This is a genomic window from Nocardia acidivorans NBRC 108247, assembly GCF_001625085.1.
Lineage (GTDB): Bacteria > Actinomycetota > Actinomycetes > Mycobacteriales > Mycobacteriaceae > Nocardia > Nocardia acidivorans.
Genome location: NZ_BDAW01000083.1, coordinates 1 through 43,942, shown reverse-complemented (window position 1 = coordinate 43,942; position 43,942 = coordinate 1). Strand labels below are relative to the sequence as shown.

Genomic DNA, 43,942 nt, shown 5'->3' with positions numbered 1-43,942 from the left:
GGCTCCGCCAGCGGCCGAGGTGCCACCGCCCGCGCCACCGCCGGTGCCACCGGCCGAGGTCCCACCACCACCGGCGGTTCCACCGCCACCGGCCGAGGTGCCACCGCCGGTGCCACCGGCACCGGAAGTCGTTCCGCCACCCGAGGTTCCACCGCCACCGGCAGAAGTTCCACCGCCACCAGAGGAGGTACCGCCACCACCAGCGGACGTACCGCCACCGGCCGACGTACCGCCACCGGTGGATGTTCCACCGCCACCGCTCGCGCCACCCCCGCCGGTTCCGCCGTCACCGGCTCCGGTGCCTCCACCGGCTCCCGCGCCGGTTCCCCCGCCGGTGGTACCTCCCGGCCCGGAAGTCGTTCCGCCACCCGAGGTTCCGCCGCCGGTCGAGGTGCCGCCTCCGGGGGTCGTTCCGCCGCCCCCGGTTTCGCCGCCGGTACTGCCGCCCGGTGTCGTCCCGCCACCGGGACCGGTGGTCGAGCCACCCGGTGCGGTCTCACCACCGGCGGTGCCGCCGGAAGTCGTTCCGCCGGAGGCAGTTCCGCCGGGCGCGGTCCCGCCGGGCGCGGTCCCATTCGCGGGCGTACCGCCAGTGGTGCTGCCCGCGGGATCACCGGTGGCCGACCCCGGCGTCGCGGGCGACCCCGGTGACGTCGTACCGGGATTGGGAGCACCGGGATTGGGCGCACCGGGCAGTGTGCGCGGCAGGCTCACCGAGGGCACCCGGCCGAGGTATTGCGGTGCGCCGAACGCCTGCGCGGTGAGGAACGGCAGCGGATTGACGAACTGAGCCGGATTGGCATAGGTGAGAGAGTTTGTGACACTGCGGGTTTCGCAGTGCGTACCGGCCCGGGTGTCGACCGGCCGACCGCCGGACCAGGACGGGGTGACCGTCGGCGCCATCGGACCGTAGCTGCTGACGGCCGCCGCCGTGGTCACCACGTGCACGCGCCCAGTCGCCCCGGGCACCCCGCTGGTGTCCTCCAGCAGCAGCACATCGCCCGCCCCGATCGTCCCGGAGTCCGAGGGCGCGGGCGCGGCCTGCAATCCGGTGGTCCCCGCCACGGTCCCGCCGAGCACGGTGGCCGCGGACATGGCCAGCGCCGAAGCCACTGCCGCACCGGAGAATACGGCCGCGCGCGGGGCGTAGCGCCCGATGGCCGAGCCGGTGTCGGCGGAGCGGAACGCGGCCAGCGCCGCCCCCACCGCCACGGTATGCGCCGGATCCGGCGCCATGATGACCGGCCGCCCGAGATCGGCGAGCACCCGCGCCACCTCGATGGGCCGCGCCGCGCCGCCGATCAACAGCACCCGGTCGATATCGTCCATGGTGAGTCCGGTGTTGTGCACGCACGACCGGACCACCCGTAGCGAATTGCGAATATGCCAGCTGCGCAGGCGATTCGTATCCGCGGCGGGCACCACGGCCGAGACCGGCTGATGCTCCCCCGGCGCGATACTGCGCGCGTACCGGGCCAGCAGCGCGCCGAGCGGTCGCCCGCCGTATTCGGTGGAGCGTTCGGCCACCCCGAGAATGCCGCGCTCCTCGCGATCGGCCTCGGTGCGCACCACCGCCACATCCAGGCAGTTGCCACCTAGGTCGTAGACCAGAGTTATTCCGGCACTGGAGATTCCGTACTCCGCGTCCAGCCACTCCACGGCCGCGACCGGCTCCGGCATGAGCGCGACATCGGAGGCCCCGGACCAGTCCAGCGCGCGCCGCAGCCGGGTCACATGCTTTTCGGTGTAGTTGGCCGGATAGGTGGTGACGGCCGGTGCCTCCGGCGCGTTGGCCTCGATGAGTCCATTGACCACCGCGGCCACCAGATCGGCGGGCGACCAGATGCGCCCGTTGATGACGACCGGGTCCGGATCGGTGGTGAGATCCGCGAAATCGGTGACCACCGGGGCGAAACGGGGAATACCGCCGATGCGTGGTCCGCCCGCACTGTCGAAGGTGACAGCGGTCCGGCGCACTCGCACGGCGGGCCGGGTCCGTTCACCGGCCGCGGTCGACCATACGGAGTTCACTGTGCCGATGCTCATGCCAAAGCCAACAGTCATTTGCTATCCCGTCAACGCACCGTGACCACGGCCTCACAGGCGTACCAACCATGTGGACGCGGTCGTTTTCCAAACAGCGGGTTCAGGTTAGCTGGCGCATGCCGGATGTGAATATCGAATCCAGAGAAAAGATTTCGCGTCCAGTAGCGAAGTTGGCGAATCTACTGGTCAGCCAGGTGGGGCTTCAAGATCGAATCGAACTGGACGCCAAGCGAGTTCGGTGACAGGTGCGCTGTGGCTACAAGTCAGCGAACGAGTAATTCATACCAACCGGTAGGCAACCAGTGTCCGAAAAAGAAAACCGCAGCGTCAGTTTGTACGCGCGAATTGCCGATCACTGGTCGGTTGCTGTGCCCGAGTTCCCCACTCGCGCAGGCTGACCGACCGCGATTCGAAGTCAATTCTTCTTTACTACCAACCATGTCGCCCCGGGCAAACACAGCATTACAACTCACACAACACAATCCGTACACAAAACAGACCGCCTCAGATGACAGAGCATCCGAGGCGGTCTGAAGTACGACGAACTAACGACTGCGCACCAGCAGCGGCAGGCGACGCCGCACCGGACGATTCACCGCACCGCCGCGAATGGCATTCGGTTGACGCGCACCGACCAGTCGGTCGAATTCCCCCGCGCCATGCGCCGGTTCCACCAGCCGCCCCGCATTGAAGTCATCCACCAACTGCCGCACCGTCTCCTGCGCACAGGACTTGTTGGTCCCGATGAACCCGGTCGGCCCACGCTTGATCCAGCCGGTCACATAGGACCCCGGCACCACCGACCCGCCGGCGCTCTCCAGCACCCGCCCGTCGAGATTCGGAATCACACCCCCGCGCTCGTCGAACGGCAACCCCGCCAACGGAACTCCGCGATATCCGACGGAGGTGAGCACCAGCCCGGTCGCCAGCACCTCGGTATCCGAGGTGGCCTGCGCCCGCACCACCCCGTCGGCCCCGGTAATGAGCTCATTGCGCACCACAGCGACCCCGGTGACCCGGTCCACACCCTCGAAAGCCGTTGGCGCGGAAAGATACCGGAAGACGATCCGCTTGCGCCCGCCCACCGGCCGATCGGCCAGCCCGCGCAGCAGCTTCAGCTTCTGCTCGACCTGCCACGGCATGCTCGCATCGGTCGCGGGAATCTCGCCCTCGACCACGATGTCGACATCGGCCCCGAGCAGCCCCACGAATTCCGGCACGGTGAAGGCGGATTCGGCGGGACCGCGACGACCCAGCACGACCACTTCCTCGATCTTGCTGCGCCGCAAGGCCGTCAAGGCGCGCGGTGCGATATCCGTACCGGCCAGCAGCTCCGGATCGGTGGTCAGAATCCGCGCAACATCCAGCGCCACATTGCCATTGCCGACGATGACGGCCCGCCGCTGCGACAGATCGAAGTATCGACCGGCATGATCGGGATGCCCGTTGTACCAGGCCACGAACTCGGTCGCCGAGACGCTGCCGGGCAGCCCCTCCCCCGCGATGCCGAGCTTGCGATCGCTGGAGGCGCCCACCGCGTAGATCACCGCGTGATGATGCGCCAGCAGCTCCTCATGCGAAATGTGTTCCCCGGCATTCACATTCAGGTACGACCCGAAGCCGTCCTGCGCGGAGATCACATCGAAGAGCTCGCCGACCTGCCGCGTCTTGGTGTGGTCCGGCGCGACGCCGAACCGCGCCAGCCCGTACGGCGTGGCCAGCCGATCGAAGACCGTCACCGACACCCCGGACTGGGTCAGCAGTTCATCGGCCGCGTACATGGCCGAGGGACCCGAGCCGACGATCGCCACCCGCAGCGGTTCCCGCCCGGGCTTGACCTCCGCCGCCGGAATCGGTTTCGCCAGCAACGGCCGCGGCCGCTCGGTCCGGTAGAAGTCGGCATTGATCTCGATGAAGGGCAGCTGCTCATCGGTCAGCTTCTTGGTCGAGACGATCGCGTCCACCGGGCACGCGGTCGCGCAGGCGCCGCAGTCCACGCACGCCTGCGGGTCCACGTACAGCATCTCCGCGGTCCGGAAATCCGGCTCATCGGGCGTGGGATGGATGCAGTTGACCGGGCAGGCGTAGACGCAAGAGGCGTCACTGCAACAGGATTGGGTGACTACGTACGGCACTGTACGTCCCTTGTCTCAGGCGTTCTTGCCGGAGCGGATCGGCTCCGAACGATAGCGGGAGGCATTCCCTGCGATACCGAACAGCTTCCAGACGCGCTTGGAAATCGGGTTCATCAGCCCGATCTCCTGGGCCAGCGCGCGCACATCGACGAAGTAGTCGCTGAACGCCTGCTTGGAATCCTTGGAGCCGTAGAACAGCTCCTTGCGCACCTTGTCCGGCACGTCGAACTCGTCGAAGAACGCCTTGGGCGGGGTCACGATGGACCGGCCCAGAATGAACATGACGATCGGCATGGCGATCGAGAGCACCAGCTTGCTGGCCTGATTCGATTCCGGCACATGGCGCTTGAGGAATTCGTGCGCGAACGAGATGTGCCGCGCCTCCTCGGCGACGTGAATCGCCATGACACCGCGCATGATCGGGTGCACTTCCTCGCCCGAGCGCAGAATCTGCTTCTGGATATGGTCGATCGGCTCCTCGCCGGCGAGCACGGCCATGAAGAACAGGTTCGGGAAGAGCACCGCGACCGGAACCGCGATCTGCCGGAACTGCCGCACCCACGGACCCATACCGGGCACGTCCAGGCCGATGCGATTCACCATCTCCTGGAACATCTGGGTGTGGTTCAGCTCTTCGGACATCTCATGGGTGCAGTACCGGAACTCCGGATCACCATTGGCGAGACCGAAGGTGTGGTTCACCATGCCGCTGATCAGGATCGACTCGAACTGCAGGCCGACCTTGGCGACATTGGCCTGCCGGTACTTGCCGACGGCGATCTTCTGCTCGTCGCTGAGTGCGAGGTACCAGGGGTGCCGACCGATCGGGTCCGCGGACGCGGGCAGAATCCAGCGCTCGGGCTTGGTGTTGGCGTCGAAGTCCGGGTTCTCCCAGTCGATGTCCTCGAACGGATCGAAGCTGCGGTTGACCGAGCCCTCGGAGAGCAGCAGCAGCTTGTGCGCGTACTCGATGGCCTCGGCGACAACCGGGTCGTCGACATGGGTAGTGGTCGGGGACATCATCGTCACCTCTCCAGTCGGTGATGTATGTGTATCCCATGGTTACACCAAACTGGAGCACCGTCAACACGCGCTAGCAAGATGCTTGCACGCGTCGACCCCGACCGAACCATGAATCGAAGGCAAACCCGCCGGTAACCGGCGTATTTACAGGGCCGCGACCCGGGTGACACGCCGGAAGAGATCAGCTAGCACATGATGCCGATGGCCCCCGGAATCCTGCGCCAGCACGGACTGCCTGGCCGAGATGGCGGCCCCGTCGGCAATGGTGCGCTCCGGATCGGAAGCCACCGTCACCGGGCGAGCCAGCTGTTTCGCCAGCACCTCGGCGACCTCGGGCGGGCGCGCGGCCCCGCCGACCACCAGCACCCGATCCACATCGGCCATGGTGACATCGGCGATGCGCAGACATTTGTAGACCAGCTTCAGCGAAGCCCGAATATGTTCGGTGCGCAGCTCACCGGTATCGGTATCGGAGAACACCCGCGAGACCACGGGCGCGTCCGGTGAGCGCCGCAAGCGCCCCGCGACCAGACCACCGAACGCCCGGCCGCCGAAATCCGCGGAGTGCAAGGGCAATCCGACGATGGGATTGCTCGGCGCGCCCGCGCCCACCCGCACCAGCGTCACATCCAGTCCGGAACCACCGAGGTCGTAGACCAGCGCCAGCCCCGGCATGAGCGGCCCGCGCTGGGCCGCCAGCCAGGCCGCCGCGGCCACCGGTTCGGGCAGCAGTTCGACATCGGCGAGCCCGATCCCGTCCAGTGCGGTGCGCAGGTCGGCCACCAGACTCGCGGAGTACCCGGCCGGGTGGGTCACCGTGATTCCGGTGTCCCCCTTACCGTTCTGCCCGGCCGGAGCCTTCCCCAGCACCTCCTCGAGCACGCTGTCGGCCACGGTGGCAACGAGATCCGCGGCCGAGAGCGCCCGGTGACCGACCCGTGCGACCGGGGCCCCACGCTGGGTCAGATCGGCGAATTCGGTGATCACCCGGCCGTGCCGCGGAATGCGGCCGACCCGGGCGGTACCGGAACTGTCGAAGGTGAGGGTGGTGCGCCAGGTGGTCGGCGGCGAACCCTTACGCGCGGCGAAGGGCGGGCTGCCCCGGCGAGCCGAGCGATCGGCGGCTGTCACGCACACCGTATTGACCGTGCCGATACTCAAGCCCACACCGAACGCCATCACATCACCCTCGATCGACGAGTCGTTTCTCAGCCGTCCTGACCCGACCCGGGATTCATGCAACTCCTGCGCCGAATGCTTGCCAACCACCGGACACGAGGTTGTCCGCCACTCCACCTGTCCATGAGTGCGACCGCGCCTGCCAGGGGCGGTGTCCAGACACGCCCGAAGGAGCGCTAGGTGTCGGAAAGTTTGCTCGGCTTGGGCATTTTCGACATTCAGGACAGTGGGTACCGGTCGGGACGGAAATCGCCCGGACGACGAGAAGTGCCCCCGCTCCGAATGATTCGGGGCGGGGGCGCTTGTCGCTAACGATTACTTCGCCGGTGCGGTCAAGATGGTCGAGCTCAGCACCGACACCAGGCTGTACGCCAGGTTCACCAGGTCCGAGGCCACCCCGTTCTGACCCATGAGCATCTTGGCCAGCGGGCCCATCATCTTGACGGCCGACTGCACCAGGGTGCTCATCGACTCGATATCCAGGACCTCACCGGTCTTGGAGCTCTTGTCGGTGGTCGAGGGAGCCTGTGTACCCGGATTCGGCAGTGTCCCCGGGCTGGTCCGGATTCCCGGATTGGATTGCGTTCCCGCACCGGGAAGTTGCGGTGCGGCCACCGGCGGTGACTTCGGCGCGACCGGAGCCGCGATGGGACGAATCCCACCGGGCAGCTCGCTCGCACCCGGAATCGTCGCGGGCAGCACCCGGCTGTCCGAGGCGGGCTGGGTCTTACCGGGCTGGACCACCGGGGGCGCCACCGGCTGCGGCACCTCGGGGGCGGGGGGCGTACCCGGCTTGGCCTGCCCCGGCTGCGCCACCTGCGGACGCAGCAGATCACTCAATTGCGGAATCAGCAACTCCGGCTTGAAGTCCGCGCCGGGCTGATCGGACGGCGCGGGCGGCGCGGGCGGGGCCTTCGGATCGGCCTGGACGCCGCCCTGGGTCTTGGGGTCTACCGCCGCGCCACCGTTCTGCGGCAGCGTCTGCGACCCCGGCGCTCCCGGCACGGTCGCGCCCGGAACCGTTGCGCCCGGAACCGCCTGCTGCGGTGCGGGTGCGGCACCCTGCGGAGCCACCTGATCGGCGGGCGCACCGGGTTGCGGGCCGACCGCGGGGCCACCGGCCTGTGGTTCGGGGACACCACCCGGCATCGCGCCCTGGGACTGCGCGCCACCCTGCGGTGCGGTCTGACCCGGTCCGCCCTGCGGAACCGCTTGCGGCTGAGCGGTTGTCCCGCCCGGCTCGGTCTGCGGTTCGGTCCCGGCGGGGGGCGCCTGGAACTGTGCGGGTTGCACCGGCGGTGCGATGGCCGGTCCGCCCGCCTGCTCGGCGGCATTGCTCGGCGGCACCGCCACTCCGAGCAGGTACGAGACCACGCCCGTGGTGATGGTGACCGCGTGCCGGAGTTGACCCTCCCGCGTCTCCAGCAGCGCTGCGTCCTCGGCATTGGCTCCATTGCCCATTTCGAGGAAGACATCGGGGACCTGCGTCAGCGCGGGTCCGGCGATATCGGCGCGCGGCTGAAGTCCTTCGACCGCCCCGTTGTACGCGGCGGCCGGGAATCCGGCCTGAATGTAGGCGTCCCGCATGGCCTTGCTGGCGGCCAGGCCCGCGACGGATTGCACCTCATTGGCTTTGGCGTCCGGAATCGGCAGCTGGGGCACGATGAGGTGGAAGCCGCGCGCGTCGGCGGGCGCGCTGTCGGCGTGGATGCTGACGGCGATGTCGGCACCGGATTGGTTGGCGGCGCGGGCGCGTTCGTCGACGCAGCCGCCCCAGCCGGTGTCATCGGGGCGGCTCATCACGACGCGCGCGCCGAGACCCTCGAGGGAGGTGCGCACCAATTGCGACACATCCCAGTTGATGGTGTGTTCAGGAACGCCGTGCAGGCTGGTCATGCCGGTGGTCTGGCATGCCTTGGTGCCGCCGCGGCCGTCGTCGACCTGTTTGGCGACGTCCTGACTGTGATTGGGCCCCTGGTGGCCGGGGTCGAGGAAGATCGTCTTCCCGGCGAGCCTTTGTGGCAGTTGGGGCAATTCGGGCGAAGCTAGGGCGGTAGCCGGGATGAGCCCGGCCACTGTCGAGAATGCCGCGGCCGTGACGGCGGTGAAGATACCGGCCTTGACCATGCTCGGCTTCATAAGCGGCGGCGCTCCCGGGATCGAGGCGCCCCTCCCTTCCCACTAGTAACACCAAACCCAGCTGTTTACTTTTGCAACATCAGTTACCCTCTGGCAACGTCCGAGGCGGTTCGTGATTGAACTGTTACCGGTGGTCAGGGAAATTGGACGCTTGATCTCGCCGCATAAGGGGCTATTCCAGCGAATATTTAGCCCGACACGACAGAATCGCCGTCGACGCGTACCGCGCGGGCATCCAGCGGACGGGGTGCGGGGCCGCCCGCGACCGTGCCGTCGAGATTGAATTTGCTGCCGTGACAGGGGCATTTGATGAGTCCGTCGCTGACCTCGCTCACCTTGCAGCCCAGATGGGTACAGGTGGAGGAGAATCCGGCGAAGGCTCCCGCGGTGGCCTGGGTGATCACGGTGTCGCCCTTGATGACTCCGCCGCCGACCGGCACCTCCGAGGTTTTGGCGAGTTCGGTGCCGCCGTCCTGCTTGCGCACCCGGACGTCATTGGTGGAGGCCGCGGCCTTCTCGGTATTGCCGTAGCTACTGCACGCGACGGCGCTCAGGGCGGTGGCCGCCACTCCGGTGGCGGCGAGCGCGGTACGGCGGTCCATCCGGAACGCACCGGGGGTCGAAATCTGTTCGGTCATGGTTACTCCTGAAGTCGGGGGTGGACGCGGGCTGGCGGCCACACCTTGTGGACGTTGTGGACGGTGCCGCCGGTTCACTCGCGGGCGGTCCGGGAATCAGGAGGCAAACCCCCGGGTCCGGAAGAACCAGACCGCCGAGGTGAACCAGAGCGCGACGAAACCGGTGAACAGCATCCCGCCCACGACAGGAATTACCCAGCGGGGCAACCCTTTTCGAGTCAAGAGCAGCATCTTCGCGACGAAGATGCCGTAGACCGCGCAGCCGAACAGCGAATGCAGCAGGACCCGACGGTCGGTGGCCTCGAAACCGAAGGCGTACAGGCAGTGCACGGCCACCGGGATGCTCACCAACACCGCGAGGCGACCGGACCAGACATGCCAGCGCGCGGCCCACTGCCCCGGTTTCACCCTGGGCAGTACGCCGTACATGGCCATGGCGCTGATGTCCTGCCCGACCGCGAGCAGTACCACCGCGGTCGCCAGCCACGCCTTGACCGCACCCGGACTGGAGAATCCGGCCAGGCTCACGGCGTAGCCGCGCGCGGGATGGGTGGAGCCGTAGACGCCGAGCAGTACCGAGACCGCGGCGCCCGCCAGCACGATCAGCGCGAGGGTCAGCGCGGTGCGCTGGGGCGAGGCGGACGCGGGGGCCGCGGTGGACGCCGGTGGGACCGCACCCCGCACGACCGTCGGCACGGACCCTTGCGGATCCGAGTCACGGCGGGCATCCGTGACGGCCCGCCGATCCGGAATACGGCGGGGGTCCCGGGCGTCGCGGGGATCAGAAGTCGGTGTCATCGCCGTGCACCTTTCGTGCGTCGGGTACGAGATCCGGTGCGGGAACGGTGGTTCCGTTCGGCTGGCGGCGCACGCCGGTGACGCTGCCGTCCGGGCGGACGATCCAGCTGTCGCGGCCATTGGCCGATTGCGCCCGATAGATACCCGCCGGTGCCCGCACCGGCGCCGCGGTGAAGTCCAGGACGCGCTTGTCGAGAGTCAGTGTGCCGGTGAGGGAATCACCCGTCAGGCCGGCCTGTAGCTCGGAGTCCTTGCCGGTCAAGGCCATTCGCCCGGCGTCGGCCGCACCGCGCAGCCAGGACTCGACCGCGGCGCCGTCGCAGGCGTAGGCGACGGCCTGTTTTCCGGTGACGGTGATGGAGAGGGTGATGGTGCGGGGCCGGGCGGGAATCACCGCGACGTAATCGGCCTGGGCCGGGAAGGTCGCCGCCGAATCGGAGGGGTTCGGGGTGGTGGAGCCGGGAGCGGCACTCGACGACCGGCCTCCCGCGGCGGAGGGTTGTGGCGCGCCGGAGGGGGGTTGTGCCGCAATGGAACTGCTGGTCGTGGTGCCGGGCGCGGCCGGTTCGTCGGTGGGGTCGGTGGCGATATCGGTGATCAGCAGGCCGAGGCCGAGTGCGGCGGCGGCAGCGAGGGTGAGGAGGGGGCCCGCCCGTTTCATGGCTGTTCTCCGGTCTCAGGCGCTGAGGGGCAGTCGCCGCAGCGAGCGCAGGGCGTAGTGCACGCGGGTCTTCACGGTGCCGACCGGAATGCCCAGGTCGGCGGCGACATCCTGATAGGCGCGATCGCGCAGGATGACCTGGACGACGGCATCGCGCTGTGGTCCGGGCAGGTGTGCCAGGAGTTCGGCGACCAGTAGGCCGTCGGCGAGCCCGTCGGTGAAATCCGGACCGGCGCACTGTCCCTCGGCGACATCGCCGATCTCGTCCCAGTGCGCGTCACCGGGGCGGGCGGCGCGCACCCGGGCGATATCGGTGAGGATATTGCGCTCGATGGTGAGCAGCCAGGTGCGCACACTCCCCCGGCTCGGGTCGTAGCTGGCGCAGGCTTTCCAGGCGCGCAGCAGCGTCTCCTGGACGGCGTGTTCGGCGAGGCCGGTATCGCCGAGCCGGCGCATGGCACGCCAGTGCAGCAGGGCCTTGTCCGCGGCGAGGACGGCGGAGAGTCCGGAATCGGTACAGAGCCGGGCGCACTCGGTGGCACAGGTGGACGGGCCGGGGGGACGTCCGTCCGGGAGGGGGTGAAGTCGTCTCATGTCTTGAATATCGCGAGCGACACCGAGAAGTGAATCGGTGATTACCGCCTATTTCGGTGTTAACGGTTTTGGGCTGTGATTTCCGAATCGAAACCGGTTTGTGCGCAATCAATTACACGGAACGTCCAAATTGGACACTTGATCTCTGATAAACCGTGCTCCGGGAGATTCGGGGATCCCATACCGCGCCGGTTGCGAGGCCGCGCGGTCAATGAGCATTCATGGGAGGAATACTGTGCGTGCAGGCGCGCTTTTGATCGCGGGAGCGCTGTCTTCCGCACTGCTGACCACCGCCGCGGCCACCGCTACCGCCGATCCGGCGAGCGAAATCCCCGGCGACGGCCTCTACCTGGTGAACGTCGACATCAAACCCGGCACCTACGTCTCCGACGGCACCCCCGACGAGTCCACCGGCTGCTTTTGGCGTCGCCTCTGGCACATCCAAACCCCCACCGACTACAACGACCCCAACCACTACGTGATCGCCAGCGACTTCACCAAGGTCCATCCGGTCCGCATAGTCATCAAACCCACCGACGTAGCCTTCCGCGCCGACAACTGCGGCGCCTGGCACATGGTCCCGGACATCCCGACCGGCTCCTTCGGCGGCTGATCTCATGATGGTCGCCCATTCCGCGCTCGTGCCGCCGTGCGACGCCGACGAATCCCGCGCGGGTGAATGGGTGCGGCACTAGCATCGGGCGGGTGGCGAAGTTCAGCAGTTGGGATGGATTGGAGCTCAACTATCGGGTGTGGGAGGGCGCGGGGGTGCCCGTGGTGTTGCAGCATGGGATCGTCGCCGACACCAATGCGAATTGGATGAGTGTGGGGGTGGTCGCGGCGCTGCAACAGGGCGGGCATCGGGTGATCTCGCTGGATGCGCGGGGGCATGGGCGATCGGAGAAGCCGCATGACGCCGATCGGTATTCGTGGCGGGCCATGGCCGATGATGTGCGGGCGCTGTACGACCATCTGGGGCTGGATGAGGTTGTCCAGGTGGGGTATTCGATGGGCGGGATCATCTCGATTCTCGTCGCGCAGTCCGATGAGCGGGTGCGCCGCCTCGTGGTGGGCGGAATCGGCTCGGGGGTGGTGGATTGCGGCGGTATCGATTGGCGGGTGATCAATGCAGAGGACATCGTCACCGCCATGCGGGGCGACGGGTCCGGAACCGTGGAGCAGGCCAAGATGTTTCGGATACTGGCCGATGTGCTCGGGGCCGATCGCGAGGCCATTGCCGCGGTGGCGCGGGGGCTGAGCGAGGCGCCGATCAAGACGGTCGCCGATATCGAGGCGCCCACGCTGGTGCTGGCGGGCGATGCCGATCCGTTCGCGGCCGAGCCCGAGCGGCTGGCGGCGGCCTTCCCGAATGGCAGCCTGGCCGTGGTGCCCGGCGATCACCTGGTCGCCACCACGCATCCGAAATTCGCCGCCGCGCTGGTGGATTTCCTGGCCTGAGCCCGCAGGATCCGTAGAGCCGCACCGATCTCGACGGTGCGGCAACAGAACTCAGTACTCGTGCCGGTGCGGAACGAACTCGAGGGTTAGCAGCGCGACGGCGGCGATGAGCACCTCGCGCCAGCGGATCAGTACGAACCGTTTATCGGAGAACGAGTTGAACTTGCGCAGGAATCGGTACAGTGATTCCAGCCGGATGAGTGGATCACCCAGCCGCACAGCCACATACGCCAACTGCCCGAGCCGACTGCGCTCCTGGTCGCCGAACAACTCGGGAAATGCCGCGAACGCCAGCGAGATTCGGGTGATGCCGTGCGCCCGCGCGTACTCGACCAGATCCACGATCATGCGCTCGTCGAGCCCATTGGGCGCGTCGCGCCGCCGCCACGGCACATCCAGGCTCAGCTCGCGGCCGTTGCCGGAAACGCCGTAGCGCTGGAATCCGACGACCTGCCCGCTCTCGTCGCGGGCCAGCACCACCAGCATGCCCGGATGCCGTCCGTCGAGCAGGTGGTCCAGGATCATGGAGAAACCGCGGGTCTGCCGCCCGTGCCCCCATTCGTCGACAATGCCGAGCAGATCCTCGCGCTGCGGTTCGGTGAGCGCGACCTCGGGCAGCACCTCGGTGGTGACGCCGAAGTTGCGGGTGCGGCTGACCGCCTGCCGGAGATTGCGAAAGCGCCGTCCGACCAGGTCGAAGTCATTCACCTCGACCACCACGTCGCGCCCGATCGGAATCGGGTGCAGGCCGCGATGCTCGAAGGCGCGCAGCTGCCACAGCTGGGTGAGCTCCGGGCTCGCGCCCAGCACCGCGATGCGCCAGCCGTGCGCACTGGTGAATTCGGAGAACTCCGAGACCAGTTCGCCGAATCGCTGCTTGTCCCCGATGGGATCGCCCGCGACCACGGCGATGCCCAGTCGCGCGCGATAGGCGATGGCCGCCGAGGAGTCGGCGTTGAAGAAGTAGCTCTTGGACGAGTGCAGGGCGAACGGCGCGACCGGATCCAATTGTGTGCGGCGCACCAGTTCGGCCACCCGGGTCAGCTGTTCGGGCTGCGGCTTACTGCCCTGCGGGGCCATCAGCACCAGTCCGCTGGCGGCGAGGAAGAAGAAACCGGCGGTGGTGTGCTCGGCCCGGTAGCTGAAGTTCGCCACGACGAGCACGATGGTGGCCGCGGTGAGGTGGGGCAGCGTGATGGGGCGGCGCAGGTGCAGGCCGCGGGCGACGAAGAGCCCGGCGACCGAGACCGCGAGGAACCAGCCGTGGTCGGTGCCCTCCCGGGAGGACCGTTCGGCCGCCCAGACGAGCACCAGACTGCCGAGTACGAGCGCACCGATGAGCGGTACCCGGGTACTCGGTCCGGCGGTGAAAACGGTCTCGCGATACGCGGTCAGTCCGGTGGTCCGTACCGCCATATTCTCGTCACGCATGCTGCTCCTTCTGTGGCAGATGCGGCCCGCTCACCAAGCGTCTTCCCATGGTGATCCTCCCTCGGTCCCTATGAACACACTATGCGGGACATACGACGGGAGGCACTCGGTTATTCCGGCCAGCCTTTCGGGGGACCGCCCAGCACGGGGTCGGTGATGCCTCCGGGGCAGGCCAGAGCGGGTGCGTCCCAACCAGCGAGACGCGAGCCCGCGGCGTAGGCGGAGTGCAGGAAATCCAGGGCCGCGCCGACCGGATCGCCGCTGCGGCGGGCCGCGTCGTAGGAGTAGTAGGCGGCGTGCGCGGAACCCGAGGGCACCCAGCGGGCTTGCGCCGGGAGCAGTGGAAGTTCGGTCAGCCCTTCGGGTTCGGGGGCGGTGTAGGAGTAGAACGTCGGTTCGGGCACATTGTCGTCGCCGAACCAGAAGCCGGCGCTGATCTCCTCGCGCGAATACGATTCGCGGGTCACGGCATTGACGCTGGTGTCCATATCGATCTTGCGGTCGGAGAAGCGCTGCACCGCGAGATCGAAGGTGTGCCAGAAGAGTTGCACCGGGCTGATCTTGCCGGAATAGCTCGCGCTGAATTCCTCGAGCACCCGGCCCACCTGACTGGTGACGCGGAAGGCGCGCAGGGCGGCGGCCGGGTCGTAGTGGTGGTGCTCCTCGTCCTCGTCGAACGGGCGGCCGTTGTCGGGCAGGTCGTACGGGGTCGGGAAGGGCAGGGTGACCTCGACGCCCAGATCACTCAGCGCGCGCATGGTCTCGGTGTAGAAACTGGCCACCGATTGATTGCCCAGCGGGATCTCCTCCTGGATGCCGCGATCGGTGCCGATGCGCAGGACATGGTCGAAGAAGTCGAAGGCGCAGGTGAAGACCGGGCCGGCGGTGGCGGTGCCGAGGGCGACGGTGGTCCAGCCGCGGGCATTGATCCGGTAGGTCATATGCCACCAGTGGTTGCGGCGGATGCCCTTGGCGAGCGCGACCTTGCCGACGATCTGGATATAGCGGTGCAGTGTCTCCTTGGTGGGCCGCCAGGCGTCCAGCGGCAGCGCGGGGAGCACCTCGCCGGAGTCGGCCGTGAGGGTGCCGGTAACCGAGGAATCGCCCATGCTCCTGCCCACTTTCGTTCGAGACGGTCGTGTTTCAGATCGGCGGTGCCCGGTTATCCTACACACCCGCAACCCACCTGCGAGTACTGCGAAACACGCAGTAGTGCAAGATCTTTCAAAGTATCCTGAACATTCCCCGCGCAACGCGCGCGTAGCGCCGCAACCATGAACAGGGGTGAATCCGCAATGACGGACATCAATACGGCCTATGCCGTCGTCGTCACCGCGGTCAGCGACCCGACGCAGGTGGAGGGTCTCGAATGGGAGCGGGCGGTGGAGTACCTGCCCAGCCTGGCATCGGATGCCATGCGGACCTGGGTCCGCGCGCAGGAGTCGGGGGCCGAGCCGAAGGGGGCCGTGAGCAGGCACGGGGTGGTGATTCCGGGGCCGCAGCGGCGGGTGGCGCCGCGCCAGCCGTATCGGGAGGTCTGCGTACCGCCCTCGGAGTATCTACTCTTCAGTGCGGCGGTACGGCAGGGTCCCCAGCGAGGTCCGTCCTCGCCCGGGACTCGCCCGGCGGGGACGGGACAGGCGTCCGGCACGTTGACGGGTCGGCATTCGACCAACTAGGGCGTCGACGGCACTGGCCGATCAGCTGAATTCCGATGGCACTCAACCGATTTCAGACAGGGAGCGGGGCCCTGCCTGCCGACCGGCGGCAGGACCCCGCTTGTCCGCAGGGAGAGCGCGTCGAAGACCTGCTCCACCGCTGATGCTGCTGAAAAACGAATTCGCTGGGTCCGGTCTGCGCGCTCACTGCCTGCCTGCTGATCCTGCCCGGTGACCCGGCACGGGGTGGAACTTGCCTGTTACGCAATAGGTCCGAGGGTGCTACGGGGTGACGATGGCGAATCCCGGTTCGGGCTTGTCGATCACGCCCTTGATCTGGACCAGGGCGGCCGGATTGCCGTCGATTGTGATGTCCCCCTTGGCAATGGCGTCCTTCATATCGCCGCCGCCCATCATGTTCTGGATGAACCCGCCGCGGGTGAGGGTGATGGTCGCGTCGGGGGCTGCGAGGCCGTCGTTCGGCCGGCGGTCGTAGTGCACGAGCACGCCATTGCGCAGCTCGGCCCGATGCACCCTGTCCTGCTGATCGCTGAACCGCCAGTCTGTGACCACATGGATGTCCCACGCCTTGGGGCCGTTGATATTCAGTGCGATGGCGTCGAACGCCTGGTCCACGGTGAGCGCGGCCAGCAAGCCCTTGGAGTTCGCCGAGGTCGGCGTGCCGAAGGAGCCGTTGCGCAGCTCGTACGCACCGGAGAGGTAGAAGTTGCGCCAGGTGGCATTCTCGGAGCCGTAGCCGAGCTGCTCGAAAGCGCTGGCCTGCAAATCCTTCGCCTTCTTGTTGTTCGCGTCGGCGAAGATCACATAGTTGAGAATCTGTACGGCCCAACGGTAGTCGGCGTCGTCATAGGCTTTCCTGGCCTTCTTGATCGCCGCGGTCGCACCGCCCATGGCATCGACGTGCCGTTTGGCGTTCTCGACCGGCGGATGCTCCCACAGGTGTGCGGGATTGCCGTCGAACCAGCCCATGTACCGCTGGTAGATGGCCTTCACATTGTGGCTGACCGAACCGTAGTAACCGTGTGTGTACCAGGCCTTCTGGATATTCGGTGGTAGTTGCATGGCCTCGGCGATCTCACTGCCGACCATGCCCCGATTCAGCATGCGCAGGGTCTGGTCGTTGAGGTAGCCGTACAGATCGCGCTGTGTCGACAGGTATTCGACGATCTTGTCGGTGCCCCAGATCGGCCAATGATGCGAGGAGAAGACGATATCCGACTGGCGCGCATAGAGATTGATGGATTCGGTGAGGTACTTGGACCACACGTGCGGATCGCGCACCAGCGCACCGCGCAGGGTCAGGATGTTGTGCAGGGTGTGCGTGGCGTTCTCGGCCATGCACAGGATGCGGCGGTCGGGGAAGTAGAAGTTCATCTCCGACGGGGCCTCGGTGCCCGGGGTCATCTGGAACACCATGCGCACACCGTCGATCACCTGCTCCTGGCCGGTGGTGTCGATGGTGATGGTCGGATCGATGAGGCTGGTGGTGCCGACCGAGGTGGTCTGGCCCAGGCCCGCGCCGATCTGCCCCTTCTCCCCGCGCGGCAGGGCAGCGCCGTACATGTACGCGGCGCGACGCGCCATGGCGGTGCCCGCGTAGATGTTCTCCGAGACCGCGTGCTCGAGGAAACCGGAGGGCGCGATCACCGGACAGCGGCCCGCCGCCACATCCTCGCGGGTGGTGACGCCCAGCGAACCGCCGAAGTGGTCGACATGCGCGTGCGAGTAGATCAGGCCGGTGACCGGCCGGTTCCCGCGATGCGCGCGGTACAGCGCCAGTCCGGCGGCGGCGGTCTCATTGGAGATGAGCGGGTCGATGACGACAATGCCCCTGTCGCCCTCGATGATCGTCATATTCGACAGGTCCAGACCGCGGATCTGATAGAAGCCCGGTGCCACCTCGTACAGGCCCTGTTTGACGGTGAGCTGGGACTGCCGCCACAGACTCGGATTGGCCGAGGACGGGCAGGCGCCCTGCAGGAAACCGTAGGAGTCGTTGTCCCACACCACCTTTCCCTTGTCGTCCTTGATGACACCCGGCTTCAGCGCCTCGATGAAACCGCGGTCGGCATCGGCGAAATCGGTGGTGTCCGAGAACGGCATGGTCTCGGCGACCTTCCTATTTGCCGTGGCGATGGCATCACTCGCATCGGTCTGACCGGCCGGGGCGTCCACCTCGTCGGAGGGGCCGCAGGCGCTCAGCGCACCGCCGACACCGGCGGCGGCCAGCGCCGCCGCACCGACGCCGAGCATGCCGCGCCGGGAAACCCTGGGACCTCTGTTCTCCTCGTTCCCCGCACCATCTGTCCGATTGCCGTCGACCACGACGCTCTCCTGCTTCTGTCGATCGAGCGCACCGCGAGCCAGCCAAACAGCTGTTGGCTACAGGTTCGCCAATTTCCGGATAACGATTCGTTCACGGCCCCGAGACCGCCATCTCCGATAGCTTCAGTGTTGCCGCCCACACTCATCTTAACCACTATTGCAGTTAGACTGCAATAGTGGCCTGGAGGATCTCAGCCACCCCACACCTACGGCCGGGAGGCGCTGTGATCGGATGCAGCTATGAGTGACGGCACCGCGACACCCGCAGAGCGCCCGAGCGGGGAGCGCCGCCGCAGGCGCAATCCGGAGCAGACCCGCAAGGCGATCGTGGACGCCCTGCTGGCCGCCATCAAGGACGGCAGTTTCATTCCCACCACCAAGGACATCGCCGACCGCGCGGGCATCTCCGAACGCAGCATTTTCGTGCACTTCCCCGGCCGGGAGGATCTGCGGATAGCGGCCGTCGAGGCGCAATCCGAATTGGTCGAATCATTGGTCGCGGCAACCGATCCGGACCTGCCCCTGGACCAGCGCATCGCCGCGGTGGTGAAGCAGAGTGAGATCGTCTTCGCACACCAGCGCAATCCCCGCCTGCTCGGATTGCTGGAGTCCCAGTCGATTCCCGCGATCGATGCGCGAATGCGGCTGACCGACAGCAAGATTCGCGCCAGTCTGGCCCGCGTCTTCGCACCCGAACTGGAGCGCGACGGCACCCAGGACCGCGAACTACTGGACCTGATCGAGGCCACCGTCGGCTGGCCCTACCGCCACCAGCTCATGGACCGGCGCGGCCTCTCCCAACGCGCCGCCTCGCAGGCGGTCACCCGAGCCCTCCGAACACTGTTGTCCGGCACCTAGACTCGGTGGCCACGATAGGAGACCCATGCCCGAACAGGACCACACCCTCGGCGTCGGCGAGCTGATCGCCCACCGGCACCGTGCCGACAGCGCGCCCGGGGCACGCACCGACGGGCACCGGCTGGCGCTGGTCATCGAGGGCGGTTCCTCGCGCGGCGCGTTCTCGCACGGTATGGCCATGGCCATCGAGGAACTCGGCATCCTGCACTGTTTCGACGCGGTGTACGGGGCCTCCGCGGGTGCCTTGAACGGTGCGTGGCTGCTCTGCGGGCGGGCCGTGGATTCCGAACGGGCCTGGGCTCCCGAGGTGATCAACCGGGTCATCTCACCGGCGCGGGCACTGCGCGGCGGGCGCGTGGTGGATACCGAATATCTGGTGCACACCGTCTACGAGCGCATCGTCCCGATGGATTTCCCCGCGATCCTCGCCAATCCGGTCACCTTCCATCCCATCGCCACCGATGCCGATACCGGTGCGGCGGTGGATCTGCACGGCGAACTGACCGACAGCGCTTCGGTACAGGCCGCACTGCGCGCCTCCACCTGCCTGCCCATCCTGGCCGGGCGGCCGGTGCGCATCGGCGCGCGCCGCTTCGTCGACGCCGGGATCTCCGAATCCGTGCCGATCCGAACCGCTGTGGCGCAGGGCGCGACCCGCGTGCTGGTGTTGCGCACCCGCCGCGCCGACGAAATCATGCGCCCGCCCTCGACCGTGGAAAGTCGCGTGGTGGCCCGGTATCTGGCTCGGCACGCGCCCGGCACCGTCGATCCGTGGCTCACCCGAGTGCGGCAACATCACCGCGACGAGGAGGATTTCGCGGCCGATCCGGCGGTGCTGCAGATCCGCCCGCCGCTGCACGCACCCGCCATCGGCCGGACGAATCGGGATCCGGCGCTGCTCCGCGAGGCGCTCACCCTCGGCCGCGCCATTACCGCCCGCACACTCGCGACCTACCTGACACCCACGCTCTCCGCGTGACTCGCACGCGGCGCGGTGCGGACCCTCGACGGGACCCGGCAGGTGCCCGCCGTGGAGATCAGCTGACCTCTAGCGCTGCGTAGGTAGCCGTAAACGCTTGAGGGACAGGGCGTTCAGCGCGACGATGACGCTGGAGCCGGACATGGACAGGGCCGCGATCTCCGGGCGGAGGGTGAAACCGAAGGCCGGTTCGAACACGCCCGCGGCGATGGGCAGGGCGATGGTGTTGTAACCGACCGCCCAGGCCAGGTTCTGGTGCATCTTGCGCAGGGTGCCGCGGCCGATGCGCAGGGCGGTCGGCACGTCCAGCGGATCGGACCGCATGAGGACCAGGTCGGCGGTTTCGATCGCCACATCGGTACCCGCGCCGATCGCGATGCCCAGATCCGCCCGCGCCAGGGCCGGGGCGTCATTGACGCCGTCGCCCACCATGGCGACTTTCTTTCCGGTGGACTGCAATTCGGCGATCTTATCGGCCTTGTCACCGGGCAGGACTTCGGCGATGACGGTGTCGATGCCGAGTTCGGCGGCGATGCGCGCCGCGGTGGCCTGGTTGTCACCGGTGAGCATGACGACTTCGATGCCCATATCGTGCAGGTCCCGCACCGCGCGCGCGGAGGTTTCGCGGGCGGCGTCGGCAATCCCTATGACCGCGGCGGCTTTTCCGTCCACCGCGGCCAGCACCGCGGTCTGTCCCGCGCCGGCCACCCGATCGCGCGCGCCGGCCAGATCGCCGAGTTCGATTCCTTCGCGCTCGAGCAGTCGGCGGTTGCCGACCACCACGCGGCGACCGCCGACCGTCGCGACGGCTCCGTGGCCGGGAATGTTCTCGAAGTCCTGTGCCCGTTCACCATTCGCGCCGTGACCCTCGGCGTATCGCACGACGGCCTCGGCCAGCGGATGCTCGGATTCGCGTTCGACGGCCGCCAGCAGCGCAATGAGCTCCGCGGCGGTGATCACACCGTCGGTGACGATCTCGGTGACCTCGGGCTCGCCCTTGGTGAGGGTGCCGGTCTTGTCCATGACGACGGTCTGGATACGCGCGGCGCTCTCCAGGGCCATGGCGTTCTTGAACAGCACGCCGCGTTTCGCGCCGAGGCCGGTGCCGACCATGATGGCGGTCGGTGTGGCCAGACCCAGCGCGTCGGGGCAGGTGATGACCACGACCGTAATGGCGAACAGCATGGCCTTGGCGAAGGTGGCTCCGGCGAGCAGCCACACCACCAAAGTCAGTGCGCCGCCGATCAATGCGACCAAGACCAGCCAGAAGGCCGCGCGGTCGGCCAACTTCTGGCCGGGGGCCTTCGAATTCTGGGCCTCCTGAACGAGATTCACGATCTGCGCGAGCGCGGTGTCGGAGCCGACCTTGGTGGCCCGTACGCGCAGCACGCCGTTCTTGTTCAGGGTCGCGCCGATGACGGCGGCACCGGATTCCTTGTGCACCGGCAGGCTCTCACCGGTGACCATGGATTCGTCGACTTCGCTCTCACCTTCGACGACCTCACCGTCGACGGCGATCTTCGCACCGGGGCGCACCAGCAGCACATCGCCGACAATGACTTCGGCGGTGGGGATTTCGACTTCCCGACCGTCACGGATGACCACGGCCCGCGGCGGCGCGAGATCGAGCAGTGCGCGAATGGCGTCATTGGCCCCGCCGCGCGCCCGCATCTCGAACCAGTGCCCGAGCAGGACGAAGGTGGCGAGCATGGTCGACGCCTCGTAGAACACCTCGCCGCCGCCGGTGAGGGTGATGGCGAGCGAGTACAGCCAGCCCGCGCCGATGCCGACGGCGACCAGCACCATCATGTCGAGGGTGCGGGCCTTCAGGGCCGCGACCGCTCCGGTGAAGAAGATGGTCGAGGAGTAGAAGATCACCGGCAGGCTCAGGATGAGCGCCCAGATGTCCTGGCGCAGGCCGAACGGGACGGGCAGATGCAGGCCGAACATGTCCTCGGCCATGGGCGACCAGAACATCACCAGCAGCGAGAAGACCAGCGCCACCAGGAAGCGATTGCGCATGTCACGGGCCATATCATCCATGGACATGCCCGCGTGCCCGGCATGTCCGCCGTGCCCGCCGTGATCCATGGCGGCGTGATCCATACCTTCGTGACCGGCGGTCATGGCCTCGTGCTCGGCGTGATCCAGGTCCCCGTGCGTGGCATGTCCCTGATGCTCCATGCCCCGACCATATACCCTCCGGGGGTACCTCGCCAGCCCGATGTGATCGGCGAGTCACCCGCGGCGACCCCTATCGAATTCCAGGGGTCCCCGGGCCGGTTCCGAAGCAGCCGACGATGTAGCACCCCGGCGGCCAATCCGAGACCGGCGGTGCGAGGGGTTTGTCCAGGCAGGTCAGCAACCCGCAGCCCGGATACGCCATCGGCCCGAGCCCGAGCGCGGCCAGGGTGGCCGCCGGATTGGAGATCATCGGATCGGCCAGGCTGATATCCGGATGATCCTGGTACGGTCCCGGATCGGCCAGGATCGGATCGCGGAAGGCGAAAGTCAAGGCGCGCAGCACATCATGCGGAAAGCTCACCGAACCGCCGGGCACGGTCACCCCGGTCCAGCTGACCAGCAGGCCCAGACTCGGCACGATCGTATTGTCCTGCCGCATCATTCCCGACATCTGCACGGCATCGGCGGGCATGCCCGGAAAGATGGAGCCGCAGTCGGGACCGTTCACCACGAACAGGAAGCCATAGCAGTCGTTCGCGGCGGTCGAGGTGGTCGCCTGGGTCAGATAGTCGGCCGAGATCACCTGTGTGCCATGCCAATCGCCGCGGTTGGCGACCAGCAGCCCGAGCTTGACGAAGTCATCCGGCGGCAACACCAGGTGCGCGTATCCGTAGGTGTTCCGACTGCGATCGCGCGCCCAGTGATAGTCGGTGCGCTCAATCCCCAAGGGCGTGAACAGTTTCCGTTGCGCGAATGCCTGGAAGTCCTCCCCCACCGCCTGTTGCACCACATACACCAGCAGATCGACCGCGCGCTGACTGTACTGCCACTGCGTGCCCTGCGGGTGCACGATGGGCATGGCCAGCGCCTGTGCCACCACATTCGGGTCCAGCTGGACCAGTCCGGTGACGCCCTCCGAGGCCACGGCCACCTGCATCCCGGAGGTCTCGGTGAGCAGGCTGCGCACGGTGATCGCCCGGTGCGCCGAATCGCCCAGTCCGGCGGGCAGATAGGCGTCGATCGGCGCATCGATGCGCAGCAGTCCGGCATCCACCGCCGCACCCGCCACCAGCGACACCACACTCTTGGTGCTGCTCCACAGATTCCACGGCATCGCGCCCGCGCGCTGATTGTTCGGCCCGCCCGCCACCAGACAGTTGTTCCGGAAGATCTGCACGGTGAAGCGCGACGGATCGGCGGCGAAGTCGACGGCGCGTCGCAGGGCGGCCGAATCCAGGCCCACCTCTTCCGGATTCGCGGTCTGCGGGACGCGCCCGCTGCTCACCTCGCAGTGCCGCTGCGTGGACCTCGCCTGCGCACCGGGCGCACCGACCAGCAGCAAACTCGCCGTAATCACCGCCGCCACACCGGCTGTCACCATTCGAAACATGCCATCCGCCTCTCCCGAAGTCCCGTCGGACACATCGGCCGGACGACCGGTCCGTTATCGATTCGTGACCCCCGACTTCCTGGGGCGGAGCTTCTCGGGGCGCGGGCGCTGTCCGCATTCGTCCCTGCTGTTGCGGAGCTCGCGCGTCATACGATATGAACCTGACGACACGTGGTCCGGGGGGTCCGGTCGCGTACGTTCGTACCTCGCTGAGCTGCAAAGGAATCACTCGCGCCATGACCGCACCGGTCGTTTTCACCAGCTCCTATTCCGACAACTCCAATGACAACGGCTTCCAGTGGGAGTTCCATTGCGGCCGCTGTAGCACCGCCTACCGATCGCCGTTCGAACAGAACTATCTGTCGCGCGGGCGCGGTGTGCTGCGGGTGCTGCGCGATCTGTTCGGCGACTACTCCAAGACGATCTACAAGGTCTCCAATGCCGCCGACGATTTCTCCAATACCTGGAGTGGCGGTTCGGCTTCGGCGACCAAGGACAAGGCGTTCGCCAAGGCCGTGGACCTGGTCAAGGACGACTTCCGGCTCTGCGGCGGCTGCGGCTCCTGGGTCTGTGCCCGGATCTGCTGGAACGATCACGTCGGACAGTGCACGCGCTGTTCGCCGATGGCCGCGCATCAGCTGGCGCAGGCACAGGCGCAGGCGCGCGGATCGCAGTATCGCGATGCGGCCAATCAGCAGAACTGGACGCAGAATCAGGATATGTCGGTGCCGACTCGGGTGACCTGCCCGACCTGCGCGGCGACCACCACCGGCGGGCGGTTCTGCGGGTCCTGCGGTACCGCGCTGGATCTGCGCACCCACTGCACCGGATGCGGGCATCAGATCCAGGCGGGGACCGCCTTCTGCTCCAATTGCGGCCGCCCGCAATGAGAAACGAGCCCCTCCCGCGGGTCGGGAGGGGCTCGGCCGGGCAGATCGGCGATCAGCCGCCGAACGAGCCGGTGCCCGGGGGCAGCGGCGGCAGGGCGGGCCAGTTGTCGTTGTCCCAGTTGCCGTGATGGTGGTGATGCCGATCGCCGTGATGATTCCGGTCACCGTGATGCTGCCAGGGTTGGGCGGTATCGGCGGGGTCGGAGATATTCGCGTCGGCGGTGGCCGGAATGGCCAGGGCGGCAAGGGGTACGGCGGCGAAGATGCTTATCGCGGCAATGCGGGCTGCTACTGCGGTACGGGTCATCCACCTATCGAACGACTCATTCCTCACAGGTCCATCGGAGTCAGCTGGCAATCGGCTGGGAGTCGCGGCCCGGTGCGAAGGCGGCTATGAACACCGCCGAGACCAGTGCGGCGCCGCCGAGCGCCATCCCGGCCTGCTGAAACCCGTGCAGGAAAGCCGCTCTGGCGAAGTCGGCCAGGGGTTTCGCGGCGGGGCCGCCGCGTTCGGCGACCTGGAGGGCCGCGGCGAGCGAATCTCCCACCGGACCGCGCGCCGATTCGGGCAATTTCGGCAGGGCGGGGGCGATGCGGTGGGCGTACCCGGCGGCGAGCACACTGCCCGCTACCGCGATGCCGAGGGCCGCGCCGATCTCCCGGGCGGCATCGTTCACCGCCGCCGCCACACCGTGTTTCGCCACCGGCGTGCCCGCGACGATCGCGGCGGTCGCGGGGGCGGTGCACAGGCCCATACCGGTGCTCATGATGAGCAGTGACCAGAGCACACCCCAGTACCCGCTGTCGAGTTGCAACCGGGCGGTGACAAGCAGGCCGATGCCGACCATGGTCAGCCCCACCAGACTCACCAGGCGCAGGCCGAACCGCTCGGCCAGCCGGGGCGCGAAGAGCGAAACCAGCACCAGCGGAACGACCATCGGCCCCAGCGCCAGGGACGAACCCAGCGGCGAATAGCCGAGGATGAGTTGCAGGTACTGCACGATCAGCATGAACAGGCCGAAGGAGACCAGGAACTGGACGGTGAGTGAGAGTGTGCCGCTGGCGAATCCGCGATCGGCGAAGAGCCGGACATCCAGCAGCGGATGCGGAACCCGCAATTCGACCAGGACGAAGACCAGCGCGGTGAGCAGACCGCCCGCGAGCAGACCCAGTACGAGCGAATCCAGCCAGCCGCGACTCGGAACCTCCATGGCGGCAACGACAATCGCGGCGACGGCGCAGACCACGCTCAGCGAACCCCACGGGTCCAGGGGCGGGCGCTCGGCGTCGACCGACTCCGAGACGGTGAATCCGGCGATGAGCAGGACCGCGCCGACGACGGTCATGGCCACGAACACCGACTGCCAGGACAGCCATCGCAACAGGATGCCCGAGCCGATGATCCCCAGTGCCCCACCGGATCCCGCCACCCCGGCCCAGATGCCCACGGCCCGGCCCCGCTGCTCCTCCGGGAATCCGGCGGTGAGCAGCGAGAGCGTCGAGGGCATGACGAAGGCCGCGCCCGCACCGGCCGCGGCACGCGCGCCGATCAACCACAGCGGGCCGTCGAAGAGCAGCGGCAGCGCGGAAGCCACTGTGAACACGGCCATTCCGATGATCAGCACCACGCGCCGGCCGAGCCGGTCGCCGAGCGCGCCGGCGGGCAACACCAGACAGGCCAGGGCCAGGGTGTATCCGTCGACGACCCAGGTCAACTGCTGTTGGGTGACGCCGGTTTCGGCGGCGATACCGGGCAGGGCGGAGTACAGCGCGGCCATGGCGGCGACCACCAGGGCGACGCACAGACAGGAGACCGTGAGCATCCAGCGCTGGGCACGTGACAATCTGGTGCCGACGGCTGTGCCCTGAGCGGTGGATACCATGGGAACTCCCCGAGAAACGATACTGGCGGTAGCGCTACGGTACTACCGGTAGCGTAAGAAAGGAACAGTCCGGTGCCAGCAGCGAATTCGGGCCGGGACGATATCGATCCCCGCAAACTGCGCTCGCGCGCCCGGCTGCTGGACGCGGCCACCACCCTGCTGAAAACGGGTGGGGTGCAGGCGGTCACCATCGATGCGGTGACCACGCTGTCCAAGGTCGCGCGCACGACGCTGTACCGGCACTTCGACAGCTCCGCGGACCTGTTGGCGGCCACCTTCGAGCGCCTGGTGCCTCAGGTGTCACCGCCGCCGGAGACCGGAACGCTCCGGGACCGCCTGGTGGAGTTGATCGTCCGGCAATCCGCGCTGATCGACGAGGCCCCACTACAGTTGACCACCCTGGCCTGGATAGCCATGGGCAACCCGGAGTCGAAGGATATGACCTCCCGCACCTTCACGAGTCTGCAGGCCCGGGTGATCGAGCAGTACCGTCAGCCCTTCGATCGCCTTCTGGACACCCCCGAGGTGCGAGAGGAACTGGGCGAGTTGGACATAACCCTCGCCCTGGCCCAGCTGATCGGCCCCATCGTCTTCACCAAACTCACCGGCCTGCGCACCTTCACCCGAACCGACATCACCCGCCTGGTCGACGACTTCATCCTGGCCCGAACCACCCACCACTGAGGCCGGTACGCAAACCACCGTCCCCTCCCCTGGCCGTCCCGGCGTACCACCCCGTCACCCCGCCACGCCACCCCGTCACGCCACCTCGCCACCCCGGCGTGCCCTCGCCATCCCGGCATGCCACCCTGGCACGCCACCTCGCCACCCAGGCATGCCACCTCCCCATACCCGCATGCCTTTTTGGGGGGATCCACACGAGTTATCGCCCAACATCTTTCAATGGAGCCCGGCCGGAGCGTGCCGGGATGACGGGCTGAGTTCGCGCCTCCACCCCCGTCGACGCGCCCGGCGATTCAGCAGAGGTGTGCGTCGACCGTGGCAAAGGCGGCCCAGACGAGTGGGGAGTGCTCGATGCTGCCGGTTTCGCGCCAGACTCCCAGGCGGGTGCGCTGCCAATCATTGAGTGCGGCAACCGGATCGGGCTGTTCGTGGGCGGCGTCGATGGCGCAGACGGCCTCTTGCAGCGGGCGGCTGGTGGCGGGCGCGCCGCCGAGGCGCTGGAAGGCCAGGTCGGTGGGGAGCGCCCAGCGGCCCGCGGTGACCAATTCGGCTCCGCCGGTGAGCATTGCGGCCACCAGGCCGAGGGCCTCGCCGAAGCGCAGGTCGCCGCCGCTCTCGCAGGCGATGAGGGCCACCCGGCTGGGAATGGGCCACAGCTGCGGGCCGGTGCGCGGGTCCCGCGCGAGGGTGTAGGTGCCCAGCAGCAGATCGCGGGCGGAAAGCGGGCGATGGTCGCGCTGAGCCGGGGCGAAGCCCAGCGTGTCGGCGGTGCAGGCCAAATGCATTGTGGCCGACTCGCTCTGGCCGGATTCGGGGGCGGCGGCGGTGACGTGGCCGATGTAGAGGAGCCGGGCCGCGCCCGCACGCAGGGCTTCCCCGAGCCAGGCGCGGTCGATATCGGTGCGCCGGAAGGCGGTGAGCGGGTCGGTCACCCTGGGCACCAGCCGATCTCGCGCCGTGTAGTCGGCGACCAGACCGGCCAGTGGGGCGGTCTCCTCCATCCGCCCGAGCACCGAGCCGAGCGCGGAGTCCGCGCGGAATCCCGGAACGCGCGGATCCAGGACTGCCACGACCGGCAAATCCTTTGTGTCCATCCAGGATCGGCCGACGCGTGCGGGTGCGTGCACGATTCCCGGTGGTGCGAGCAGGCTGACCTCGGCGATATCCACCAGTCGCACACCGGTGTCCGGGGCGATCAATTCCCAGGGAAGCTGCGCCACCCGGGGCGAGGGCTGGATCCGCATGCGCGGGCGCACCCCCTGTGTGTGCAGTTCGTACAGCCGGACCGCCAGCTGATAGGGCAGAAAGGTCGCCGACAGGTATTGCGCCAGTTTCTCTTCCGATTCGAGCGTGGCCAATTCACCCGTGGTCAGCGCTGATTCGAGTCCGCCGGCCGCACCGGCCGCGGGCAGTGCGACCACGAACCGGCGCACCGCCGCGGCGACCTGCTCCTCGGGGATGGCGCTGACTCCCGCTGTCCCGCCGTCGTTCTCCCACCGCCACGAGACGAACAGCTCGCCCGCATCGGCCATGCGAACGTATACCGTGGGCTGCGCACCGCTCACCACGACACCTCCGGGTTCTGCCCTCGACCTCGTGCGGGAGCGTTCATGAGCGCACCACGCGGTTATCGCGCAGCGGACGGCCATAGCGTTGTTCGGCGGCGGCGATTCCGGCGGCCAGCGCGATATGACCGTCGGGAGCGACGGCGACCCGGGGCGGCAGGGCGACGGGCAGACCCGCGCGGGCGGCCACCGCGGCCAGGGCAGTGCCCAGTTGCAGGGCGTCGTTCAGGGGGCCCGGATTCGTGGGCAGCGGTTCGAGCGGTTCGAGGGCGTCCAGGGACACCCGGGCAGTTTGCCTCGCCAACCGGTCGATATCGAGTGTTGTTCCGGCGCAGGCGCTTTCGACGAGATCCGCCAGCAGTCCGGCATCACCCGCCAGATAGGCGTACCGGAAGGCCAGGCGCATGGCCGGATCCGCTATTCGCCGGTTCCAGGTTTCGCGCTGCGCGCCATCGGGTAGTTCGTAGCGCACCGCATCCAGCGCCAGCGCCGCCGGAACGGCCAGGTCCACCGCCCGGGCGAGCATTCCGGGGTTCGCTTCCAGCAGCGGTTCCACCAGACCGGCATGCCAGTAGTCAACCTGGGCGCAGTGCAATCCCAGCCCATGCTCGGCGTAAATCGCTCGGGCGGTTCGCAATTCGGTTTCACCGTCGGTGTACCGGCCCGTATTGAACGCCACCGTGGCCAGGCGCACGCGCACATCGGCGGCGTCCACGATCATGCCCGATTCCTCGAAGCGCTGTAGCGCGCGGCGGTAATGCACCTCTGCCGTAGCGGGTTGTTCGCGATGTTCGGCGATCAATCCCATGACCTTCCAGCCGATTCCGGCGCGGTGGGAATGACCGGAGGTCTCGAAGTAGTCCTGAGCGGTGGTGAGCAAGGGCTCCGCCTCGTCGAATCGCCCCGAGCGGGTGAGCATTACGGCGAGATTCTGCCGGGTCTCGGCGACGCCGTCCCCGTCTCCCGCGGCGGCGAAGGCGGACAGCGCCTGCCCGGCGAAGTCCTCCGCCAGCTCCCATCGACCGGTCTCGAAATGCGCGGCGGCCAGGTTCATCAGCGAATGCCCGACCTGATCGGGCGCGAAACGGGCGGCGGCATCGAGTGATTCACCGGCGATCTCGATACTGCGCGCCCATTGCTGCCGATGCAGGGCCACCGCCGTCAGCGAAACCAGGCAGGCGTACCGCAGTTCGAGCGGTGCGGATTCCCCCGAGAGCAACTCCCGCGCCTGTTCCAATGCCGCCTGCGCGCCGTCCAGATCGCCCAGCAATTGCAGCGCCTGCGACAGATTGATCAGCGCCGTCGGCCGCATTCGCGGCGCATCCGGCCCCATCCGCGCCAGGGCCTCGCGAAATCGCTCCACCGCCAGCGCGTGATCGCCCAGTTGATCGATGACGCCGGCCGCGTTCACCAACGCGCACACCCGAATATCCCCGGTCTCGGTGACCGCGGCCTCCTCGAATATGCGCAGCGCCTCCCCCAGCTCACCGCGCGCCATGGCCTCCGCTCCGGCACGCAGCACCGCCGATTCCCCCGGTGTCCCACCCCCCGTGGTGGCGACCACGTCAGAAGTCCGAATCGTCAGCGGCAGCGGCGATTTCGGCGCGCAGCGGGGCGGCGGCAGCGCTCTCGCCGGACAGGGGCGAAGCGTTGCCACCTGCGAGGGTCGCGGAGTTGCCCTCGGACGGTGCGGTCCAGTCATCGCCGGATACGGCGGCGCGACGGAGTCGCGCGGTGGCGAACTCTCGTATCTTCCCGCGCAGTTCGAGCTGATCGGCGTCCACGAGCGCATGCGGCGGCGAATCCGGGATGGGGACCTCTCGCCCTGCCCCGATCGAGCCGACGGGCGCGAGCGTATCCAGATCCGGTGCGATACCGAAGCCCGGTAGGTAGATATCCACTCGTACAGCTGAACCCGTTGTGGCAAAGGCTGTTTCACCGATCCAAACATCGCCGGTCGACCGCAGTGGGGTGTCCCGCGCCTCACCTCCGGTGGCAATGCGCGCCCAGGGATGAAGGTGTTCGGGCAGTTCGGTGGGCACACCGGGGGCCGCCACGGCGGAGACGGAGACGGTGGAGACCCCGTTATCCCGAATCACCCGCCAGGACACCGCATGCTCGGAGGCGTCGACCAGACCGGGCGGGCAGCACCGCCAATCCCAGCCGCCGACCCCACGCCCGAGCACCAGCCCACCCTCGACCTCGTCACCTGCGGCGAGAGCGTAATCCGAAGCGCGCGGCCGACTTTCGACCACGGCTTCCACCGCGGGCACGATCGCGTCCGCACCGTCCAGCAGCGATTCACACTCCTCGGTCAGCGCCGCGATGTCCTGATCCAACAGCCGTTGATCAAGCGCCGCGATCCCGTCCAGCGCCGATGCGGGCCACCACCGAGAAGCCCAGTGCGCGTACGCGAGCCGCCACGCACTCACCGCGAGCGCGGGCAATGCGGGCACGGCCGCGCCGTGCCATTCCGTATCGCCGCCGCGCGTTGCCGCGGTCTCTTCGTGCCGCTCCCCGTCAATGCCGCGCGAGGCGGCAGAGCCGGAGCCGCGCGCCCCGTCGCCACCGGGCGCGGGTGTGCCGTCCGATCGCCGCTGCCCGTCGATGCCGGGCAGGGTGGTCGGCGTGCGCACCGCGTCCAGGGCCAGGGCGATGTGTTCGCCGTAGATGGCCCAGACCCATTCCTGAGCGAGCTCCACATCGTCGATGACGGCCGCCGGAATCGACTGTCCGGCCAGCACATTCCAGGTCAGGTGACCGCCCGCGACCTCGAGCACCATCACGTCCAGCCGTGGCGTGGCGTCCAGTACGGTCGCCGCCCCGGGCGGGGTGATCCCGCGCAGCCCGTCACCGAGCCGCCGAATGAGCAATCCCGTCTCGTTCATCCCGCCCTCGATTCCATCTCATCGAGTTCGGCCGCCATCGCGGTCGCCGCCAGGGCCTTCTTGACCCGCATCCGATGATCCAGCATCACCGAACGCGCCACCCCGTCGAGTAGGTCCCACAGCTCGTCGAGTTCGTACACCGGCAGCTCACGCACATCGCGCCCGTGCACCCGCGCCCACAACCGTCGCAGATACGGCCGCCACGGCACCCGCAGATCCGCGGCGATGAGCCCGAGCGGCCCGATCGCGGCCGGTTCGCCCGCCGGTTCGGATACGCCCGCGCCGAGGGTGCCCGCGAACCCCGGGAGATCCACCGGGAGTGGCTCATCCCGCACCATCATGCGCCGCGCCTGTAGCACGTACGCCTCACGCTGCCAGCGGTTGTTGATCACCCGCGCGGCCGCCGGAGAGGTATCCGCGGCGGTGCCGTGCGATCGATGACCGTTACCCGCCACCACGTCACCAATACCATTGTGCGCGTTGATGATCGGGCGCAACTGGACTGCCAGTTGCGCACCCGCCGCCGCTGTCACGCGCAGTGATTCGTCCAGTAGCGCCCAGGGTGCGCAGGAGCGTGCGATCTCCGCGTCCACCAACTCCGGAATCGGCGGCAGATTCGCGCGCTCGCTGGCCGCCTGCAAAACAGTGAACACCCGTTCGTGAATGGTCCGGTCGAAAGGCAGTCCCAGGCTCGCTTTGGACGCCGACTCTCCCACGCGCGGCGGCGGCGGTAGCGGGTGCACGGTCAAGCCGAGCCGTTGTGCGGTCGGGAGTTCCGGTCCGTCCTGCTCGTCCTGGTCGGTCTCGAGGAACCAGAGTCGAATCCCGTGGTGGGTTCCGATGGAGGCTGCCGTCAGATCGTCGACGTCGATCTCGGGGCCGGATTCGCCCAGTCGGCCCGCGGCGCAGGCATCGAGGAGGTCCGCCAGCACCGGGGCGTGGTCGGGGGTGGTGGTGAGGGGGCGGCGACGCCAGGCGGTGCCGATCAGTTCGGTCAATTCGGCGGCACGCACCGGATCGGCCAGATAGTCCTTGAGCGCCTGGGTGGTCCGGCCCGCGGTCAGATTGTGGATCTCCAGCAGCGCGTCTTCCGCCGCACCGCGATCACGCACCGCATCCGGCATGCCGGACACGGTCGCGAGTTCGAAACAGCGCTGGAAATAGAGGTCCTGGGCATTGCCGTCGGTGATGCGCAGCGCCCGCCGCACCTGTTTGAGCAGTGTGAACCAGGCGGCGGTGGCGCGCAGCACATCGGCGGCGGCATTGACGCGCGCGGTCAGCAGCACCGCGCCGTCCGCGCTCAGGATCGATCCGGCGCATTCCGGAAATTGAACGGGTCGAATGACCAGTGGATCCAGAATCAGCTTCACGGTGCGGCGCAGCGGCCCGCCGTGCGGTCCGCTCAGGGCTTCGACGGCGTCGAGGCGGTGCCAGGCCTCATCCAGCACCATGGCCCGCGGTCGTCGCATTCGCCCAGGTTAGCGGAGTTTGTCCGAAATTCGCGCGGCAAAAGTTGGGATCGGTAGGGCGGGTACCGCTTCCTACCGTTCTCTCATCGGCCCGAACGCGAGCCGAACCGAGAAGAACTGGGAAACACCATGAACACCAAGTCGATTCGCCTGACCGCCGCCTTCGCCGCCGCCGCGGCCGCCGCCATGGTCGTCACCGGATGCAGTGACAATGGCTCCGGCTCCCCCGCCGCCAACTCCGCCACCTCGGCGGCCTCGGCCGCTCCCGGCACCGCCGCCCCCACCGGCGGAAAGTCCAGCGCCTCGGTCGACGGTAAGGCCCTGGACGCCAAGTTCGACACCACCTGCGCCAAGCAGGGCGGCACCGTGGCGCTGGCACTCACCGATACCGGCAACGCCACCTACGACCGACTCAGTGTGAGCGCCACGGTGACCGGTGACGACACCGTACAGGCGGTCGGCATCGCCGGATCCAAGGGCGGCGGCAACGGCATGCCCTACGCGGTCGGCTACGGCAACGGCGTCCCCGGCGGCTCCGCCAAGGTCGTCAAGAACGGCAATACCTACACCGTCACCGGTGAGGGCGTCGGCGCACCGGATATGTCCAATCCGATGGCCGGAGCCAAGAACGCGAAGTTCGAGATCGTGTTCGCCTGCACGAGCATCGTCGGTTCCTGATCCGATCCAGGCGGCGCACGGATGCCCTTCCCCCGCTCATGCCGCGCCGGGCATGAGCGGGAAATAACCTCCGCCCCAACATATTTCCAATTCGAGGGACACCATGAAGCACCAGATCCGCACCGCCACAGTCGTTTTCTCGATCCTGGGGACCGGCTACTACCTGTGGCACGGCCTCACCTCCGACGATTTCCTGCCCTGGTTGGGCTGGCAGATGAGCCTGCCGATCATCGCCCTGACCGTGCTCCCGATGGCCTTCGCCTTCACCGGCGACAGCGTCATGTCGGCGCTGACCGGCAATAACAGCTCCGAATTCCGCGATGGTCTGATGGGTCTGGGCACCGTGGAATCGGTACGCAATACCGGGGTTTCGCTCAATGATCAGCCGCAGGTGCGCATCGACTTCCGGGTCGAGGGCGCGGACGGCAAGGCCTTCCCTGCCTACGCCAAGATGATCGTCCCGCTCACCGAGCTGGCGCTGCTGCGCCCCGGGGTGGTGCTGCCGGTCCGTTATCTGCCCGAGTGCACCGACCGCGTGGAGGTGGACCTGTCCGGCGATACCTCGGCGGCGCAGAATGCCATGAACCAGGCCATGATTCGCAAGGGCGTCACCACCCAGGCCAAGCTCGATATCGCCCGCAACGGCATTGCGGCCCAGGCGGTGGTGAGTGCGCTGTCGGTGCCCGGCGAGATCCGCGACGGTCACCCGCGGCTGGATCTCACGCTCATCGTGACCCGCCCCGACGGCAGCACCTTCGAGGCCCGGACGGAGAAGTTCCTCCCTCCTACCCAGGTCTCGCAGGTGCAGATCGGACGGGTGGTCCGCGTGCACTATCTGCCCGGCCGCGAACAGGACCTGGTCATCTCATTACCCGTCAACACCGGCCCCTGAACAACGCAATATCGAACGACTCGAGGCAAGAAGCGAGCGCCGCGGGCTGATGAGCCCGCGGCGCTCTTGTGTGTGCCGCCAATCTAGTGAGCCTCGACGAGCATCGCGGCGGTTCGGGCCGCCGATCGCTCCGCCCGCCGGACCACGGTGAGCGCGGTGATCACCGCGACGATGGCGAACCCGGCGGCGACCAGTGATCCGCGGCGGAAGCCATCGGTGAGCGCGGCCGGATCCGGCACGCCGACAACCGTTCCCGAGACCGCCAGGGCCACCGAGGCGACTATGGCGGTGCCGAGCGCCCCACCGATTTCCCGCGCGGTCTCGACCATGCCGCCCGCCAATCCGCTGACCGACTCCGGAATACCGATGAACGCGGCCACCTGCACCGCGACCAGCGACAGTCCCACCCCGATACCGAGGCCGACGAATCCCGGAAACAGGTCGGTCCAGTAGTGGGCGTGCACGGGGACGCGGGCCAGCCAGACCAATCCCGCTGCGGCACAGCTCTCTCCGAGCACCAGTGTCCAGCCCGCACCGACTTTGGCCAGCACGATCGGGGCCACACCGCCCGCCATGACCAGCGCGGTCGCGGCGATGGCCAGGTAGGCCACGCCGGTGCGCAGCGGTGAGTATCCGAGCCCCTGCTGCATGAGCAGGGAAGCCTCGAAAATGGTGGCGAAGAAGCTCGCGAAAACCATTGCGGCCGTCAGGTTCGCGGCATTGAGAGCCGGTCGCCGAAACATGCTCGAGGGGATCAGCGGCTCCGCCGCGCGGTATTCGATCAGCACGAAAACGGCCAGTGCGGCACCGCCGCCGATCAGGAATCCGAGCGTGGACGATGCGGTCCAACCGTGTTCCACGCTCTTGTCGATGCCGTAGACGATGGCCATGAGCCCGCCGGTCACGGTGATCGCACCGGCGATATCGGCCGGCCCCCGATGGATGATCCCGTCCGGGGGAACGTATTTCGTCACCAGTGCCAGCAGCACCAGCACAATCGGCACATTGATGAAGAAAATCCAGGCCCAGCCCGGTCCGTCGGTGAGCGCACCGCTGACCACCACCCCGACCGAGGCGGCGCTTCCGCTCGCCGCCCCGAATATACCCAGCGCCTTGGTGCGCGCCGCGCCCTCGGGGAAGGTCCAGACCAGAATGGACAGGGCGGCCGGTGCGGTCAGGGCCGCGCCGGCACCCTGCACCGCCCGGGAAAGCACCAGCTGGGCAAAGGAATCGGAGAGTCCCGCGGTGAGCGAGGCCGTGGCGAACAGTCCGAGCCCGAGTAGCAGCATGCGACGCCGCCCCAGCAGATCGGCCGCCCGTCCGCCGAGCAGCAGCAGCCCGCCGAGCATGAGCCCGTAGGTGATGACGACCCATTGCAGATCACTCGGCGCGAGCCCGAGATCATTGCGAATGGAGGGCAGTGCGACATTCACGATGGCGATATCGAGGGTGACGATGAACTGTGCTCCGCACATGAGGGCGAGAATCGCGGCGGGCACCAGTCGCCGCGGCGCCCGATCCGTTCTCGACGGTGCGATTGTGTCGTTGACCATGCTCCGAACAACCGGCGCCGCCGCGAAAACTCGTCGCTAGGCCGGTATTTCGAGGGGTAGGCCGAAATGCGGGAAGAGTGCGGGCTCCAGGAAGGTGTGCAGCTCCGCGATGCGGCCCTCGCGTGCGATGAGCACCTGGATGGCGGCGGCCGCGTACTTGCCACCGGACTGCTGATAGATCGCCACGGCCGGGCAGTCGTTGGCCTCGGTGCGCAGCATGCGCTTGTCGAGACAGCCCACATCCGAGACCCGCAGCCAGGTGCCGAACCGCTCGCGCCCGCGCAGCCAGAAGGCGTGCGGCGGCATGGCGATCACGGCGTCGCGGTGCAGCAGCGCGACTATGCCGTCGATATCGAAGCGCTGGAACGCCGAAACGTAGTCGTCGAGCAGCGCGTGGTCGACGGGCTCGGCGGCGGGGGCCTGCGCCCGCGCCCGCGCGAGCACGGCCCGGGCCCGGCGCAGTGCGCTGTTCACCGCGTCGACGCTGGTATCGAGCAGGTCGGCGACCTCGGCGGCCTTCCAGCACAGCACATCTCGCAGGATCAGCACCGCGCGCTGACGGGGTAGCAGATATTGCAGCGCGGCGATGAAGGCCAGCCGCACCGATTCGGTCGATACCGCGTGCTCGGAGGGGTCGGCCACCGCGCCGGTCGGAAACGGTTGCACCCAGGTCGATTCCGGGAGTGCGGGTCCCATCTCGCCGTGCGGATCGCTCGCCGCCGCCAAGTCCATGGGCAGTGCCCGCCGCTTGCGATCATTGAGGGCGTCGATGCACACATTGGTGGCGATGCGATACATCCACGGCCGCAACCCTTCCCGGTCACGCACCCCCTCGGCAGAGCGCCAGCCGCGCACCATGGCCTCCTGGACCGCGTCCTCGGCCTCGGTGACCGAGCCGAGCATGCGATAGCAGTAGGCGAGCAGCGGCCTGCGCAACAGTTCGAGCTCCTGCTCCACCGTGACTGTGGCTGTCGAACCCATACGGCACTCCTAGGACCGGTCGGCTGGGCGCTCGCACAGAACACCCTCGACAACTAGGACTCCCCGGCCGCGCGAAAATCGTCGCGGCTGGGAAAATTCGCCGACTCGGCAGCCCGACCGGCCCCACCGTTGCGGCATACGCGAGGTCAGCGCACCGGCGACGCCGAATTCGCTGCCCGCCCCGCTCTCAATCCTGGACTCGGCGATCGAAAACCTGCGGACGGGCGATCCGCAGTGCGGTCGCGATCGCCCCGTGCAGGACCGCGTCATCGCCCAATTCGCTCGAGGCCACCTGCGGGCGCAGCGGCGTGGAGCGTTGCAGCGCGGCCCGTATCTCGTCGAGGTACAGATCGGCGCTGTGCCCGAGACCGCCGCCCAGGGCGATGACATCCGGATCCAGGACGGCGGTGACCGCGGCGACCACGAGGGCGACCCGTTCCCCTTCCTGGCGAACGACATTCGCGGCGATGGGATGTCCCGCGCGGGCCTCGTCGAAGACCCGCTTGGCGGTGAGCCGCCCGGTCATACCCTGTGCCCGTGCGGCTTTGACAACGGCTTCGGCCGATACCGCCTCTTCCAGCGCACCCCGGCGCGGTGGCTCGATCTCCGGTGCGCCGAAGGTGGTCGGCAGGAAGCCGACCTCACCCGCCGCACCGTGCGCACCGGTGAAAAGCTCACCCTGGGAGACGATTCCGACGCCGAGCCCGGTACCGATCAGTACGTAGACGAACAGTCGGCTGCCCCGGCCCGCACCGAAGACGTACTCGCCCAGCGCCGCCAGATTCGCGTCATTGTGCACGGTGAGTTCCGGCCCGCCCAGTCGCGCGCGAATGGTGTCGAGCAGTCCGGCCCGTCCCCAGCCGGGCAGGTTCACCGCGAAGTGCATGCGCCCGTCCTGCGGGTCGAAGACCCCCGGACTGCCCAGCGTCGCGTGAATGACCTGATCGGCGGTGACCCCTGCGGTTTCGCACACCTGCTCGGCGGCCCGCACGGCGATATCGGCGACGGCGGACGCGGTGCGCGCCCGGTTCGCTATATCGATGCGGGCCAGCACTTTTCCGGAGAGATCGGCGACGGCCGCGCGCAGGTTGGCTCGGCCGATATCGAGGCCGAGCACATATCCGGCGGTCGGATCGGGTTCATACAGCACGGCGGTGCGCCCGCGCTCGGGCGCGACCGTGCCCATCTCCCGAACCAGGCCGTTGCGCAGCAGCGTGGCGAGGGCACTGGACACGGTCGGCTTGGAAAGCCCGGTGTCCCTGGCGAGTTGGGCGCGGCTCGCCGGGCCCGCCTGGCGCAGCTGTTCGAGCAGCAACCACTCGTTATTGCTGCGCAGGCGTTGCCGATTCCAGGGGACTTCTTCCATCGCCTTCCGTTTCCTGCTCGTGTCGTCCGATCAACTCTAGGCAAACGAATCCTGACGAACTCTTGACGCCAATAGTAAAGGAATTTAACTTTACTAAACCACTCACCCGCTCTGCTCCCACCGGAGGAAGCCCCATGTCCGGTCCCGTCCAACTCCCTCGAAGAATCGGCCTCTTCCAGGCCACCGCCATCAATATGAGCCAGATGGTCGGCATCGGCCCATTCGTCACCATTCCGCTCATGGTCGCCGCGTTCGGCGGCCCGCACGCCGTCATCGGCTTCCTCGCGGGCGCGGTCCTCGCCCTCGTCGACGGCCTGGTCTGGGCCGAACTCGGCGCGGCCATGCCCGGCGCCGGCGGCACCTACGTCTATCTCAAACAGGCGTTCCAGTACCGGTCCGGACGGCTCATGCCTTTCTTGTTCGTCTGGACCGCAATGCTTTTCATTCCCCTGATCATGTCCACGGGTGTGCAGGGACTGGTGCAGTACCTGACCTATCTGTGGCCCTCCATGACCGATACGCAGGGCGATATCGTCGGCGTGGCGGTGGTGGCGCTGGTGCTCGTGCTGCTGTGGCGGCGGGTGGACAGCATCGGCCGGATCACCGTCGTCATGTGGTCGGTCATGATCCTCGCGGTGGCCGCGGTCATCCTGGCCTCGTTCACGCACTTCCACGCGAGCATGGCCTTCGACTGGCCCGATAACGCGATCGACCTGGGCAGCAACACCTTCTGGCTGGGCTTCGCCTCCGGTCTGACCATCGGCATCTACGACTACCTGGGCTACAACACCTCCGCGTACCTCGGCGGTGAGCTGAAGGAGCCCGGTCGGGTGCTGCCGCGCTCGATCATCTTCGCCATCCTCGGCGTCATGAGCATCTACCTGCTCATGCAGATCGGCGTACTGGGCGTGACCAATTGGAAGGACATGCTCGACCCGGACAATGTGGCATCGCGGTCGGTCGCCTCGGCGGTGCTGGAGACGACCATGGGCAAGGGTGCGGCGCAGGTCGTGACCGGGCTCATCCTGATCACGGCCTTCGCCTCGGTCTTCACCGGACTGCTGGGCGGCTCACGCGTGCCGTTCGACGCCGCGCACGATCGGGTGTTCTTCCGGGCCTTCGGCCGCCTGCATCCCAAACATCAATTCCCGGTGCTCGGACTGGTCGCCATGGGCGTGGTCACCGCGGGCGGATTCCTGCTGGCCCGCCATATCGGGACCTCGGCCGCGCATCCGCCGCTGACGGTGCTGATCTCGCTGCTCACCACGGTCATGGTGATCGTGCAGGCGCTCGCGCAGATCGCCGCGGTCGTCGTCCTGCGCAGGCGGCAACCGGATCTCGTGCGCCCCTACAAGATGTTCCTGTATCCGCTGCCCGCCATCGTGGCCGCGGTCGGCTGGCTGGTCATCTACGGCTACGCCGACCAGTCCAATCCGGGTGTGCATCCCATCGAATGGTCCATCGCCTGGGTCGGATTGGGCGTCATCGCCTTCCTGATCTGGGCGCGCGCCGAGCGCGTATGGCCGTTCGGCCCCAAGGAGATTCGGGAGGAGTACCTGCACCCGGAACTCGCCGAAGCCGCCGCACCGGCCGCGCCCGTCGCCGACTGATCACCCCGCCGGGCCGCCACCTTCGCGGCGGCCCGGCCCGACCGTACCGAGGATCGTCAATGCCGCACGCAGCCAGCGAATTCGCCGTAGTGGGCGTCGATTTCGGCGGAACCAAGACCGATATCGCCCTCGCCGACGCGCGCGGCACCATCCTGCTCCGGGAACGCCTCGACACCCGGACCGACCTCGGCCCCGACCACATCCTGGGACGCACCGCCGCCACCGTGCGACGACTCGAGCAGACCGCGCGTGAGGGGCATGGCCTGCCCGTCATCGGATGGGCGGCGGTCGCGCCCGGGATCATCCGGGCCGACGGCATCCAGTTGACCCCCAATCTGCCCGGTTGGGAGCGGCTGGCGCTGTCGGCCCGGCTCGCAAGCGAATTCGGCGTGCCCGCGGTGCGGGTCGCCAATGATGTGAGGGCCGCGGCCCTGGCGGAACTGCGCTTCGGGGCGTTGCGCGGGATCGACACCGGGATCTATGTCAGCCTCGGGACCGGGATCGCCGCCGCGCTGATCGTGGGCGGGCAGGTGATCTCCGGAGCCCATCAGGCCGCCGGGGAGATCGGGTACATGAATCCCGGGAGTTCGCCGGTCGGCGCGGTCGCCGCCGGGCACGCCCCGCTCGAGGAGCTGGTGGCCGGGCGCGGGCTCGGACAGCGGGCCTCGGCGCGACTCGGTGAATCCGTCAGCAGCGCAGAGCTTTTCCGGCGCACCGATCCGGCCGCTCGCGAATTCGTGCGGCGGAGTCTGGAGATCCTGGCCACCGCGCTGGCCAATCTCGCGGTCTTCGTCGATCCGGCGCGCATTGTGATCGGGGGCGGGATGATGGCCGCCGCCGAGGTGATTCTTCCGGCGCTCACCGACCTGGTCGCCTCCGCGACCGCCTTCGCCCCCGAATTCCGGGCCGCGCACTTTCCCGAGGACGCCTCGCTGCACGGTGCGGTGACCCTCGCCCTCGATATCGATACCAGCACTCCCCCAATTCGATTGACCACCACCGGAGGACCTCGATGAACCCCACCCGGCTCGGCCGCCTGATGGAAGCAGAGATGCGCGATCAGCCGCGCGTGCTCGCCGCGCTCGCCGACCGCTACACCTCGATCGGCGCGGCCGTCGCGGCGCTGTTCACCGACGCGCCGGGCGAGACGAGCGCGCAGACCGAAGGGCGCGTCGAGGAGATCGCCGCCGGGTCGGTGCGCCCGTCGAATGGTCCGGTCGGCGTCGCGTTCCTGGCGCGCGGTTCCTCGGACAATGCCGCACTGCTCGGGCGCTACGCGGTGGAATTGCAGACCGGGCTGCCCACCTGTCTGGTCGCGCCGAGTGTGGCCACGGTCTACGGTCGCGAGCCCATCGGGTTCCGGGGTTGGCTGCTGATCGCGCTGTCGCAGTCCGGGCGCACGCCCGAGATCGTGGACCTCACCCGCCGTTATGCGGCGGCGGGCGCGAAAGTCGTGGCGGTGACCAATGATCCGGACTCCGCGCTCGCGCGGGCCGCACACTACACGGTCGCCCTGGAAGCCGGTCCCGAGCGCGCGGTGCCCGCGACCAAAACCGTCACCGGTCAGATGCTGGCCGTTCTCGCCATCGCCTCCGGTCTCGGTCCCGGCGGGATGACCCGGCGCGAGGCCGCCGAATTGCCCGCGGCCGCAGCCGATCTGCTCGCCGATACCGCGTCCGCCGACAACGCCGCCGAACTCATAGCCACCGTCGATCGCGTGGCCGTGGTCGGCCGCAGCGCCTGCTATCCGGCCGCGTTGGAGACCGCGCTCAAACTTCAGGAGACAACGGGCATCATGGCGCACGGCTTCTCCAGCGCCGATTTCCGGCACGGCCCGATCGCGGTCACCGGGCCGGGTGCGCCCGCCGTGCTGCTGGCGGGTTCCGGTCCGGCCGATTCCGACACCCTCGAACTGCGCGCACCACTCGCCGCCCGCTATGCCCCGACCGTGCTGGCGGGCACCGCGACCGAGGCCCCGATCACCTGGCCCGCCCTCGGCCATCTCGGCGAGTGCGTCCTGGCTACCATTCGCGGCCAGCAACTCGCCCTGGCCGTGGCACGGGAATTGGGGATCGACGCCGACCACCCGACGGGTCTGGCGAAGGTCACGCTCACGCATTGAGGCCCGTATCGGTGGGATCCGAACCAGGCATCGAATCCCACAGCGGAGCGGTGCGATGACTGCCATCACCCGCGGCGAGGGCGACCCTCGCCCGGATTCGCCACCCGGAGCACCCGGTTGCCCGGAGGTAACAGACCGATCCGTACTCGCGATTTCGGGGGCACGAGGGCGGGCTGGCACCGACGGGCAGACAGGGCGATGACGTTCATCAATGAGGTCGCCGACGTGGTATATCAGTATCTGATCGATGCACCGCAGGATGTGGTTGTCGGATGGTTGCTGGCCACGATCGGGATGTGGTCCGACCGGTAGCAACGGACATCACAGGCGGGTGGTGACCGGGAAGCTTGCGCATTGGGCTATGGTTGTAACCGTTGAGTAGCGCGATCTTGCATACTCTTCTCCGTCGTGGATGTCTTTTCTTCGCGTCGGCCACGCAGCGAGGTCAACAAGTGCGGACAAACAGTCCGGCACGACCCTGCGATTCACCCCGATGCTCGAAAGGCACCAGGAACCTTTATGACTTCTTCCTCAGCGAATCCCACCGCGTCCTTCGCCGAATTCGGCGTGCGCAAGGCCTTGGTCGACGCCCTCGCGGCGAGCGGCATCACCGCGCCCATGCCCATTCAGGCCGCCACCCTCACCGATGTGATCGCCGGGCGCGATGTGCTCGCTCGCGGACGGACCGGGAGCGGTAAGACCCTCGCCTTCTCCGTGCCCATGGTCGAGCGGCTGGCCGCCGGTGGCGGTACCCGCCGCCCCGGACAGCCCACCGGTTTGATTCTCGCGCCGACGCGTGAGCTCGCCACCCAGATCGCCACCGCGCTCGAGCCCATGGTTCGGGCCTGCGGGCTGCGGGTGACCACCATTTTCGGTGGCGTGCCGCAGAATCGGCAGGCCAAGGCGCTCAAGGCGGGTGTGGACATCGTGGTCGCGTGCCCCGGGCGGCTCGAGGATTTGATGAAACAGCGTCTGGTGGCGCTGGATTCGGTGCGGATCACCGTGCTGGACGAGGCCGACCATATGGCGGATCTGGGCTTCCTGCCCGGCGTGACGCGGATTCTCGCGGCCACCCCCGCCGATGGGCAGCGGCTGCTGTTCTCCGCGACCCTGGACAACGGGGTGGACAAGCTGGTGAAGCGGTTCATGCGGAATCCGTTGTCGCACAGCGTGGACGAGGCGCATTCGCCGGTTCCGGATATGACCCACCATGTGTTCGAGGTCAGGGGCGCGGACGCCAAGCGCGATCTGGTCGACGCCCTGGCCTCGGGTTCGGGTCGCCGAATCCTGTTCATGCGCACCAAGCATCACGCGCGCCGCCTCGCCAAGCAGCTGACCGCCGCGGGCATTCCCGCCACCGATCTGCACGGCAACCTCTCGCAGGCGGCCCGCGACCGCAACCTGGCCGCCTTCTCGGCGGGCACCGCTCGCGTCCTGGTCGCCACCGATGTCGCCGCCCGCGGCGTGCACGTCGACGACGTCGAGCTGGTCGTACACGTCGATCCGCCCGCCGAACACAAGGCTTACCTGCACCGTTCGGGCCGCACCGCCCGCGCCGGCAGCTCCGGCGATGTGGTCACGGTCGTGCTCCCCGAGCAGCGCAAGGATGTCGCCTTCCTGCTCCGCAAGGCGGGCATCGACACCAAACCCCAACAGGTGACGGCCAATTCGTCCCAGGTCACCGCCCTGGTCGGCGCGGTCGCCCCGCTGGTCATGCCCAGCCCCGACGCCCCGCGCGCCGATGACCGCGATGATCAGCCCGCCCGCCGCGGCGGCGCTCGTCGCGGCAGCCAGTCCCGCATGGCCAAGGCCCGCACGGGCGGCAATGCCCGCGGCGCGGGCGA

General features: G+C 68.1%; 36 protein-coding genes. 13 read left to right on the top strand and 23 right to left on the bottom strand.

Annotated elements, in window-relative coordinates; translation table 11 throughout:
* The 9 genes from NA10_RS29690 to NA10_RS29650 all read right to left on the bottom strand — a co-directional run.
* A partial coding sequence (locus NA10_RS29690; RefSeq protein WP_157556819.1) for an Hsp70 family protein occupies positions 1–2,064 on the bottom strand: 2,064 nt, incomplete at its 3' end.
* Between the two features lie 527 nt (positions 2,065–2,591).
* Positions 2,592–4,181: an FAD-dependent oxidoreductase gene (locus NA10_RS29685; RefSeq protein WP_067573834.1), complete on the bottom strand. Its 1,590-nt coding sequence runs from the start codon at positions 4,179–4,181 to the stop codon at positions 2,592–2,594.
* Between the two features lie 15 nt (positions 4,182–4,196).
* The gene (locus tag NA10_RS29680) at positions 4,197–5,204 is read right to left on the bottom strand and encodes an AurF N-oxygenase family protein (RefSeq protein ID WP_084515440.1); all 1,008 of its coding nucleotides are present in this window, start codon (positions 5,202–5,204) and stop codon (positions 4,197–4,199) included.
* A 144-nt stretch (positions 5,205–5,348) separates the two neighbouring features.
* The gene (locus NA10_RS29675; protein WP_067573831.1) at positions 5,349–6,383 is read right to left on the bottom strand and encodes an Hsp70 family protein; all 1,035 of its coding nucleotides are present in this window, start codon (positions 6,381–6,383) and stop codon (positions 5,349–5,351) included.
* Positions 6,384–6,698: 315 nt separating this feature from the next.
* Positions 6,699–8,522, bottom strand: coding sequence for an N-acetylmuramoyl-L-alanine amidase (locus NA10_RS39640; protein WP_067573830.1), 1,824 nt, complete (start codon positions 8,520–8,522; stop codon positions 6,699–6,701).
* 188 nt (positions 8,523–8,710) lie between these two features.
* A complete protein-coding gene (locus NA10_RS29665; RefSeq protein WP_157556818.1) occupies positions 8,711–9,160 on the bottom strand; it encodes a QcrA and Rieske domain-containing protein in 450 nt (149 codons plus the stop codon).
* A 96-nt stretch (positions 9,161–9,256) separates the two neighbouring features.
* Positions 9,257–9,958, bottom strand: coding sequence for a DUF6529 family protein (locus tag NA10_RS29660; protein ID WP_307188421.1), 702 nt, complete (start codon positions 9,956–9,958; stop codon positions 9,257–9,259).
* Positions 9,942–10,619: a hypothetical protein gene (locus NA10_RS29655; protein ID WP_067573829.1), complete on the bottom strand. Its 678-nt coding sequence runs from the start codon at positions 10,617–10,619 to the stop codon at positions 9,942–9,944. The genes NA10_RS29660 and NA10_RS29655 overlap by 17 nt, the downstream gene beginning before the upstream one ends.
* A 15-nt stretch (positions 10,620–10,634) precedes the next feature.
* On the bottom strand, positions 10,635–11,213 hold the full coding sequence (locus NA10_RS29650; protein ID WP_084515438.1) for a sigma-70 family RNA polymerase sigma factor: 579 nt from the start codon (positions 11,211–11,213) through the stop codon (positions 10,635–10,637).
* Between the two features lie 235 nt (positions 11,214–11,448).
* On the opposite strand from NA10_RS29650, the gene NA10_RS29645 reads away from it, so the two are divergent.
* Together NA10_RS29645 and NA10_RS29640 are read left to right on the top strand one after the other, a co-directional pair.
* Positions 11,449–11,826, top strand: coding sequence for an Rv1352/Rv1906c domain-containing protein (locus NA10_RS29645; RefSeq protein WP_245678002.1), 378 nt, complete (start codon positions 11,449–11,451; stop codon positions 11,824–11,826).
* Between the two features lie 92 nt (positions 11,827–11,918).
* The gene (locus NA10_RS29640; RefSeq protein ID WP_067573826.1) at positions 11,919–12,671 is read left to right on the top strand and encodes an alpha/beta fold hydrolase; all 753 of its coding nucleotides are present in this window, start codon (positions 11,919–11,921) and stop codon (positions 12,669–12,671) included.
* Positions 12,672–12,722: 51 nt separating this feature from the next.
* Here NA10_RS29640 and NA10_RS29635 read toward each other — a convergent pair whose 3' ends face one another.
* Both NA10_RS29635 and NA10_RS29630 read right to left on the bottom strand, forming a co-directional pair.
* On the bottom strand, positions 12,723–14,102 hold the full coding sequence (locus tag NA10_RS29635) for a bifunctional lysylphosphatidylglycerol flippase/synthetase MprF (protein WP_084515437.1): 1,380 nt from the start codon (positions 14,100–14,102) through the stop codon (positions 12,723–12,725).
* A gap of 110 nt (positions 14,103–14,212) precedes the next feature.
* Positions 14,213–15,211 carry a DUF5996 family protein gene (locus tag NA10_RS29630; RefSeq protein ID WP_067573824.1) on the bottom strand — a complete coding sequence of 333 codons (999 nt, stop codon included), beginning with the start codon at positions 15,209–15,211 and terminating at the stop codon, positions 14,213–14,215.
* 186 nt (positions 15,212–15,397) lie between these two features.
* On the opposite strand from NA10_RS29630, the gene NA10_RS29625 reads away from it, so the two are divergent.
* Positions 15,398–15,781 (top strand): hypothetical protein, encoded by a 384-nt coding sequence (locus tag NA10_RS29625; RefSeq protein ID WP_067573822.1) that lies wholly within the window; start codon positions 15,398–15,400, stop codon positions 15,779–15,781.
* A gap of 261 nt (positions 15,782–16,042) precedes the next feature.
* Here the strand turns inward: NA10_RS29625 and NA10_RS29620 are convergent, their stop codons facing one another.
* Positions 16,043–17,884, bottom strand: coding sequence for an alkyl/aryl-sulfatase (locus NA10_RS29620; RefSeq protein ID WP_245678006.1), 1,842 nt, complete (start codon positions 17,882–17,884; stop codon positions 16,043–16,045).
* Between the two features lie 462 nt (positions 17,885–18,346).
* Here NA10_RS29620 and NA10_RS29615 point away from each other — a divergent pair, with 462 nt between their 5' ends.
* Entirely contained in the window at positions 18,347–18,964 is a 618-nt protein-coding gene (locus NA10_RS29615) for a TetR/AcrR family transcriptional regulator (RefSeq protein ID WP_067573820.1), read from the top strand.
* Between the two features lie 25 nt (positions 18,965–18,989).
* A complete protein-coding gene (locus NA10_RS29610; RefSeq protein ID WP_067573818.1) occupies positions 18,990–19,943 on the top strand; it encodes a patatin-like phospholipase family protein in 954 nt (317 codons plus the stop codon).
* A gap of 69 nt (positions 19,944–20,012) precedes the next feature.
* On the opposite strand, the gene NA10_RS29605 is transcribed toward NA10_RS29610, so the two are convergent.
* Together NA10_RS29605 and NA10_RS29600 are read right to left on the bottom strand one after the other, a co-directional pair.
* The gene (locus tag NA10_RS29605) at positions 20,013–22,127 is read right to left on the bottom strand and encodes a copper-translocating P-type ATPase (RefSeq protein WP_373862450.1); all 2,115 of its coding nucleotides are present in this window, start codon (positions 22,125–22,127) and stop codon (positions 20,013–20,015) included.
* Between the two features lie 70 nt (positions 22,128–22,197).
* On the bottom strand, positions 22,198–23,508 hold the full coding sequence (locus NA10_RS29600; protein WP_084515426.1) for a serine hydrolase domain-containing protein: 1,311 nt from the start codon (positions 23,506–23,508) through the stop codon (positions 22,198–22,200).
* Between the two features lie 245 nt (positions 23,509–23,753).
* Between NA10_RS29600 and NA10_RS29595 the strand changes: the two genes are divergently transcribed.
* Complete coding sequence (locus NA10_RS29595) at positions 23,754–24,407, top strand: zinc ribbon domain-containing protein (protein ID WP_067573814.1); 654 nt, start codon at positions 23,754–23,756, stop codon at positions 24,405–24,407.
* 52 nt (positions 24,408–24,459) lie between these two features.
* Here NA10_RS29595 and NA10_RS29590 read toward each other — a convergent pair whose 3' ends face one another.
* Together NA10_RS29590 and NA10_RS29585 are read right to left on the bottom strand one after the other, a co-directional pair.
* Positions 24,460–24,714, bottom strand: coding sequence for a hypothetical protein (locus tag NA10_RS29590; protein ID WP_067573812.1), 255 nt, complete (start codon positions 24,712–24,714; stop codon positions 24,460–24,462).
* A gap of 40 nt (positions 24,715–24,754) precedes the next feature.
* Positions 24,755–26,290, bottom strand: coding sequence for an MFS transporter (locus NA10_RS29585; RefSeq protein ID WP_067573810.1), 1,536 nt, complete (start codon positions 26,288–26,290; stop codon positions 24,755–24,757).
* Between the two features lie 72 nt (positions 26,291–26,362).
* Between NA10_RS29585 and NA10_RS29580 the strand changes: the two genes are divergently transcribed.
* Entirely contained in the window at positions 26,363–26,974 is a 612-nt protein-coding gene (locus tag NA10_RS29580) for a TetR/AcrR family transcriptional regulator (RefSeq protein WP_067573809.1), read from the top strand.
* Positions 26,975–27,267: 293 nt separating this feature from the next.
* On the opposite strand, the gene NA10_RS29575 is transcribed toward NA10_RS29580, so the two are convergent.
* From NA10_RS29575 to NA10_RS29560, 4 genes are all read right to left on the bottom strand, one after another.
* Positions 27,268–28,506, bottom strand: a complete 1,239-nt coding sequence (locus NA10_RS29575) for a hypothetical protein (RefSeq protein WP_067573841.1) — start codon at positions 28,504–28,506, stop codon at positions 27,268–27,270.
* A 76-nt stretch (positions 28,507–28,582) separates the two neighbouring features.
* Complete coding sequence (locus NA10_RS29570; protein ID WP_084515442.1) at positions 28,583–30,037, bottom strand: tetratricopeptide repeat protein; 1,455 nt, start codon at positions 30,035–30,037, stop codon at positions 28,583–28,585.
* 67 nt (positions 30,038–30,104) lie between these two features.
* The gene (locus NA10_RS29565) at positions 30,105–31,427 is read right to left on the bottom strand and encodes an uL10 family ribosomal protein (protein WP_067573806.1); all 1,323 of its coding nucleotides are present in this window, start codon (positions 31,425–31,427) and stop codon (positions 30,105–30,107) included.
* Positions 31,424–32,878 (bottom strand): hypothetical protein, encoded by a 1,455-nt coding sequence (locus tag NA10_RS29560; RefSeq protein WP_067573836.1) that lies wholly within the window; start codon positions 32,876–32,878, stop codon positions 31,424–31,426. The genes NA10_RS29565 and NA10_RS29560 overlap by 4 nt, the downstream gene beginning before the upstream one ends.
* A 147-nt stretch (positions 32,879–33,025) precedes the next feature.
* On the opposite strand from NA10_RS29560, the gene NA10_RS29555 reads away from it, so the two are divergent.
* Together NA10_RS29555 and NA10_RS29550 are read left to right on the top strand one after the other, a co-directional pair.
* A complete protein-coding gene (locus NA10_RS29555) occupies positions 33,026–33,574 on the top strand; it encodes a lipoprotein LpqH (protein ID WP_067573804.1) in 549 nt (182 codons plus the stop codon).
* Between the two features lie 103 nt (positions 33,575–33,677).
* Positions 33,678–34,466: a hypothetical protein gene (locus NA10_RS29550; protein ID WP_067573803.1), complete on the top strand. Its 789-nt coding sequence runs from the start codon at positions 33,678–33,680 to the stop codon at positions 34,464–34,466.
* 83 nt (positions 34,467–34,549) lie between these two features.
* Here the strand turns inward: NA10_RS29550 and NA10_RS29545 are convergent, their stop codons facing one another.
* The 3 genes from NA10_RS29545 to NA10_RS29535 form a co-directional block, all read right to left on the bottom strand.
* On the bottom strand, positions 34,550–36,019 hold the full coding sequence (locus NA10_RS29545; protein ID WP_067573802.1) for an MFS transporter: 1,470 nt from the start codon (positions 36,017–36,019) through the stop codon (positions 34,550–34,552).
* 36 nt (positions 36,020–36,055) lie between these two features.
* A complete protein-coding gene (locus NA10_RS29540) occupies positions 36,056–37,000 on the bottom strand; it encodes an RNA polymerase subunit sigma-70 (protein ID WP_067573800.1) in 945 nt (314 codons plus the stop codon).
* 187 nt (positions 37,001–37,187) lie between these two features.
* The gene (locus tag NA10_RS29535; RefSeq protein WP_067573797.1) at positions 37,188–38,366 is read right to left on the bottom strand and encodes an ROK family transcriptional regulator; all 1,179 of its coding nucleotides are present in this window, start codon (positions 38,364–38,366) and stop codon (positions 37,188–37,190) included.
* A 134-nt stretch (positions 38,367–38,500) separates the two neighbouring features.
* On the opposite strand from NA10_RS29535, the gene NA10_RS29530 reads away from it, so the two are divergent.
* The 4 genes from NA10_RS29530 to NA10_RS29515 all read left to right on the top strand — a co-directional run.
* A complete protein-coding gene (locus tag NA10_RS29530; protein WP_067573795.1) occupies positions 38,501–39,976 on the top strand; it encodes an APC family permease in 1,476 nt (491 codons plus the stop codon).
* A 59-nt stretch (positions 39,977–40,035) separates the two neighbouring features.
* On the top strand, positions 40,036–40,992 hold the full coding sequence (locus NA10_RS29525; RefSeq protein WP_067573793.1) for an ROK family protein: 957 nt from the start codon (positions 40,036–40,038) through the stop codon (positions 40,990–40,992).
* Positions 40,989–42,098, top strand: a complete 1,110-nt coding sequence (locus NA10_RS29520) for an SIS domain-containing protein (RefSeq protein ID WP_067573791.1) — start codon at positions 40,989–40,991, stop codon at positions 42,096–42,098. The genes NA10_RS29525 and NA10_RS29520 overlap by 4 nt, the downstream gene beginning before the upstream one ends.
* 519 nt (positions 42,099–42,617) lie before the next feature.
* Positions 42,618–43,942: DEAD/DEAH box helicase (locus NA10_RS29515; protein WP_067573789.1), on the top strand; the 1,325-nt coding region annotated here is incomplete at its 3' end.

Bases quoted from the DNA above. Each gene is read 5' to 3' on its own strand.
- NA10_RS29680 (WP_084515440.1), bottom strand. From the start codon at position 5,204: ATGATGTCCCCGACCACTACCCATGTCGACGACCCGGTTGTCGCCGAG.
- NA10_RS29675 (WP_067573831.1), bottom strand. From the start codon at position 6,383: ATGGCGTTCGGTGTGGGCTTGAGTATCGGCACGGTCAATACGGTGTGC.
- NA10_RS39640 (WP_067573830.1), bottom strand. From the start codon at position 8,522: ATGAAGCCGAGCATGGTCAAGGCCGGTATCTTCACCGCCGTCACGGCC.
- NA10_RS29665 (WP_157556818.1), bottom strand. From the start codon at position 9,160: ATGACCGAACAGATTTCGACCCCCGGTGCGTTCCGGATGGACCGCCGT.
- NA10_RS29660 (WP_307188421.1), bottom strand. From the start codon at position 9,958: ATGACACCGACTTCTGATCCCCGCGACGCCCGGGACCCCCGCCGTATT.
- NA10_RS29655 (WP_067573829.1), bottom strand. From the start codon at position 10,619: ATGAAACGGGCGGGCCCCCTCCTCACCCTCGCTGCCGCCGCCGCACTC.
- NA10_RS29650 (WP_084515438.1), bottom strand. From the start codon at position 11,213: ATGAGACGACTTCACCCCCTCCCGGACGGACGTCCCCCCGGCCCGTCC.
- NA10_RS29635 (WP_084515437.1), bottom strand. From the start codon at position 14,102: ATGCGTGACGAGAATATGGCGGTACGGACCACCGGACTGACCGCGTAT.
- NA10_RS29630 (WP_067573824.1), bottom strand. From the start codon at position 15,211: ATGGGCGATTCCTCGGTTACCGGCACCCTCACGGCCGACTCCGGCGAG.
- NA10_RS29625 (WP_067573822.1), top strand. From the start codon at position 15,398: ATGACGGACATCAATACGGCCTATGCCGTCGTCGTCACCGCGGTCAGC.
- NA10_RS29620 (WP_245678006.1), bottom strand. From the start codon at position 17,884: ATGCCGTTCTCGGACACCACCGATTTCGCCGATGCCGACCGCGGTTTC.
- NA10_RS29615 (WP_067573820.1), top strand. From the start codon at position 18,347: ATGAGTGACGGCACCGCGACACCCGCAGAGCGCCCGAGCGGGGAGCGC.
- NA10_RS29610 (WP_067573818.1), top strand. From the start codon at position 18,990: ATGCCCGAACAGGACCACACCCTCGGCGTCGGCGAGCTGATCGCCCAC.
- NA10_RS29605 (WP_373862450.1), bottom strand. From the start codon at position 22,127: ATGGAGCATCAGGGACATGCCACGCACGGGGACCTGGATCACGCCGAG.
- NA10_RS29600 (WP_084515426.1), bottom strand. From the start codon at position 23,508: ATGGTGACAGCCGGTGTGGCGGCGGTGATTACGGCGAGTTTGCTGCTG.
- NA10_RS29595 (WP_067573814.1), top strand. From the start codon at position 23,754: ATGACCGCACCGGTCGTTTTCACCAGCTCCTATTCCGACAACTCCAAT.
- NA10_RS29590 (WP_067573812.1), bottom strand. From the start codon at position 24,714: ATGACCCGTACCGCAGTAGCAGCCCGCATTGCCGCGATAAGCATCTTC.
- NA10_RS29585 (WP_067573810.1), bottom strand. From the start codon at position 26,290: ATGGTATCCACCGCTCAGGGCACAGCCGTCGGCACCAGATTGTCACGT.
- NA10_RS29575 (WP_067573841.1), bottom strand. From the start codon at position 28,506: ATGGCCGATGCGGGCGAGCTGTTCGTCTCGTGGCGGTGGGAGAACGAC.
- NA10_RS29570 (WP_084515442.1), bottom strand. From the start codon at position 30,037: ATGGCGCGCGGTGAGCTGGGGGAGGCGCTGCGCATATTCGAGGAGGCC.
- NA10_RS29565 (WP_067573806.1), bottom strand. From the start codon at position 31,427: ATGAACGAGACGGGATTGCTCATTCGGCGGCTCGGTGACGGGCTGCGC.
- NA10_RS29560 (WP_067573836.1), bottom strand. From the start codon at position 32,878: ATGGTGCTGGATGAGGCCTGGCACCGCCTCGACGCCGTCGAAGCCCTG.
- NA10_RS29555 (WP_067573804.1), top strand. From the start codon at position 33,026: ATGAACACCAAGTCGATTCGCCTGACCGCCGCCTTCGCCGCCGCCGCG.
- NA10_RS29550 (WP_067573803.1), top strand. From the start codon at position 33,678: ATGAAGCACCAGATCCGCACCGCCACAGTCGTTTTCTCGATCCTGGGG.
- NA10_RS29545 (WP_067573802.1), bottom strand. From the start codon at position 36,019: ATGGTCAACGACACAATCGCACCGTCGAGAACGGATCGGGCGCCGCGG.
- NA10_RS29540 (WP_067573800.1), bottom strand. From the start codon at position 37,000: ATGGGTTCGACAGCCACAGTCACGGTGGAGCAGGAGCTCGAACTGTTG.
- NA10_RS29535 (WP_067573797.1), bottom strand. From the start codon at position 38,366: ATGGAAGAAGTCCCCTGGAATCGGCAACGCCTGCGCAGCAATAACGAG.
- NA10_RS29530 (WP_067573795.1), top strand. From the start codon at position 38,501: ATGTCCGGTCCCGTCCAACTCCCTCGAAGAATCGGCCTCTTCCAGGCC.
- NA10_RS29525 (WP_067573793.1), top strand. From the start codon at position 40,036: ATGCCGCACGCAGCCAGCGAATTCGCCGTAGTGGGCGTCGATTTCGGC.
- NA10_RS29520 (WP_067573791.1), top strand. From the start codon at position 40,989: ATGAACCCCACCCGGCTCGGCCGCCTGATGGAAGCAGAGATGCGCGAT.